The sequence below is a fragment of the Streptomyces pseudoechinosporeus genome (assembly GCF_054783935.1).
This window is the reverse complement of record NZ_BAAGPS010000016.1, coordinates 166728-208395: the sequence shown is the minus strand read 5'-3', so window position 1 is coordinate 208395 and position 41668 is coordinate 166728. Positions and strand designations below refer to the sequence as shown.

Annotated in this window: 37 protein-coding genes (1 of these 37 running past the window's edge); 28 read left to right on the top strand and 9 right to left on the bottom strand. The window is 68.4% G+C overall.

Annotation, left to right across the window (positions count from 1 at the left end; genetic code table 11):
• Positions 1 to 112 precede the first annotated feature (112 nt).
• Both ACYVO6_RS21910 and ACYVO6_RS21905 read right to left on the bottom strand, forming a co-directional pair.
• A complete protein-coding gene (locus ACYVO6_RS21910; protein ID WP_461063566.1) occupies positions 113 to 319 on the bottom strand; it encodes a DUF397 domain-containing protein in 207 nt (68 codons plus the stop codon).
• A gap of 7 nt (positions 320 to 326) precedes the next feature.
• The gene (locus ACYVO6_RS21905; RefSeq protein WP_461063564.1) at positions 327 to 1178 is read right to left on the bottom strand and encodes a helix-turn-helix domain-containing protein; all 852 of its coding nucleotides are present in this window, start codon (positions 1176 to 1178) and stop codon (positions 327 to 329) included.
• A 240-nt stretch (positions 1179 to 1418) separates the two neighbouring features.
• On the opposite strand from ACYVO6_RS21905, the gene ACYVO6_RS21900 reads away from it, so the two are divergent.
• From ACYVO6_RS21900 to ACYVO6_RS21880, 5 genes are all read left to right on the top strand, one after another.
• The gene (locus ACYVO6_RS21900) at positions 1419 to 1844 is read left to right on the top strand and encodes an ATP-binding protein (protein ID WP_461063562.1); all 426 of its coding nucleotides are present in this window, start codon (positions 1419 to 1421) and stop codon (positions 1842 to 1844) included.
• A gap of 524 nt (positions 1845 to 2368) precedes the next feature.
• Positions 2369 to 5353: a BTAD domain-containing putative transcriptional regulator gene (locus tag ACYVO6_RS21895; RefSeq protein WP_461063560.1), complete on the top strand. Its 2985-nt coding sequence runs from the start codon at positions 2369 to 2371 to the stop codon at positions 5351 to 5353.
• A gap of 111 nt (positions 5354 to 5464) precedes the next feature.
• Complete coding sequence (locus ACYVO6_RS21890) at positions 5465 to 6181, top strand: prepilin peptidase (RefSeq protein WP_461063558.1); 717 nt, start codon at positions 5465 to 5467, stop codon at positions 6179 to 6181.
• Between the two features lie 70 nt (positions 6182 to 6251).
• Entirely contained in the window at positions 6252 to 7451 is a 1200-nt protein-coding gene (mqnC, locus tag ACYVO6_RS21885) for a cyclic dehypoxanthinyl futalosine synthase (RefSeq protein ID WP_461063556.1), read from the top strand.
• Positions 7452 to 7458: 7 nt separating this feature from the next.
• Positions 7459 to 7911 (top strand): imidazolonepropionase-like domain-containing protein, encoded by a 453-nt coding sequence (locus ACYVO6_RS21880; RefSeq protein WP_461063554.1) that lies wholly within the window; start codon positions 7459 to 7461, stop codon positions 7909 to 7911.
• A 3-nt stretch (positions 7912 to 7914) separates the two neighbouring features.
• Here the strand turns inward: ACYVO6_RS21880 and ACYVO6_RS21875 are convergent, their stop codons facing one another.
• Positions 7915 to 8982 (bottom strand): chitinase, encoded by a 1068-nt coding sequence (locus tag ACYVO6_RS21875; RefSeq protein ID WP_461063552.1) that lies wholly within the window; start codon positions 8980 to 8982, stop codon positions 7915 to 7917.
• 229 nt (positions 8983 to 9211) lie between these two features.
• Between ACYVO6_RS21875 and ACYVO6_RS21870 the strand changes: the two genes are divergently transcribed.
• Positions 9212 to 9907 (top strand): demethylmenaquinone methyltransferase, encoded by a 696-nt coding sequence (locus ACYVO6_RS21870; RefSeq protein ID WP_461063550.1) that lies wholly within the window; start codon positions 9212 to 9214, stop codon positions 9905 to 9907.
• A 22-nt stretch (positions 9908 to 9929) separates the two neighbouring features.
• Here the strand turns inward: ACYVO6_RS21870 and ACYVO6_RS21865 are convergent, their stop codons facing one another.
• Positions 9930 to 10268 (bottom strand): PASTA domain-containing protein, encoded by a 339-nt coding sequence (locus ACYVO6_RS21865; RefSeq protein WP_461063548.1) that lies wholly within the window; start codon positions 10266 to 10268, stop codon positions 9930 to 9932.
• A gap of 132 nt (positions 10269 to 10400) precedes the next feature.
• Entirely contained in the window at positions 10401 to 10907 is a 507-nt protein-coding gene (locus ACYVO6_RS21860) for a GNAT family N-acetyltransferase (protein WP_461063546.1), read from the bottom strand.
• A 98-nt stretch (positions 10908 to 11005) separates the two neighbouring features.
• Here ACYVO6_RS21860 and ACYVO6_RS21855 point away from each other — a divergent pair, with 98 nt between their 5' ends.
• A complete protein-coding gene (locus ACYVO6_RS21855; protein ID WP_461063544.1) occupies positions 11006 to 12310 on the top strand; it encodes a geranylgeranyl reductase family protein in 1305 nt (434 codons plus the stop codon).
• A gap of 91 nt (positions 12311 to 12401) precedes the next feature.
• On the opposite strand, the gene ACYVO6_RS21850 is transcribed toward ACYVO6_RS21855, so the two are convergent.
• Positions 12402 to 13244, bottom strand: coding sequence for a C40 family peptidase (locus ACYVO6_RS21850; RefSeq protein ID WP_461063542.1), 843 nt, complete (start codon positions 13242 to 13244; stop codon positions 12402 to 12404).
• A gap of 812 nt (positions 13245 to 14056) precedes the next feature.
• Between ACYVO6_RS21850 and ACYVO6_RS21845 the strand changes: the two genes are divergently transcribed.
• From ACYVO6_RS21845 to recQ, 15 genes are all read left to right on the top strand, one after another.
• Complete coding sequence (locus ACYVO6_RS21845) at positions 14057 to 14416, top strand: NADH-quinone oxidoreductase subunit A (RefSeq protein WP_003974383.1); 360 nt, start codon at positions 14057 to 14059, stop codon at positions 14414 to 14416.
• Positions 14417 to 14448: 32 nt separating this feature from the next.
• Positions 14449 to 15003 (top strand): NuoB/complex I 20 kDa subunit family protein, encoded by a 555-nt coding sequence (locus ACYVO6_RS21840; protein WP_328771003.1) that lies wholly within the window; start codon positions 14449 to 14451, stop codon positions 15001 to 15003.
• Complete coding sequence (locus tag ACYVO6_RS21835) at positions 15000 to 15749, top strand: NADH-quinone oxidoreductase subunit C (protein WP_461063539.1); 750 nt, start codon at positions 15000 to 15002, stop codon at positions 15747 to 15749. The genes ACYVO6_RS21840 and ACYVO6_RS21835 overlap by 4 nt, the downstream gene beginning before the upstream one ends.
• The gene (locus ACYVO6_RS21830) at positions 15746 to 17068 is read left to right on the top strand and encodes an NADH-quinone oxidoreductase subunit D (RefSeq protein WP_461063537.1); all 1323 of its coding nucleotides are present in this window, start codon (positions 15746 to 15748) and stop codon (positions 17066 to 17068) included. Before ACYVO6_RS21835 ends, ACYVO6_RS21830 begins: the two co-directional genes overlap by 4 nt.
• Entirely contained in the window at positions 17065 to 17979 is a 915-nt protein-coding gene (nuoE, locus tag ACYVO6_RS21825; RefSeq protein WP_461063535.1) for an NADH-quinone oxidoreductase subunit NuoE, read from the top strand. Before ACYVO6_RS21830 ends, nuoE begins: the two co-directional genes overlap by 4 nt.
• On the top strand, positions 17976 to 19334 hold the full coding sequence (gene nuoF / locus ACYVO6_RS21820; protein WP_461063533.1) for an NADH-quinone oxidoreductase subunit NuoF: 1359 nt from the start codon (positions 17976 to 17978) through the stop codon (positions 19332 to 19334). The genes nuoE and nuoF overlap by 4 nt, the downstream gene beginning before the upstream one ends.
• Positions 19331 to 21835: an NADH-quinone oxidoreductase subunit G gene (locus tag ACYVO6_RS21815; protein WP_461063531.1), complete on the top strand. Its 2505-nt coding sequence runs from the start codon at positions 19331 to 19333 to the stop codon at positions 21833 to 21835. Before nuoF ends, ACYVO6_RS21815 begins: the two co-directional genes overlap by 4 nt.
• Positions 21832 to 23211: an NADH-quinone oxidoreductase subunit NuoH gene (gene nuoH, locus ACYVO6_RS21810; RefSeq protein ID WP_461063529.1), complete on the top strand. Its 1380-nt coding sequence runs from the start codon at positions 21832 to 21834 to the stop codon at positions 23209 to 23211. Before ACYVO6_RS21815 ends, nuoH begins: the two co-directional genes overlap by 4 nt.
• A complete protein-coding gene (nuoI, locus tag ACYVO6_RS21805) occupies positions 23204 to 23845 on the top strand; it encodes an NADH-quinone oxidoreductase subunit NuoI (RefSeq protein ID WP_461063527.1) in 642 nt (213 codons plus the stop codon). The genes nuoH and nuoI overlap by 8 nt, the downstream gene beginning before the upstream one ends.
• Positions 23842 to 24660 carry an NADH-quinone oxidoreductase subunit J gene (locus ACYVO6_RS21800; protein ID WP_461063525.1) on the top strand — a complete coding sequence of 273 codons (819 nt, stop codon included), beginning with the start codon at positions 23842 to 23844 and terminating at the stop codon, positions 24658 to 24660. The genes nuoI and ACYVO6_RS21800 overlap by 4 nt, the downstream gene beginning before the upstream one ends.
• A complete protein-coding gene (gene nuoK / locus ACYVO6_RS21795) occupies positions 24657 to 24956 on the top strand; it encodes an NADH-quinone oxidoreductase subunit NuoK (protein ID WP_119098662.1) in 300 nt (99 codons plus the stop codon). The genes ACYVO6_RS21800 and nuoK overlap by 4 nt, the downstream gene beginning before the upstream one ends.
• Positions 24957 to 24970: 14 nt before the next feature.
• On the top strand, positions 24971 to 26917 hold the full coding sequence (gene nuoL, locus ACYVO6_RS21790; protein WP_461063523.1) for an NADH-quinone oxidoreductase subunit L: 1947 nt from the start codon (positions 24971 to 24973) through the stop codon (positions 26915 to 26917).
• A gap of 5 nt (positions 26918 to 26922) precedes the next feature.
• Positions 26923 to 28494 carry an NADH-quinone oxidoreductase subunit M gene (locus ACYVO6_RS21785; protein WP_461063521.1) on the top strand — a complete coding sequence of 524 codons (1572 nt, stop codon included), beginning with the start codon at positions 26923 to 26925 and terminating at the stop codon, positions 28492 to 28494.
• A complete protein-coding gene (gene nuoN, locus ACYVO6_RS21780; protein ID WP_461063519.1) occupies positions 28491 to 30140 on the top strand; it encodes an NADH-quinone oxidoreductase subunit NuoN in 1650 nt (549 codons plus the stop codon). The genes ACYVO6_RS21785 and nuoN overlap by 4 nt, the downstream gene beginning before the upstream one ends.
• Positions 30141 to 30308: 168 nt before the next feature.
• A complete protein-coding gene (recQ, locus tag ACYVO6_RS21775) occupies positions 30309 to 32354 on the top strand; it encodes a DNA helicase RecQ (RefSeq protein ID WP_461063517.1) in 2046 nt (681 codons plus the stop codon).
• A 33-nt stretch (positions 32355 to 32387) separates the two neighbouring features.
• Here the strand turns inward: recQ and fahA are convergent, their stop codons facing one another.
• Positions 32388 to 33602, bottom strand: a complete 1215-nt coding sequence (gene fahA, locus ACYVO6_RS21770; RefSeq protein WP_461063515.1) for a fumarylacetoacetase — start codon at positions 33600 to 33602, stop codon at positions 32388 to 32390.
• 261 nt (positions 33603 to 33863) lie between these two features.
• On the opposite strand from fahA, the gene ACYVO6_RS21765 reads away from it, so the two are divergent.
• The 6 genes from ACYVO6_RS21765 (at position 33864) to ACYVO6_RS21740 (ending at position 40732) form a co-directional block, all read left to right on the top strand.
• Positions 33864 to 34721, top strand: a complete 858-nt coding sequence (locus ACYVO6_RS21765) for an HAD family hydrolase (RefSeq protein WP_461063513.1) — start codon at positions 33864 to 33866, stop codon at positions 34719 to 34721.
• 310 nt (positions 34722 to 35031) lie between these two features.
• Positions 35032 to 36042: a polyprenyl synthetase family protein gene (locus ACYVO6_RS21760; protein WP_461063511.1), complete on the top strand. Its 1011-nt coding sequence runs from the start codon at positions 35032 to 35034 to the stop codon at positions 36040 to 36042.
• A gap of 185 nt (positions 36043 to 36227) precedes the next feature.
• Entirely contained in the window at positions 36228 to 37250 is a 1023-nt protein-coding gene (locus ACYVO6_RS21755) for a CHRD domain-containing protein (RefSeq protein ID WP_461063508.1), read from the top strand.
• 270 nt (positions 37251 to 37520) lie between these two features.
• Entirely contained in the window at positions 37521 to 38738 is a 1218-nt protein-coding gene (locus tag ACYVO6_RS21750; RefSeq protein ID WP_461063506.1) for a LolA family protein, read from the top strand.
• A gap of 76 nt (positions 38739 to 38814) precedes the next feature.
• Positions 38815 to 39816 (top strand): ABC transporter ATP-binding protein, encoded by a 1002-nt coding sequence (locus ACYVO6_RS21745; protein WP_461063504.1) that lies wholly within the window; start codon positions 38815 to 38817, stop codon positions 39814 to 39816.
• Entirely contained in the window at positions 39803 to 40732 is a 930-nt protein-coding gene (locus tag ACYVO6_RS21740) for an ABC transporter permease (protein ID WP_461063502.1), read from the top strand. Before ACYVO6_RS21745 ends, ACYVO6_RS21740 begins: the two co-directional genes overlap by 14 nt.
• Positions 40733 to 40782: 50 nt before the next feature.
• Here the strand turns inward: ACYVO6_RS21740 and ACYVO6_RS21735 are convergent, their stop codons facing one another.
• Positions 40783 to 41247: a VOC family protein gene (locus ACYVO6_RS21735; protein WP_461063500.1), complete on the bottom strand. Its 465-nt coding sequence runs from the start codon at positions 41245 to 41247 to the stop codon at positions 40783 to 40785.
• Positions 41248 to 41302: 55 nt separating this feature from the next.
• Positions 41303 to 41668 carry the 3' portion of a winged helix-turn-helix transcriptional regulator gene (locus tag ACYVO6_RS21730; protein ID WP_461063498.1) on the bottom strand. The gene runs 75 nt beyond the window's last position, so 366 of the gene's 441 nt are visible here — the last part of the coding sequence; its start codon lies beyond the right edge, outside the window — the gene reads right to left on this strand; it ends in the stop codon at positions 41303 to 41305.

Here is a 41668-nt window from a genome sequence, read left to right as displayed (position 1 = left end):
CCCCCCCCCCCCCCCGCGACCGCATACCCGGGGTCCGGCAGCATCGGGCGATGCGCCCGCACTACCGCCGGAATTCGCCAACAGCGTCCGCCTGATCCGGGGCCCGTTGCGGTTACGGCGACGGCGTAGTAGCGAGGGCTCCGGCGCGTATGGAGTGAAGGAGGTGAGCGAGGAGAGTGGGGGAGGTCTTGAGCTGGGTGGCGGGGGTGTCGCTCTCGCGGAGGTGGATGGTGGTGGGGGTGGAGGCGAGTTCGACGCAGGCGTTGCCGTCACCGCTGCCAGAGAAGGACGACTTCTGCCAGTTGTCGGGCATGCTCATGGGCGCCTCACAATTCCTTCGCCAGCCTGTCGATAAAGTCACGCGACCGCTCGGGTTCGAGTGACACTGCCTCCATTCTACGGAAGAGTGTTCGAAATGCGCCGAGTTGGGCTTCGGAGTCGATGAAGGCTGTGCCGTGTGGTGCGTCGCGTACGACCGTATCCAGCTTGGGGACCGCGCCACCCACGTACACCATGGTGCTGTCGGCGCCGGCGAAACCGTCCAGGTCGAAGGGGATGACGCGCACGGTGATGTGGTCCGCTTCGGAGAGATCCACAATGTGGGCCAGCTGAGCTCGTGCGGCAGCACGGTCGCCGACCCTGATGCGCAACGCCGCCTCGTGGATCACCGCTTCGTACGGGATGGGCGTGGGGCCCTCGATGATGACCTTTCGTTCCATCCGGTGGCTGACGCGCAACTCCAGCTCAGGGTGGGGGAGTTCAGGGACCCTGTGGCCGAGGATCCGGCGAGCGTAGTCCTCTGTCTGTAGAAGGCCGGGGATGTGCAGGAAGTTCACATCCCAGTAGTAAGTGGCGTGGTGCTCCAGCTCCGACAGATCCAGGAACGACGTGGGCAGCAGGCCTCGGTATTCCTCCCACCAGCCGCGCGTCCGGTCGGACGCCATCGCGGCCAGAGCCTCGATCAACTCTACGTCCGTGCAGGCGTATTGAGCTGCAAGGCGTCGCAAGCGGTCCTCGCTGACGCCCGCTGTGCCGAATTCGATCTGACTCATCTGAGCCGAGTCCGTCCCCAGCAGGGCGGCGGCTTCGCGTCCCTTGAGCCCTGCGGCCTCACGCAGTTTTCGCAGTTCAGCGCCTAGGCGCTCTTGGCGTGCGGTGGGCTGTCGCCTGCGCGGCATTGCTTCCTCCTTGCCCCTCAACTGTGGGGCAGCGGCGACTCGTTCGAGGGGCAGATTACGGCAACGACTTGCGGCGTCACAAATTGTGGCCCTACTGTCGGTGACGCGTCGCACACGCAACGGAACCTCGGGGCTCCGAAAGTGCACCGCTCCGTCATGCCGTGACGGCTGCGGCAGAGCCATCGCCCGTCGACCGTCGCGCCTCTCTCCAACTCCCCTTCCATCAAACGGAGTTCACGCATGCCTAAACCCAAGGACGAAGCCAAGGACGAACCCTGGGAGTACACGCTCCACATCCCGCACGACCTCCGAGCGGTCACCGTCTGCCGGCGCACCTTGCGCCTGATCCTCACCATCCACGGACTCATCCGGCTCACCGAAGTCGCCGAGCTGCTGGTCACCGAGCTCGTGGCCAACGCCGTACGACACACGAAAGGGCCCGCCTCCCTGCGACTGCACTGGCGGAACGGAGTCCTGCGCATCGAAGCCTGGGATGCCGACCCTGAACCGCCGCCGCCTCCACGGGAGTTGGCGTACGCCGTCGACGCGGAGGCGGGCCGCGGTCTCGAACTCGTCCGCGCCTGCGCCGACGACTGGGGCTGGTATCCGTTGAGACGTGGCGGCGACAAGGGCAAGTACGTGTGGTGTCACCTGCGGGCCGCGTAGGGCGTTGATCGCGGCGGAGTGCGTCAGCGGTTGATCGACTGGATTTCCTGGACGTTCATGTGCGGACGGACTCCTCGACCCCGTATCCGCCCCCTTGATGTCATCTGACGCGTCGTCGCCCCCCCCCACCGCAAGCGGTGAGTAGCAGCGCCGTCGTTGCGGCGAACGTGGCGGCGGTGGGCGCGGTGCGGCCGACCACGGGCGAACTGCCCCTGTGTCAAGCGTCTCTGGCGTGTGCAACAGAGAACGAAGTCAGCAGGGGGAGCAGACGCCATCCGAGCGGCGATGGGGATTGCGTGGGGATCGTGAGGTCTGTGGCGTGACAGTTGCGAAGTGGCTCACATCTCGGATGTGGTGCGGCGACTGCTGGCCGGACAACTCGGGCCTAGGGGGCGGGTCGTACGGAATCGGGTGGTCAGAGAACGGGCGCCCACTGCCCGGCCTTCGACACCCTCCTTAAGATCTCAGTAGGCTCACTACACCCCCACACGCCTCCCTCCACACACGACACCAGGACACCCGCCATGGCGCGACGCACCACTTCCAGCTCGACGGGCAGTTCGCCGGGTCCGCGGAATCGGACGCCGCAGCCGTTGCCTCGGCGGCGACGCACGTTCGGGGATTTCATCAAGGCGTTCTTTGCCTTTATCGCTCTGATTGTTCTGTTGGTGGGGGTGCCCGGGGCGCTGGCCACGCAGATGGGGTGGCCGCTGCCCAGCGGGACGCCGAGTCTGGACTGGCTTCAGCAGGAGATCACGGCCGGCACGTTTCTGAATGTGCTGACCGTTCTCGTCTGGTTTGCCTGGGCTCAGTTCACCGCGTGCGTACTTGTGGAGATGAAGGCCGCCCTGTCCGGTGTCGGGGTGCCGAACCGGGTGCCCGGTGCCGGGCCGAGCCAGTTGCTCGCGCGGCAGCTCGTCGCCGCTTTGTTGCTGGTCGGTGCGACCGCGGCCAGCTTTGCGCCCGGACTCTCGCAGCTGGGGCAGCAGTTGCAGGAGAACCAGCGGCCGACCGTCGCCGCGGCGCAGCAGACGCCCGCCGGCCTGCTGGGGCAGCAGGAACAGGCCGCCTCCAGCGCCGCCGCCGCGCTGGCCGAGCAGGCGGCCAACGCCGCGCACGCCGCCGAGAGCGGGCGCACCGCCGACAGCGGCGACACGAAGTACTACCGGATCCAGCCGCCGGAAGGCCGCCATCACGACTCCCTCTGGGAGATCGCCGAGCGGCATCTCGGGGACGGGCGGCGGTACAAGGAGATCTACCAGCTCAACAAGGACCGCGCGCAGCCCGACGGTTCGAAGCTCTCCGAGGCCAGCCTCATCCGGCCCGGCTGGATCCTGGAGATGCCCGGCGACGCCCGCGGCGGCGACCTCGTCGAGATGCCCGACGAGGCCCCGCAGGTGTCGAAGGAGGTCCAGCAGCAGATCTCCGACTACTCCAGGACGGGCGACAACCATCAGCAGCAGGGGAGTGGGCAGCAGGGCGGCAGCGGGGCCGTTGATCATGACACCGCTCACATCACCGTTCCCGAACAGCGGCCCGCCCCGGACCAGGGCCAGCAAAGCCAAGGCCAGCAGGGGCAGGGGCACGCCACTCCCGCCGCCGAGGCCGGAGACGACGGTGGCTTCGGACTGCCGCAGGCCCTCCTCGGCGCGCCCCTCCTCGCCGCCGGGCTCCTCGGTGCCCTCGGGCGCCGGCGCCGGCAGGCCCTGTGGCAGTCGGCCCTCGGTGCCGTCGGCGGGCGGCGCGGCATGATGGAGCCGCCGACGCCCACCGGTACGGCCGCCGATGTGCAGGACGCGTTGCTCGTGGGGGCCGACCCCGAGGGCGTACGACTTCTCGACCGGTCGCTGCGCGGGCTGGCCGCCGCGCTCGCGGAGGAGTCGCGGCCGTTGCCGACCGTGTACGCGGCCTGGATGAGCAACGGAGATTTGCACCTGCAACTGGCGCAGCCTGCCGGGAGGCCGCCGGTGCCGTGGCAGCTCGGGCAGGACCAGACGTTCTGGATGCTGGCGCGGGCCGACGCCGAGCGGTACGAAGACGTCGACACGGCGGCCCCGTACCCCGGACTCGTCAGCCTCGGCACGATGGACGACTCGCGGCTGCTGCTCAACCTGGAGTCCGTGCCCGGCATCGTCTCGCTGAGCGGCAGCGAGGAGGACCGGGCGGGCGTGTTCGCCTCCGTGGCCGCCGAGTTGGCGACCAACGGGTGGTCCGACCGCATGACGATCACCCTCGTCGGCTTCGGGCAGGACCTGACGCCCCTCGCGCCCAACCGGCTGCGCCACCTCGACGACATCGAGGCGCTCGTCGAGACCATGGAGGCGGAGACGCGGCAGCGACGCGGGGCGCTGGGAGCGGCCGGGCACGACTCCGTCCTCACCGGGCGTACGGGGCCCGCGCAGCACACCCGTTGGGCCCCGCACCTCGTACTCCTCGCCGCCGAACCGTCCGCCGAGGACGCCGTCAAGCTCGCCGAACTCGCCTCCGACGCAAGCCGGTTGGGCATCGGCTATCTCGTCGGTACGGAGTCGGGGGATCTGCCCGGCGCCGCCTGGGAGATGGAGATCACCAGCGAGGGCAAGCTCCTCGCGCCGCTCCTCGGGCTCGAACTCGACGCGCAGCTGCTGCCGGTGGCCCAACAGCGCGCCGTCGTCGAGCTGTTCGTCGAGGCGGATCCCGATCGCGAGGAGAACGGTCCGGCCTCCGACCCGCCGTTCCTCGTCGACATCAGCGAGCAGGGGCGGCCGGCGGTGTACGCGCGACTCGTCGGCCCGTACGAGATCATCGGCCTCGATACGCCGGACGGTGAGCGCAGCCCGCTGCTGCACGAGGCGCTGGCCTTGCTGCTGCTGCACCGGGAGGGCGTGCACCCTCGGGTGCTGTCGTCCGCGCTGTGGCCCCGGGGGGTCACGGAGGATGTGCGGGACGCGCTGGTCGAGCGGCTGCGGGCCTGGCTGGGCAATGATCCGGACGGTACGCCGCGACTTGGCACCGACTCGACGGGACGGCTCAAGCTCGCGAAGTCGGTGGTGTCCGACCTGGATGTGCTGCGGTCGCTGTACCACGAGGCGACTCAGGGGCGTGGGGTCGACAGCCGGGCTGTGCGGGGGCGGTTGCTGACCGATGCGTTGGTGTTGGTGCGGGGGCCGTTGCTGGCGGAGCGGCCCGCGGGGCGGTACGGGTGGCTTACGCACGAGATCATCGATGCCCAACTGCCCTTGCTCGTCGCCGATATTGGGCTGGCGTTGTCTGCGTTCCATCTTGAGAAGAACCGGGCGGGGAAGGCCATTGAGGCGCTGAACGCGGCGCTTGGCTCCGCGCCGGGCGATGAGCGGTTGTGGCATGAGTTGCTTCGGGCCACTCATGCCACGGGGGACGAAGCGCAGCTTCAGAGGCTTGCGGCGGACCTGGTGTCTCGGAGTGGGGCTCGGGGGCTGCCGCCTCGGACTGAGGCCTTGTTGGATGAGTTGCTCCCCTCCTGGCGAAGTGGTGTCGCGGCCGTTGGGTGACAAGTTGCCCGGAGCTTGTGGCTGTGCCCACCCGTTCCGCCCTGCGGAACGTATGCCCACAGCGGTAGCGGATCGCTTGCCCACAGCGGTGGCGAGGGCTAGGAGCTTTTCGTGGAATTCGCGTTGATCCTCGGTGCCGCCCTCTGGGGCGGGCTCGCCGGGATACTCGTGCCCCGCGCCGCCTATCGGCTCTCCGTCGAGCCCGAGGAGGAGTGGCGGGCGCAGTGTCCGGATGGGCACGGCATCAGCGGGTGGGTTGGGTTGGCCTGGTGTGCGGGGCGGAGGTATGGGCCCAGTACGCCGCTCGTCGTCGTTGTCACCGCGCTGGTCTGTGCCGCTCTTGCCGCTGCCACCGGTACCCGGCCTGAGCTGGGCGTATGGCTGTTGGTCGCGCCCTTTGGTGTGTTGCTCACCCTGGTCGACTTCTCTGTGCATCGGTTGCCCGACGTGGTGAATCTGCCGCTGGCCGTCGCCGTGCCGGGGCTGTTGGGGATCGTGGCGCTGGTGCCCGAGAACCACGGCGACTGGACTCGCGCGCTGTTGGGCGCTCTCGCGTACGCCGGGTGGTTCTTCGTCTGCTTTCTCGTCAATCCGAACTGGGTGGCCTTCGGGGATGTGAAGCTCGGCCTCTGGCTGGGGGCCGCCCTCGGCTGGTACGGGTGGGGGGTACTGATCCTCGGTTCCTTCGCCGGGTTTTTTCTGGCGGGGTTCTACGCGATCGGGCTCGTCGTTACGCGCAGGGGCGGGCGCAAGACTCCGGTGCCGTACGGTCCCTTCCTCATCGGCGGTGCCTTCGTCGGCACCCTCATCGGGGCGTACGCGGCCTGACGTCGGGTGATCCACATGCCTGGCGTACGCTGGATCAGTCCGTCCACACCCTGTCGAAAGGGACCGCCCGGTGACCGAGAAGGCCGACCTTCAGTCCGTCCTCGACCGTGCCGCCGAGGGTGGGCGGATCACCCCGGAGGAGGCGCTCGACCTCTACCGGGACGCCCCGCTGCACGCGCTGGGCGCCGCCGCCGATGCCGTACGCCGCCGCCGTTACGCCGGTACGGAACACATCGCGACGTACATCATCGAGCGCAACATCAACTACACCAACGTATGCGTCACGGCCTGCAAGTTCTGCGCCTTCTACGCGCCGCCGAAGGCCACCGACAAGGGCTGGACGCGCGATCTGGACGACATCCTGCGGCGCTGTGCGGAGACCGTCGAGCTCGGCGGTACGCAGATCATGTTCCAGGGCGGGCATCACCCGGACTACGGCGTCGAGTACTACGAGGAGCACTTCGCCGCGATCAAGGCCGCGTACCCGCAGCTCGTCATCCACTCCCTGGGGGCTTCGGAGGTCGAGCACATGGCGCGGATCTCCAAGGTCAGCGTCGAGGAGGCGATCCAGCGGATTCACGCCGCCGGGCTCGACTCCTTCGCCGGTGCCGGTGCCGAGCTGCTGCCCGCGCGGCCCCGCAAGGCGATCGCCCCGCTGAAGGAGAGCGGTGAGCGCTGGCTGGAGATCATGGAGACCGCCCACCGGCTGGGTGTGGAGTCCACGTCCACGATGCTGATGGGTACGGGCGAGACGAACGCCGAGCGCATCGAGCACCTGCGCATGATCCGCGACGTACAGGACCGGACGGGCGGCTTCCGGGCCTTCATCCCGTACACGTACCAGCCCGAGAACAACCACCTCAAGGGGCGTACGCAGGCGACGATCTTCGAGTACCTGCGCATGATCGCCATCGCGCGGCTGTTCATGGACAACATCGCCCATATCCAGGGGTCGTGGCTCACCACCGGTAAGGAGGTCGGCCAGCTGTCGCTGCACTACGGGGCGGACGACCTCGGTTCGATCATGCTGGAGGAGAACGTCGTCTCGTCGGCCGGTGCCAAGCATCGCTCCAACCGCATGGAGATCATCGACCTGATCCGCAAGGCGGGCCGCGTCCCGGCCCAGCGCGCGACGACGTACGAGCACCTCGTCGTCCACGACGACCCGGCGAACGACCCCGTCGACGAGCGGGTCCAGTCGCATATCTCGTCGACGGCGATCGCGGGTGGGACGGCGCACCCCGAGTTGAAGCTTCTCGCCTCCAACTAGCTTTCCTGTGCTGACGATTCACGCCGCGGATGAGCTCCGCCACACTTGGGACGACCCTGCCCCGGTCAAGGACGGAGCCGTCGTAGTGGAAGGGATTCGGGTCGCCGCGACGGGTTCGCTCGCGGACCTCCAGGAACGCTTCCCGGGCGCTCGCGTACGGCGGTGGCCCGGGGTTCTCGGGCCCGCACTCGTCCACGAGGGGCCGCTGCCCGAGGCGCCGACGCCTCGGGAACGGGTGCATGCGGTGCTGAAGCTCGGGGCGGTGGCGGTTCTGGAGGAGTACGCCGGTACGGCCGAGCTTCGGGCCGCCGCCGAGCGTAACGACGTCGTCGTGCTCGCGAGCGCGGCGCGACGGCCCGCGATCCTCCAGACCGGGCGCGCCGACCTCGCCGTCTTCGACGAGACCGGCGCCTGTCTCGCGACCGTCTGCGCGGGCCGCCTAGTGCACCGCCGCAGATAGCGGTCAGCCCGAGAACGCCTCCGCGAACGCGCCCGAACGCTGCTTGATCCCGCTGCAGTCGGTCCGCGCGACGTTCGCCTTCGCCTTGCCGCGCGCGCACTGCCGGTCACGGGCCGCCGCCCACATCGACACCCACGCGACGTCCTTCTCCTCGGCGAACGACCGGACTTGGGCCGCGTCGGACAGCGTGAACGTCTCGTTGTCGACGTCGTTGACGCCGATCATCGGGGTGAGGGCGAGGCCCTTCCAGGCGGCCTCGGACGAGAGGCCGAAGATCTTCTTGAGCTGGCCGTGGGTCGCCTTGGCCGCCTTGATCGCGTAGGTGCCCATGTCATCGTCGAACGAACTGCCGTAGTTCATCGTCATGATGTTGACCGTGGAGACCCTCACGCCGCCGGCTTTCGCGGACTTCAGCACGGCCCGGCTGTCCTTGTTCAGGCCGTGCGGCATCACGGGCAGCGTGAAGGACACCCGGACCTCGGGGCGCTGCTTCTGGAGCAGGGCGATGGCCTTGGAGCGCAGCGCCACCGACTTGGAGTCGGACAACGGCGGGCCCTCGATGTCGAAGTCGGCCTCCGTCGCACCGGCGGCGTCGAGCGCGGTCGCGTAGGCACTGGCCAACTTGGAGACGCTCTTGCAGGTCGTCGCGAGCTCCTTGCCGGAGGCTCCGCCGAAGGAGACCCGCACGTTTCCTCCGGACGACTTCAGCGCCGAGATCCTGGACTTCACCGACGCCTTGCCGATGCCGTACTCGCCCCACGTCGGCGTGCAGCCGCCGCGGCCCGCGATCACGAAGGCCAGGTTGTACGCCGACGGGGAGCCCGCCGATTCGTTGCCGGAGGCCGCGGTGGCGCTGACGTACGGGGCGTACGCGGGAATCGGTAAGGGACTCGGTAAGGACGTCTCCGACGGCGACTGTGACGGCGTATCCGGCGAGGTCTCCGTGGAGGGGACGGGCGTTCTCGGAAGTGCGGGGGCCGCCTGCGAGGGGGACGGGTCCGAGGAGCACCCGGTGCAGGTCAGCGCGGTCGCGAAGACAAGCCCGGCAGCCGGTTTCAGGAGACTCCTCATTGCACATGCACCTCTCTTGTGACGTACGTCGGGGATCTCTCGTGACGTACGTTCGGGGAACGGGCAACGTCTCAAAAACGGCCGGGCTTCACGAAGACAACGCGGACTCTCACAGGGACTGCACAGGTGCCTCGCGGAGTCGGGGGCTCTCGGGGCGCTCGGCGTCGATCCAGGCCCGGCCGGTCAGGCCGGGCGTCCCCGCTCTGCTCTCGGCTGCCACAATGGGCCCGTGACCCGCGCCTCCCTGAACAAGCAGCCGCACGAAGTCGCCTCGATGTTCGACGACGTGGCGGAACGGTACGACCTGACGAACGACGTGCTGTCGCTCGGCCAGGACCGGCGCTGGCGCAAGGAGGTCGCGAGGGCGGTGGACGCGCGGCCCGCGCAGAAGGTGCTGGACCTGGCGGCGGGTACGGCCACGTCGTCGCTGCCCTTCGTGCGGACGGGAGCGTACGTCGTGCCGTGCGACTTCTCGCTCGGGATGCTCAAGGTCGGCAAGAGGAACCACCCCTGGCTGCCGCTGACGGCGGGCGACGCGACGAGGCTGCCCTTCAAGGACGACACCTTCGACGCGGTGACGATCTCCTTCGGCCTGCGCAACGTCCAGGACACGGACGCGGCCCTGCGCGAGCTGTACCGGGTCACCAGGCCGGGCGGGCGCGTGGTCATCTGCGAGTTCTCGCACCCCACTTGGGCGCCCTTCCGCACCGTGTACACGGAGTACCTGATGCGCGCGCTGCCGCCGGTCGCGAGAGCGGTGTCCTCCAACCCCGACGCGTACGTCTATCTCGCCGAGTCCATCCGCGCCTGGCCCGACCAGCCCGCGCTGGCCGAGCGCCTGCGCAAGGCCGGCTGGTCGAAGGTGGCGTGGCGCAACCTCACGGGCGGGATCGTGACGCTGCACCGGGGCTTCAAGCAGGCCTGACTCCTACGGGGCCCGGCTCGGTTCACCTCAGAACCTCGAACGGGTCGCCCGGTTCGTCGAGTTCGCGGTACAGCCCGCCCGACGGCGGATGCGGCAGCCGCGGCTCCCGCACCCCCGCGCCCCCGCCGCCCTCTCCCTCGCCGAAGTCGAACCACACGGTGACGACGGCACCGTGTGGCACCTCGGTGCCGGGCAGCGGGTACTGGCGTACGACGTAGTCGACGACGGTCAGATGGAAGTCGGGCCGGTCGGGCGCGGCGAGCAGCACACCACGTGCCTCGGCCGTCTCACGCGCGTCCACGGCCATCAGACCGACGAGCCGCGGCACACGCACATCGGGTGGTTTGCGCACAGACGTCACCCCCAGCGGTACCGGAAGAGTAAGCCCTGCCGCCCGCTGCCGGAAGCCGGGCGCCGCCGGCAAGGCGTCACCCGGCCACCCGGCCACCTGGCCGTGGAGGCCGACCCGGCAGGCGTCACCGGCTCAGAGGGCTCAGAGGTCCAGCCGGTAGCAGTGGCCCGTCTGCTTCGAGGCCGGCGAGGTGAACCTCTCGGTCAGGGTCATGCCGAGGCGTCTGGTCACCGCGATGGAGCGTTCGTTGCGGGAGTTGACCATCGCCACCACAGTGGTGACGTCCGCCGCCCGCAGTCGGTCGAGCGTGCTCCACGCGGCAGCCGTCACGTATCCCTTGCCCCAGTACGCTCGTCCGAGCCGCCACCCGATCTCGATCTCGCCCTTGGGACCCCAGTCGTGCGGCCACGGCTGGGCGCCCGTGAAGCCGATGACGTCGCCCTTCTCGTCCAGCATCGTCCAGAAGCAGAAGCCGTACTCGGCGTCGTGCCGGCGCTGCCGCGCGGTCAACTCCTCGTAGACGGACAGCTCGGCCGACTTTCCGCCGTGGAACTCCATCACGTCCGGGTCGTCGAACACCCGGTGCCAGGCGAAGGCGTCCTCTTCGGTGGGGACGCGCAGCCGTACCACGGGGGAAGGTCGGTTCATGGGGCAGCCCTTCAGCAGGGTGATCAGTACCGCTGAATAGACTGCCCATGTCCAGTGCCCGTCGGCACGTTGATTTCGAGTCTTGGGGAGACCCCACCGTGACCGAGCCCCAGCCCCTCTCCGAACACACCGCCGATGTGATCGTCGTCGGGGCCGGGCCAGCCGGTTCCACCACCGCGTACTACCTCGCGAAGGCCGGACTCGACGTCCTGCTGCTTGAGAAGACCGCATTTCCGCGCGAAAAGGTCTGCGGCGACGGGCTGACGCCCCGCGCGACCAAGCAACTCGTCTCGATGGGCATCGACATCTCCGAGGAGGCGGGCTGGCTCCGGAACAAGGGCCTCCGCATCATCGGCGGCGGCGTCCGCCTCCAGCTGGACTGGCCGGATCTCGCCGCCTACCCCGACTACGGACTCGTACGAAAGCGGGACGACTTCGACGAGCAGCTGGCGCGGCAGGCGCAGAAGGCGGGCGCGCGGCTGCACGAGCGCTGCAATGTGGGCGCCCCGATCGTCGACGACCGCACGGGCCGCATCACGGGCGTACACGCGAAGCTCGGCGACGCCGACTCGGGGGAGAAGCGCGAGGTCACCTTCCACGCGCCGTTGGTCGTGGCGGCCGACGGCAACTCGACCCGGCTCTCCCTGGCCATGGGCCTGCACCGCCGCGACGACCGGCCGATGGGCGTCGCGGTGCGTACGTACTTCACGTCCCCGCGCCACGAGGACGACTACCTGGAGTCCTGGCTGGAGCTGTGGGACCGGCGTGGACCGGGCGAGGACCGGCTGCTGCCCGGCTACGGCTGGATCTTCGGCATGGGCGACGGTACGAGCAATGTGGGGCTCGGGGTGCTGAACACCTCCAGCTCCTTCAAGGAGCTGGACTGGCGTGAGGTCCTGAAGGCCTGGTGCGCCTCGATGCCGGAGGACTGGGGCTACACCCCGGACAACATGACGATCCCGATCCGCGGCGCGGCCCTGCCCATGGCCTTCAACCGCCAACCGCACTACACGAAGGGCCTGTTGCTCGTCGGCGACGCGGGCGGCATGGTGAACCCCTTCAACGGCGAGGGCATCGCATACGCCATGGAGTCCGGCCAGATCGCCGCCGACGTCATCGTCCAGGCGCACGCCCGGTCGACGCCCGCCCAGCGCGAACTCGCCCTCCAGCGCTACCCGAAGGTCCTCAAGGACACCTACGGCGGCTACTACAACCTCGGGCGCGCCTTCGTGAAGCTCATCGGCAACCCGAAGGTCATGAAGATCGCGACGCAGCGCGGCCTGACGCACCCCGTGCTGATGAAGTTCACGCTGAAGATGCTTGCCAACCTGACCGACCCGACGGGCGGCGACGCGATGGACCGCATCATCAACGGGCTGAGCAAGGTGGCCCCGAAGGCGTAACTCTGAGGCCGGCTGAGAAGCCGCCTGAGCGCGCACCTAAGGGCCGCTTCCCCCGCTGGGGAGGCGGCCCTTCAGCAGCGTGACCGGAGGGTCAGAGGACGCGCACAGCGCCGCTCGCCGGGTAGCCCGACAGTTTCTGGATGACGACGCCCTTGCTGGGGTTCGCGGCGTCCAGGTACTCGCCCCCTCCGATGTAGACACCCGTGTGGTAGGCCGAGCCCTTGCCGCCCCAGTACAGGATGTCGCCGACCTGGATGTCGGACAGCGGGACATCGGTCCCGACCGTCGACTGCTCCTGCGAGATGCGTGGCAGGTCGACGCCGACCTGATTGAACGCGGCCTGGACCAGGCTGGAGCAGTCCCAGGAGTTGGGACCCATGGCGCCCATGACGTAGGCGTCGCCGACCTGTGCCTTGAGGAAGTTGATGACCGTACCGACGCTGCCGCTCGCCGGGGCCGGGACATCGGTCTCGGAGCTCGAGGGCGCGGAGGTGTTCAGGGTGGTCCGCTCGGCGGACCGCGAGGCGGCGGCCTCCGCGGCGGCCTTGCGCTCGGCCTCGGCCTTCTTCTTGGCCTCCGCCTTCTTCTTCGCCTCGGCGAGGTCGGCCTTGGCCTGCTTGGCCGCCTTGGCGGCGGCCGCGTCACGCTCGGCCAGCAGCTCGTAGTCGGCCGCGGCCTGCTGGGTGGCAGCCGCGGACTCGGCCACGGTGGCGGACAGGTCCGCCGTGAGCGTGGGCAGTTCGATCGTCTGGGTCACGGGCTCGGCCGCGTTCGCCGATCCGGCCGCAGCCCCCACTGCCAGGGTGCTGAGAACGCCACCGGCAACTCCGGCGCGCATCGCGAGCGTCGAACTGCTGCGAGGCCGGGGTTTCCGGTGGCTGCGTATGTGAGCGGTGTGGGACATGAGTCCAACCGGTATCAGGGGCTCCTCCATATCTTCAAGAAACGTGTGGTGCGCCACAGTTGTTCAATGGGCCGCCCGAATCCCTGGCGTGACATTCTTTATTGACGCCGTATCGGGCATAGCGGACACCGTTCATCGGGGCTGTGAACAAGGCCTTTTCGCATTACGTCCGAATTGTCCGCCGCCTACCACTCGTTGAGACCGATGGCCAAGCCCTGTTTGCGTGGCCCGGTTTCGAATGTGACACAGGTCACGGAACGGCCGCCGCGGCGGATGCGTCGCGAGCGTCAGCCGGATCCGCGACGACTCCTGTGTCTCAGTCGGATATCGAGTTCGTGTTCCGCTCGTGAACGGATGCACGCGCTCGCGTCCGTCCACACCGGTGACCCAACTCCCCCGAAGTGTGAATGAGTTCCTTTACCAAGCGGCGATGTCCAGCGCCAATTTGCCTGCGGTCGCCGCCTCTTGATAGTGGCCAGCACTGCTGGACCTGCGTTAACGAGCGAAATTGTCACTTCTGGTGATCACTCGGGCGCCCCCTGAGCGAAGGTCGGTACGTCTCCGACTTCATGATCGATCGCCAGGTGGTGGAGATCACAAAGACGTTGTCGTACCCCGTGTCGCAGATCACAGACCGGCGGGCATAAGATGCGTGGCAGTTGGGCTTGTGACCTGCTTCACATGTACGCGATCTTCGTGAAGCCGCACGGGGCTTGTGAGTCTCGGGAAGCTGACGGAGCCTGTGAGCTTCGTGGGGCGGGTGAAGTCCGACGAACCTCCCCAGCCTCCGGCCGGGGGGACCCCCGCAAGCAGTCAATGCCGACTGAGAGGAGCGAGGAGCGGTGAACGCGTATGCGCCCATCCTCGTACTGGGAGCCCTCGGGGCAGGCTTTGCGATCTTCTCCGTGGTCATGGCCACGCTTATCGGTCCAAAGCGGTACAACCGGGCCAAGCTCGAGGCCTACGAGTGCGGTATCGAGCCGACCCCGACGCCGGCCGGCGGCGGGCGGTTCCCCATCAAGTACTACCTGACAGCGATGCTCTTCATCATTTTCGATATCGAGATCGTCTTCCTCTATCCCTGGGCCGTCACCTTCGACGCCCTTGGGATATTCGGGCTCGTGGAGATGCTGCTCTTCGTGCTCACCGTCTTCGTCGCGTACGCGTACGTATGGCGGCGCGGCGGCCTGGAATGGGACTGAACCCCGGATAGGCGACAGAGGAGCCACTGAGCATGGGACTCGAAGAAAAGCTGCCGAGCGGCTTCCTGCTGACCACCGTCGAGCAGGCCGCTGGGTGGGTACGCAAGTCGTCCGTCTTTCCCGCCACCTTCGGCCTCGCCTGTTGCGCCATCGAGATGATGACGACCGGCGCGGGCCGCTACGACATGGCGCGCTTCGGCATGGAGGTCTTCCGCGGCTCACCGCGTCAGGCCGACCTGATGATCGTCGCCGGACGCGTCAGCCAGAAGATGGCGCCGGTGCTGCGGCAGGTCTATGACCAGATGCCGAACCCCAAGTGGGTGATCTCCATGGGGGTCTGCGCATCGTCCGGCGGGATGTTCAACAACTACGCGATCGTGCAGGGCGTCGATCACGTCGTCCCTGTCGACATCTATCTGCCCGGCTGTCCGCCGCGGCCCGAGATGCTGCTGGACGCGATTCTCAAGCTGCACCAGAAGATCCAGACCTCGAAGCTCGGCGTGAACGCCGAGGAGGCGGCCCGCGAGGCGGAGGAAGCGGCGCTCAAGGCGCTCCCCACCATCGAGATGAAGGGCCTGCTGCGGTGAGCGACGCGAACGGCAACGGCACGAACGGGGTGAACCCCGAGAAGGACCTCAGCGCCTCCAACCTCCCCGGCCGGCCCGGCGAGGCGGGCGAGGAGATCCGCGTCCAGCGCGGCATGTTCGGCGCCAACAACGGCGGTGACACCTCCGGCTACGGCGGCCTGGTCCGCTCGGTCCGGCTGCCCGGGGAGGCCAGCCGCCCGTACGGCGGCTGGTTCGACGAGGTCGCCGACGAGCTGGAAGGTGCCCTGGAGGAACAGGGCCTGGTCCCCGAGAACGCGATCGAGAAGACGGTCGTCGACCGCGACGAGATCACCTTCCACATCGAGCGCGAGTACCTGGTCCGGGTCGCCCGGACCCTGCGCGACGACCCGGCGCTCCGCTTCGAGCTGTGCACGGGGGTGAGCGGCGTCCACTACCTCGGCGACAAGGGCCGCGAGCTGCACGCCGTCTACCACCTGCGCTCGATCACCCACAACCGGCTGATCCGCCTCGAAGTCAGCGCCCCCGACGCCGACCCGCACATCCCGTCCCTGGTCTCCGTCTATCCGACGAACGACTGGCACGAGCGCGAGACGTACGACTTCTTTGGCATCGTCTTCGACGGTCACCCGGCCCTGACGCGGATCATGATGCCGGACGACTGGCAGGGCTTCCCGCAGCGCAAGGACTACCCCCTCGGCGGCATTCCCGTCGAGTACAAGGGCGCCCAGATCCCGGCTCCGGACCAGCGGAGGTCGTACTCATGAGCACGCAGTCAGCATCCGCACGCGAGACCACCGAAGGCACCGTCTACACGGTCACGGGTGGCGACTGGGACGAGGTCGTGCAGACCGCGGCCCGGGCCGACGACGAGCGCATCGTCGTCAACATGGGCCCGCAGCACCCGTCCACCCACGGCGTGCTCCGGCTGATCCTGGAGATCGACGGCGAAACGGTCACCGAGGCCCGCTGCGGCATCGGCTATCTGCACACTGGCATCGAGAAGAACCTCGAGTTCCGTACGTGGACACAGGGCACGACCTTTGTGACGCGCATGGACTACCTGACGTCGTTCTTCAACGAGACCGCGTACTGCCTCGCCGTCGAGAAGCTGCTGGGCATCGAGGACGAGATCCCGGACCGCGCGACGATCATCCGGGTGCTCCTGATGGAGCTGAACCGTCTCTCCTCGCACCTCGTGTGCATCGCCACCGGCGGCATGGAGCTCGGCGCCACCACGATCATGATCTACGGCTTCCGTGATCGTGAACTCGTTCTCGACATCTACGAGCTGATCACCGGCCTGCGCATGAACCACGCGTACATCCGGCCCGGCGGCCTCGCCCAGGACCTGCCTCCGGGCGCGGTGGACCAGATCCGCGAGTTCGTGAAGAAGATGAGGAAGAACCTTCCCGAGTACGACAAGCTCGCCACCGGGAACCCCGTCTTCAAGGCCCGTATGCAGGACATCGGCTACCTCGACCTGGCCGGCTGCATGGCCCTCGGCGCCACCGGCCCGATCCTCCGCTCGGCCGGCCTCCCGCACGACCTGCGCAAGGCGCAGCCGTACTGCGGCTACGAGACGTACGACTTCGACGTCCCGACCGCCGACACCTGCGACGCGTACGGGCGCTTCCTGATCCGCCTGGAGGAGATGCGCCAGTCGCTGCGGATCATCGAGCAGTGCCTGGACCGGCTGCAGCCCGGGCCGGTCATGGTCGCCAACAAGAAGATCGCCTGGCCCGCACAACTGGCCCTCGGCCCGGACGGACTGGGTAACTCCCTCGACCACATCAAGCAGATCATGGGCACCTCCATGGAGGCCCTGATCCACCACTTCAAGCTGGTGACCGAGGGCTTCAGGGTCCCGCCCGGCCAGGCGTACGCCGCCGTCGAGTCGCCCAAGGGCGAACTCGGGGTGCACGCCGTGTCCGACGGCGGCACCCGCCCCTACCGGGTCCACTTCCGCGACCCGTCCTTCACCAATCTGCAGGCCATGGCGGCGATGTGCGAGGGCGGCCAGGTCGCCGACGTCATCGTCGCCGTCGCGTCCATCGACCCCGTGATGGGAGGCGTCGACCGGTGACCACCACTCCTTCCGAGCAGGGCGTACAGACACAGGGCGTCAGCCTGGGCATGCCCCAACTGCCTGCGCCCGACTACCCGGACGACGTTCGAGCCCGGCTCGAGGCCGACGCGCGCGAGGTCATCGCCCGCTACCCGGACTCCCGGTCCGCCCTCCTGCCGTTGCTGCATCTCGTGCAGTCGGAGGAGGGCCATGTCACGCGCACCGGCATGCAGTTCTGCGCCGACATGCTGGGCCTGACCACGGCCGAGGTCACCGCAGTCGCCACCTTCTACACCATGTACCGGCGCAAGCCCTCCGGTGACTACCAGGTGGGCGTCTGCACCAACACCCTGTGCGCGGTGATGGGCGGCGACGCGATCTTCGAGGCCCTCCAGGACCACCTCGGTGTCGGCAACGGCGAGACCACCGACGACGGCAAGGTCACCCTGGAGCACATCGAGTGCAACGCGGCCTGTGACTTCGCACCGGTCGTGATGGTCAACTGGGAGTTCTTCGACAACCAGACCGTGGAAACCGCGAAGCGCCTCGTGGACGACCTGCGCGCGGGAGCACAGGTCGAACCGACGCGCGGCGCCCCCATGTGCACGTTCAAGGAGACCGCACGGGTCCTGGCCGGATTCCCCGACGAGCGCCCCGGAGCCGTCGAGGCGGGCGGCAGCGCCGGACCGGCCTCACTGACCGGCCTCCGGCTGGCGAAGGGCGAGATGACTCCCGCGCGCGTGGTGCGCCCGCGGGGTTCCGGCGGTCCGCAGGACCAGCCGCCCGCCGAGCACCTCAGCTCGCATGACGCGCCGCAGCAGACCTCGGCCTCCGACCCCTCCCACCCGTCGCCCCCCACCACCCATGAACGAGGGGCTCCGCCCCGCCCCGCTGATACGGCGGGCCCGGTCTCCGAGGAGGGGGAGTGATGACCTTGGCAGCCGAGATCAAAGACACCAGCCCGGAGAAGCTGCTCGCACCCGTGCTGTCGGCCTTCTGGGACGAGGACAAGTCCTGGACGCTGGACGTGTACCGAAGGCACGAGGGGTACGAGGGGCTCCGCAAGGCCCTCGCCATGTCGCCGGACGACCTCATCGCGTACGTGAAGGACTCCGGTCTGCGCGGACGCGGCGGCGCGGGATTTCCCACGGGCATGAAGTGGCAGTTCATCCCGCAGGGCGACGGCAAGCCTCACTATCTAGTTGTCAACGCCGACGAATCGGAACCGGGCACCTGCAAGGACATCCCGCTTCTCTTCGCGAACCCGCATAGCCTCATCGAGGGCATCGTGATCGCTTGTTACGCGATCCGGTCTTCGCATGCCTTCATCTATCTGCGCGGTGAAGTTGTCCCCGTACTGAGGCGGCTGCACGAGGCAGTCCGGGAGGCGTATGCGGCGGGATACCTCGGCAAGAACATCCTGGGCAGCGGACTCGACCTCCAGGTCACCGTGCACGCGGGCGCGGGCGCGTACATCTGTGGTGAGGAGACCGCACTGCTCGACTCGCTCGAGGGCCGCCGTGGCCAGCCGCGACTTCGTCCCCCCTTCCCTGCTGTCGCGGGGCTCTACGCGTGCCCGACTGTTGTAAATAACGTCGAGTCGATCGCGTCAGTTCCCGCGATTCTGAACAAGGGAAAGGAATGGTTCAGGTCGATGGGCAGCGAGAAGTCCCCGGGCTTCACGCTCTACTCGCTCAGCGGCCATGTCACCAATCCCGGTCAGTACGAGGCCCCGCTCGGCATCACGCTGCGCCAGCTGCTCGACATGAGCGGCGGGATGCGGCCGGGGCACCGCCTCAAGTTCTGGACGCCGGGCGGCTCTTCGACCCCGATGTTCACCGACGAGCACCTCGACGTCCCTCTTGATTACGAAGGAGTGGGTGCCGCGGGTTCCATGCTCGGCACCAAAGCTCTGCAGTGCTTCGACGAGACGACGTGTGTCGTGCGGGCGGTGACGCGGTGGACGGAGTTCTACGCCCATGAGTCCTGCGGCAAGTGCACACCCTGCCGCGAAGGGACGTACTGGCTCGTGCAGTTGCTGCGTGACATCGAGGCCGGCAAGGGCGTCATGTCCGACCTCGACAAGCTGAACGACATCGCCGACAACATCAACGGCAAGTCCTTCTGCGCCCTCGGCGACGGCGCCGCCTCGCCGATCTTCTCCTCCCTCAAGTACTTCCGCGAGGAGTACGAGGAGCACATCACCGGTCGGGGCTGTCCCTTCGACCCGGCGAAGTCGACGGCCTGGGCCGACAAGGACAAGCACGCGGAGGTGAACGCATGACTGTGACCACGAGCGCTCCCTCCGGGGGCGGGGAGGCGGCGGTTCCGCCGGAAGATCTCGTCTCGCTGACCATCGACGGCATCGAGATCAGCGTGCCCAAGGGCACCCTGGTCATCCGCGCCGCCGAACAGCTCGGCATCGAGATCCCCCGCTTCTGCGACCACCCGCTCCTCGACCCGGCCGGCGCCTGCCGCCAGTGCATCGTCGAGGTCGAGGGCCAGCGCAAGCCCATGGCGTCCTGCACGATCACCTGCACGGACGGCATGGTCGTCAAGACCCATCTCACCTCTCCTGTCGCCGAGAAGGCGCAGAAGGGTGTGATGGAGCTGCTGCTCATCAACCACCCGCTGGACTGCCCGGTCTGCGACAAGGGCGGCGAGTGCCCCCTGCAGAACCAGGCCATGTCGCACGGCAACGCCGAGTCCCGCTTCGAGGGCAAGAAGCGGACGTTCGAGAAGCCCGTCCCCATCTCGCCCCAGGTGCTGCTCGACCGTGAGCGGTGCGTGCTGTGCGCCCGATGCACCCGGTTCAGCAACCAGGTCGCGGGCGACCCGATGATCGAGCTGCTCGAGCGGGGCGCACTCCAGCAGGTCGGCACCGGAGAGGGCGACCCCTTCGAGTCGTACTTCTCCGGGAACACCATCCAGATCTGCCCGGTGGGCGCGCTGACGTCGGCGGCGTACCGCTTCCGCTCGCGCCCCTTCGACCTCGTCTCCTCGCCCTCGGTGTGCGAGCACTGCTCCGGCGGCTGTGCGACCCGTACCGACCACCGGCGCGGCAAGGTCATGCGGCGGCTCGCGGCTCCCGACCGCGAGGTCAACGAGGAGTGGATGTGCGACAAAGGGCGGTTCGGCTTCCGGTACGCACAGCAGCGGGACCGCCTGACGACGCCCCTCGTACGGGGTGAATCCGGTGAGCTGGAGCCCGCTTCGTGGCCCGAGGCCCTTTCGGCGGCGGCCGAGGGGCTGTCGGCGGCCCGCTCCAGGGCCGGCGTCCTGACCGGAGGCCGGCTCACCGTCGAAGACGCCTACGCGTACAGCAAGTTCGCGCGCGTGGCCCTCGACACCAACGACATCGACTTCCGCGCGCGCGTGCACAGCGGCGAGGAGGCGGATTTCCTGGCCGCCCGGGTCGCCGGACGCGGCCGGGACCTCGACGGTACGGGCGTCACGTACACATCTCTGGAGAAGGCGCCCGCCGTCCTCCTCGTCGGCATCGAGGCCGAGGAGGAGGTGCCCGGTGTCTTCCTGCGGCTGCGCAAGGCCTGGCGGGGACACGGACAGAAGACGTTCGCGCTCGCCACGCACGCGACCCGCGGACTGGAGAAGGCCGGCGGCACGCTGCTGCCCGCCGCGCCCGGCACCGAGACCGAGTGGCTGGACGCGCTCGCGTCCGGCGTCGGCCTGGAGGGCGACGGCGCGACGGCCTCCGAGGCGCTGCGCGCCGAGGGTGCCGTGATCGTCGTCGGGGAGCGGCTGGCCGCCGTGGCGGGCGGGCTCACCGCCGCCGTACGGGCCGCCTCCGCGACCGGCGCCGAACTGGTGTGGATTCCGCGCAGGGCCGGGGAGCGCGGCGCCATCGAGGCGGGTGCGCTGCCCTCGCTGCTGCCGGGCGGACGTCCGGCCACCGACTCGCGCGCGCGGGTCGAGGTCGCCGCGGCCTGGGGAGTCGCCGAACTCCCGCTCCGGTACGGCCGCGACACGGGCCAGATCGTCGAGGCCGCCGCCACCGGTGAACTGACCGCGCTCGTCGTGGCCGGTGTCGAGGTCGCGGACCTGCCCGATCCGGCACGCGGGCGTGCGGCACTGTCCGAAGTGGGCTTCCTGGTGTCGCTCGAACTGCGCCCCAGTGAGGTCACCGAGCACGCGGATGTCGTCCTCCCTGTCGCCGCGGTCGTGGAGAAGGCGGGCACCTTCCTCAACTGGGAGGGCCGGGCACGGTCCTTCGAGGCGGCGCTCAAGCCCGACCAGATGACCCGCCGTCTGGCGCCGGCCGACGCCCGCGTCCTGCAGATGCTCGCGGACGCCATGGACGTACACCTGGGGCTGCCCGATCTGCGCACGGCGCGCGTGGAACTCGACCGGCTCGGCGCCTGGGACGGGGCGCGGGCCACCGAGCCCCTGGAGACAGGAGCCCAACTGCCGCGCCCCGCCGCCGGGGAGGCCGTGCTCGCCGGGCACCGGCTGCTGCTCGACCAGGGCCGCCTCCAGGAGGGTGACGAGGCGCTCGCCGGGACCCGGCATGCCGCACGCGCGCGCGTGTCGCCCGCCACGGCCGCCGAGGCCGGCGTCAAGGACGGCGACGTACTGGCCGTGACCGGCCCCTCCGGAGTTGTCGAATTCCCGCTGCAGATCACGGAGATGCCCGACCGCGTGGTGTGGCTCCCGCTGAACTCCGCCGGGGGAGGCGTCGCCTCCGACACGGGCGCGATCCCCGGTGACCTCGTCCGTATCGGCCCGGCGACCCTCGCCCCCGAGGCCCCCAAGGAGGTGAAGGCATGACTGTGTACCTCGCCGCGGAGGACCTCTCCATGTTCGGCCGCGACCCCTGGTGGCTGGTCGTCATCAAGGCGGTCTTCTGCTTCGCCTTCCTGATGTTGACCGTGCTCTTCTCCATCGTGTGGGAGCGCAAGGTCGTCGCCTGGATGCAACTGCGCATCGGCCCCAACCGGCACGGCCCCTGGGGGATGCTCCAGTCGCTCGCCGACGGCATCAAGCTGATGCTCAAGGAAGACCTCATCGTCAAGCGCGCCGACAAGGTGGTCTACGTCCTCGCGCCGATCGTCGCCGCGATCCCGGCCTTCATGGCGATCGCGGTGATCCCCTTCGGGCCGGCCGGCAACGAGATCTCGATCTTCGGCCACCGCACCACCATGCAGCTCACTGACCTGCCGATCGCGATGCTCTACATCCTCGCGGTCGCCTCGGTGGGCATCTACGGGATCGTGCTGGCGGGTTGGAGTTCTGGATCCACCTATCCGCTGCTCGGCGGCCTGCGGGCCTGTGCGCAGATGATCTCGTACGAGATCGCGATGGGTGTCGCCTTCGCCTCGGTGTTCCTCTACTCGGGGTCGATGTCGACCTCGGCGATCGTCGAGTCGCAGCAGGACCGCTGGTACATCGTGCTGCTGCCGGTCTCGTTCCTGATCTACATCGCGACGATGGTCGGCGAGACCAACCGTGCGCCCCTCGACATGCCGGAGTCCGAAGGCGATCTGGTGGGCGGTTTCAACACCGAGTACTCGTCGATCAAGTTTGCGATGTTCATGCTCGCCGAGTACGTGAACATGGTGACGGTCTCGGCTGTGGCGGTGACGCTCTTCCTCGGCGGCTGGCGGGCCCCCTGGCCGGTCAGCACGTTCTGGGAGGGTGCCAACCACGGCTGGTGGCCGATGCTCTGGTTCGTCCTCAAGGTCCAGGTGTCGCTGTTCTTCTTCATCTGGCTGCGCGGCACGCTGCCCCGTGTCCGCTACGACCAGCTGATGAAGTTCGGCTGGAAGGTCCTCCTTCCGGTCTCGGTCACCTGGCTGATGGCCGTCGCGACCGTGCGAACCCTGCGCAACGAGAACTACGACTTCGCCGACATCGCCCTCTATGTCGCCGCAGCGGTCCTCGGCCTGCTGGTGCTCTCGTTCGCCGTCGACATGTTCCGCGACCGGAAGTCCGCCAAGGAGGCGCAGGAGGCGCCCGCGGAGGCCGTCGCCTTCGACCCGATGGCGGGTGGATTCCCCGTACCACCGCTGCCGGGACAGGCCCTGCCACCGGTGCCGAGGCGACGCCCGCGCCGGGAGCGGGAGTTGATTGTCAGTGGTGGGGTCGATACTGCCAGTGACGGATCTGATGGATCTCGTGACGGAAAGGAGGCGTCCGATGGCTGATGAGCAGAAGGAGACCAAACCCGGTTTCCAGAACCCCGTCGCAGGCTTCGGCGTGACCTTCAAGGCCATGTTCAAGAAGCGGCTGACCGAGCAGTACCCCGAACAGAAGAAGACCACCGCCCCGCGATTCCACGGCCGGCATCAGCTCAACCGCCATCCGGACGGCCTGGAGAAGTGCATCGGCTGCGAGCTGTGCGCCTGGGCCTGCCCGGCGGACGCCATCTATGTGGAGGGCGCGGACAACACCGAGGAGGAGCGCTACTCCCCGGGCGAGCGGTACGGCCGCGTCTACCAGATCAACTACGCCCGCTGCATTCTGTGCGGGCTGTGCATCGAGGCGTGCCCCACGCGCGCGTTGACGATGACGAACGAGTTCGAGCTGGCCGACAGCAGCCGCGCCAACCTCATCTACACCAAGGAGCAGCTGCTCGCCGGCCTCGAAGAGGGCATGGTCGACAGCCCGCACTCGATCTACCCCGGGACGGATGAGCAGGACTACTACCGGGGTCTGGTCACGGAGGCGGCACCGGGTACGGAGCGCCAGGTGGCCCTCTCCAAGGGAGAGGTGCCGCAGGAGGCCGCCTCGACCTTCGGCCCGGACGAGCCGGCGTCGGAAAAGGTGATCGGCCAATGATGGATCTCGCCGCCTACACCACCTCTACCGGAGAGGCCTTCCAGTTCTGGGTCCTCGGCACCATCGCGGTGATCGGCGCCCTGTGCACCGTCTTCATGAAAAAGGCCGTGCACAGCGCCCTCTGCCTCGCCGGGACCATGATCATCCTGGCGGTGTTCTACCTCGCCAACGGCGCCTATTTCCTGGGCATCGTGCAGATCGTCGTCTACACCGGCGCGATCATGATGCTGTTCCTCTTCGTGGTCATGCTCGTCGGCGTCACCGCCGCCGACTCCCTGAAGGAGACCATCAAGGGGCAGCGCTGGCTGGCCCTCCTGTGCGGCCTCGGCTTCGGCATCCTGCTCTGCGCGGGAATCGGCAACGCCTCGCTGAACGAGTTCAACGGCCTGGGCCAGGCCAACGCCGGTGGCAACGTGGAGGGTCTCGCCGCCCTCATCTTCACGAAGTACGTCTTTGCCTTCGAGCTCACCGGCGCCCTGCTCATCACGGCCGCCGTCGGCGCCATGGTGCTCACGCACAAGGAGCGCACCGAGCGGGCCAAGACCCAGCGCGAGCTGGCCGAGCAGCGCGTACGGGAAGGCAAGCACCTCCCGCCGCTGCCCGCCCCCGGTGTCTACGCCCGGCACAACGCGGTGGACATCGCGGGCCTCCTCCCGGACGGCACACCGTCCGAGCTCACCGTCAACAAGACGCTGCGCTCGCGCGGCCAGATCCGCGATGTCTCGGACGAGGCGATCAACGACCTCAAGGCGCTGGAGCAGCGCGCCGGGGAACGGCTCGGCCGCGAAGATCGTGAAGAGGAGGCCGCGAAGTGAATCCCGTCAACTACCTCTACCTCGCCGCCCTGTTGTTCACGATCGGCGCCACCGGCGTCCTGATCAGGCGGAACGCGATCGTGGTGTTCATGTGTGTCGAGCTCATGCTCAACGCCTGCAACCTCGCGCTCGTGGCCTTCTCCCGGATGCACGGCAATCTCGACGGCCAGATCATCGCCTTCTTCACGATGGTCGTCGCCGCCGCGGAGGTCGTGGTCGGGCTCGCGATCATCGTGTCCCTGTTCCGTACCCGCCACTCGGCCTCGGTCGACGACGCCAGCCTGATGAAGCTCTAAGGGGTCGCTGAATCGTGGAGAACCTGATTGCGCTGCTGGTAGCGGCGCCTCTGCTCGGAGCGGCCGTACTGCTGTGCGGTGGCCGGCGGCTCGATGCCGTCGGCCACTGGATCGGCACCGTCCTCGCGGCCGCCTCCTTCGTGATCGGCGCGATCCTCTTCGCCGACATGCTGGGGAAGGGCGCGGAAGAACGGGAGATAGCCCAGCACCTGTTCAGCTGGGTCCCCGTAGAGGGCTTCCAGGCCGACGTCGCCTTCCAGCTCGACCAGTTGTCGATGACGTTCGTGCTGCTGATCACCGGCGTCGGCTCCCTGATCCACCTGTACTCGATCGGGTACATGGAGCACGACGAGCGCCGGCGCCGCTTCTTCGGCTATCTGAACCTGTTCCTCGCGGCGATGCTGCTGCTCGTCCTCGCCGACAACTACCTGCTGCTGTACGTCGGCTGGGAGGGCGTCGGCCTCGCCTCGTACCTGCTGATCGGCTTCTGGCAGCACAAGCCCAGCGCTGCCACGGCCGCGAAGAAGGCCTTCCTGGTCAACCGCGTCGGCGACATGGGCCTTTCCATCGCGATCATGCTGATGTTCGCCTGGTTCGGCACCTTCGCCTTCGGGCCCGTACTGGAGGCGACGGGCGAGACGAGCGAGGGCAAGCTCACCGCCATCGGCCTGATGCTGCTGCTCGCCGCCTGCGGCAAGTCCGCCCAGGTGCCGCTGCAGTCCTGGCTCGGGGACGCGATGGAGGGCCCGACTCCGGTCTCGGCCCTGATCCACGCCGCGACGATGGTGACCGCGGGCGTGTACCTGATCGTCCGCTCCGGCGAGATCTTCAACGCCGCGCCGGACGCCCAGCTGGCCGTCACCGTCGTCGGCGCCGTCACGCTCCTGTTCGGTGCGATCGTCGGTTGCGCGAAGGACGACATCAAGAAGGCGCTCGCCGGTTCGACCATGTCGCAGATCGGCTACATGATCCTCGCCGCGGGCCTCGGCCCCATCGGCTACGTCTTCGCGATCATGCACCTGGTGACGCACGGCTTCTTCAAGGCCGGGCTCTTCCTCGGCGCCGGTTCGGTCATGCACGGCATGAACGACGAGGTCGACATGCGCAAGTACGGCGGCCTCAGGAAGTACATGCCGGTCACCTTCGTCACCTTCGGCCTCGGCTATCTCGCCATCATCGGCTTCCCCGGTCTGTCCGGCTTCTTCTCCAAGGACAAGATCATCGAAGCGGCCTTCGCCAAGGGCGGCACCGAGGGCTGGATCCTCGGCGGCGTGGCCCTCCTCGGCGCGGCCATCACCGCGTACTACATGACGCGCGTGATGCTGATGACGTTCTTCGGAGAAGAACGCTGGCGGCACGCTCCGACGCCGTCTCCGGCCGAGCCCAGCGTGGAGCCCGCCGCCGAGACGCGAGGCGAGCACGCGGAGCCGCATCCGCATGAGTCCCCGAATTCCATGACGATCCCGATGATCGTGCTCGCCTTCGGGTCGGTCTTCGCGGGAGCGTTCTTCGGTCTCGGCGACCGGTTCATCCACTGGCTGGAGCCCGTCACCGACCACGCGCACGGGCACCCGCCGGTCAGCGCCCTGACGGTCACCCTCTCCACGGTGGCCGTGATGGTCATCGGCGTCGGCCTCGCCTACGTCCAGTACGGGCGCCGTCCCGTGCCCGTCGTCGCCCCGCGCGGCTCCCTGCTCACCCGGGCCGCCCGGCGCGACCTGCTCCAGGACGACTTCAACCACGTCGTCCTCGTGCGCGGCGGAGAGCACCTCACACGCTCCCTGGTGTACGTCGACCACACCCTGGTCGACGGGGTCGTCAACGGCACGGCGGCCTCGATGGGCGGCCTCTCCGGACGGCTGCGCAGGCTGCAGAACGGCTTCGCGCGCTCGTACGCGGTCTCGATGTTCGGCGGTGCGGCGGTCCTCATCGCCGCGACCCTGCTGATGAGGGCGGTCTGATACCGATGTCCTTTCCACTGCTGACAGCGACGGCGGCGCTCCCGGCCCTCGGGGCGATCGCCACGGCCGCCGTGCCGGCCGCGCGCCGCACCGCCGCCAAATGGCTGGCGCTGCTGGTCTCGCTCGCCACCCTGGTACTCGCCGTGGTGGTCCTGGTCCGCTTCGAGCCCGGTGGCGACCGCTACCAACTCACCGAATCCCACGCCTGGATCGCGGACTTCGGGGTGCGCTACGAGCTGGGTGTGGACGGCATCGGGGTGGCGCTCATAGCGCTGACCGCGCTGCTGATCCCGTTCGTGATCCTCGCGGGCTGGCACGACGCCGACCCCCTGGAGACCCGCAGCAGCCGCTGGCGTCCGACGCAGGGCTTCTTCGCCCTGATCCTCGCCGTCGAAGCGATGGTGATCCTCTCCTTCGAGGCCACCGACGTCTTCCTCTTCTACATCTTCTTCGAAGCCATGCTCATCCCGATGTACTTCCTCATCGGCGGCTTCGGAGACCGCGCCCACACGGGCACCGACGAGAACGCGGCGGCTCAACGCTCGTACGCCGCCGTGAAGTTCCTCCTCTACAACCTGGCCGGCGGCCTGATCATGCTGGCCGCCGTGATCGGTCTCTACGTAGTGGCCGGAAACTTCTCGCTCCAGGAGATCGCCGAGGCCCGGGCCAACGGCACGCTCGACATGGCGACCAGTACCGAACGGTGGCTCTTCCTGGGCTTCTTCTTCGCGTTCGCCGTGAAGGCGCCCCTGTGGCCGCTGCACACCTGGCTGCCGAACGCCATGGGGGAGGCCACCGCCCCGGTCGCCGTACTGATCACGGCGGTCGTCGACAAGGTCGGTACTTTCGCGATGCTGCGCTTCTGCCTCCAGCTCTTCCCGGAGGCATCGAAGTGGGCGACACCGGTCATCCTCGTACTCGCCCTGATCAGCATCGTCTACGGGGCGTTGCTCGCGGTCGGGCAGCGTGACATCAAGCGGCTGGTGGCGTACGCGTCGATCTCGCACTTCGGGTTCATCATCATGGGCATCTTCGCGATGACCAGCCAGGGCCAGTCGGGCGCGACGCTCTACATGATCAACCACGGGATCTCGACCGCTGCCCTGATGCTGGTGGCCGGCTTCCTGATCTCGCGGCGCGGCTCGCGGCTGATCGCCGACTACGGAGGAGTGCAGAAAGTCGCCCCGGTACTCGCCGGCACCTTCCTGATCGGCAGTCTCGCGACCCTCTCGCTGCCCGGCCTCGCGCCCTTCGTGAGTGAATTCCTGGTTCTGGTCGGCACGTTCACGCGCTACCCGGTGATCGGGATCATCGCCACCTTCGGCATCGTCCTCGCCGCGCTCTACACCCTCGTCCTCTACCAGAGGACGATGACGGGCCCGGTGAAGCCCGAGGTCTCGGCCATGCCCGACCTGAGGGTGCGGGAACTCGTGGTCGTCACCCCGCTGATCGCCCTGTTGATCTTCCTGGGCGTCTTCCCGAAACCACTCACCGACATCGTCAACCCGGCGGTCGAGCACACCATGTCCGATGTACAGAAGCAGGACCCCGAGCCTGAGGTGGAGGCGGCCAAGTGAGCGCAACAGCCGTCCACAGCCTGTGGACAATGGCGGCCGATCCGATCGACAAGATCGACGCACCCAAGATCGAATACGGGCAGTTGTCGCCCACCCTGATCGTCATCGGCGCGGCGATCATCGGCGTGCTCATCGAGGCGGTGGTACCGCGCAAGTCCCGTTACTACGCCCAGGTGTTCTTGTCCGTCGTCTCGCTCGCCGCCGCCTTTGCCGCGGTCATCGCGCTCGCGACCAGGGGATACGGCACCACGAAGGCCGGCATCGTGGCGATGGGCGCCATCGCCGTCGACGGGCCGGCGCTCTTCCTGCAGGGAACGATCCTGCTGGCCGGTCTGCTCGGCGTGTTCACCTTCGCCGAACGGCGGCTCGACCCCGTGGCGCACGGCAACCAGGTCGACTCGTTCGCCGCGCAGGCCGCGTCCGTGCCCGGCAGCGACAGCGAAAAGGCCGCGGTGAAGGCCGGGTTCACCACCACCGAGGTGTTCCCGCTGCTCCTCTTCGCCATCGGCGGAATGCTCCTCTTCCCGGCCGCCAACGACCTGTTGACGCTGTTCATCGCCCTGGAAGTCTTCTCACTGCCGCTCTACCTGCTGTGCGCCGTGGCCCGCCGCAAGCGGATCATGTCGCAGGAAGCGGCGGTCAAGTACTTCCTGCTCGGCGCCTTCGCCTCAGCGTTCACGCTCTTCGGCATCGCCCTGCTGTACGGCTACGCGGGCTCGGTGTCGTACGCGACGATCGCGCAGGTCGTCGACGGCTCGATCGAGAACGTGACCCCGGCGCTCGCCGAGACCATGGGCAACGATGCACTGCTGCTCATCGGCGCCGCGATGCTCGTCATGGGCCTGCTGTTCAAAGTGGGCGCGGTGCCGTTCCACATGTGGACCCCGGACGTGTACCAGGGCGCGCCGACGCCGGTGACCGGCTTCATGGCCGCAGCCACCAAGGTGGCCGCCTTCGGGGCGCTGCTGCGCCTGCTGTACGTGGTACTGCCGGGCCTGAGCTGGGACTGGCGGCCGGTGATGTGGGCCGTCGCGATCGTCACCATGCTGGGCGGCGCGATCGTCGCGATCACCCAGACCGATATCAAGCGGCTCCTGGCGTACTCGTCGATCGCCCACGCGGGCTTCATCCTCGCCGGTGTCATCGCGACCTCGGCGGACGGCATCTCGTCCGTGCTCTTCTACCTGGGGGCGTACTCCTTCGTCACGATCGGCGCGTTCGCGGTCGTGACCCTGGTGCGGGACGCGGGCGGCGAGGCAACGCATCTGTCCAAGTGGGCGGGGCTCGGGCGGCGTTCGCCACTGGTGGCGGCGGTGTTCGCGGTCTTCCTGCTGGCCTTCGCGGGCATTCCGCTGACCTCCGGCTTCGCCGGGAAGTTCGCCGTGTTCAAGGCGGCGGCGGAGGGCGGCGCAGGCGCGATCGTCGTGGTCGGTGTGATCTCGTCGGCCATCGCGGCGTTCTTCTACATCCGCGTGATCGTGCTCATGTTCTTCAGCGAGCCGAAGCCGGAGGGACCGACGGTGGCCGTGCCGTCACCGCTGACGATGACGGCGATCGCGTTCGGCGTGGTGGTCACGCTGGTACTCGGTGTGGCGCCGCAGTACTTCCTCGACCTGGCAGGGCAGGCGGGAGTGTTCGTGCGCTGACATGCGCACCCGCGCGTCGGGCCCCGGCTCCCTTCGCGGAAGCCGGGGCCTCGTGCGTGTCCGTCGAGAGTCATCGAGGGCGGCCTGTGGATAACTCTGAGGCTGTCGGTGCCGACGCCTATCGTGGACGCAGTGGTCGAGGCACGACGTGCGACGGGGGACAGGGCGATGAGCGGGACGGGCGGGACGGGTGTGATGACCGAAGAGGACAGGGCCGCAGGGCTTGCCGGGCAGGCCGTGGGGCTGGGCGAGAGCAGGGCCGCGGGGCTCGCGGAGAGCGAGGTGTTGGGCACGCTCCGCCGTGTCTTCGGGTACGAGGCGTTCCGCGGTGAGCAGGAAGCGGTCATCGAGCATGTGGTGGCCGGCGGCGACGCAGTAGTGCTCATGCCGACTGGCGCAGGCAAGTCGCTCTGCTACCAGATTCCGGCGATGGTCAGACCAGGTATGGGCGTGGTGGTCTCCCCCCTGATCGCGCTGATGCAGGACCAGGTGGACGCGCTGCGGGCGCTCGGCGTGCGCGCCGGGTTCATGAACTCCACGCAGGACTTCGACGAGCGGCGCGTCGTCGAGGCCGAGTTCCTGGCGGGCGAGCTCGATCTGCTCTACCTCGCCCCGGAGCGGCTGCGCCTGGAGTCCACTCTCGACCTTCTCGCCCGCGGCAAGATCTCGGTCTTCGCGATCGACGAGGCGCACTGCGTGTCCCAGTGGGGCCACGACTTCCGCCCCGACTACCTGGCGCTCTCACTGCTGGGCGAGCGCTGGCCGGACGTACCGCGGATCGCGCTGACCGCGACGGCCACGCACGCGACGCACCAGGAGATCACGCAACGCCTGGGCATGCCGGACGCCCGCCATTTCGTGGCGAGCTTCGACCGCCCCAACATCCAATACCGGATCGTGCCGAAGGCCGACCCCAAGAAGCAGTTGCTGACCTTCCTGAAAGAGGAGCACGCGGGAGACGCAGGCATCGTGTACTGCCTGTCGCGCAACTCCGTGGAGAAGACGGCCGAGTTCCTCTGTCGCAACGGCATCGAGGCGGTGCCGTACCACGCGGGCCTGGACGCGGGCACGCGCGCGGCGCACCAGTCGCGGTTCCTGCGCGAGGAAGGCCTGGTCGTCTGCGCCACCATCGCCTTCGGTATGGGCATCGACAAGCCGGACGTACGGTTCGTCGCCCATCTCGACCTGCCGAAGTCGGTCGAGGGCTACTACCAGGAGACGGGCCGCGCGGGCCGCGACGGACTGCCCTCCACGGCATGGATGGCATACGGCCTGAACGACGTCATACAGCAGCGCAAGCTGATCCAGTTGAGCGAGGGCGACGAGGCGTTCCGGCGCCGGGCCGCGATGCACCTCGACGCGATGCTCGCGCTGTGTGAGACCGTTCAATGCCGCCGAGCCCAACTCCTCGCCTACTTCGGCCAGGACGCCGAGACCACGGCGTGCGGGAACTGCGACACATGCCTGGTCCCTCCGGAGACCTGGGACGGCACGGTCGCGGCCCAGAAGGTGCTGTCCACGGTGGTGCGGTTGCAGCGCGAGCGCGGGCAGAAGTTCGGGGCGGTCCAGATCGTCGACATTCTGCTCGGGAACAGAACCGCCAAGGTCATACAGTTCGACCACGACCAGCTGTCCGTGTTCGGTATCGGCGAGGAGTTGTCCGAGGGCGAATGGCGAGGAGTCGTACGGCAGTTGCTGGCCCAGGGACTGCTCGCGGTCGAGGGCGAGTACGGGACGCTCGTACTGACCGAGGCGAGCGGAACGGTGCTGCGGCGTGAGCGGGAGGTCCCGCTGCGCAAGGAGCCGAAGAAGCCGGTGACCGCGAAGTCGGCGTCGCCCAGAGGCGAGCGCAAGGCCAAGGCCGCGGCGGTCGAGCTGCCCGAGGAGCTGGTTCCCGTCTTCGAGGCACTGCGTACGTGGCGTGCGGCGCAGGCCAAGGAGCAGGGTGTTCCGGCGTACGTCATCTTCCACGACGCGACACTTCGGGAGATCGCCGCCGTGGGGCCCACGTCCATCGCGGAGTTGGGCGGGATCAGCGGGGTGGGCGAGAAGAAGCTCGCGACGTATGGGGATGGGGTGCTCGGAGTGCTTGCCTCCCTGGCTCCGGGGTCGCCGGCTCCCGCGGCCGAGGGCGGGGACTCGGGGGCGCAGGAGCCGGATCCGGAGGACTGGGGCGAGCCCGAGGAGCCGGACGGGCCGGACGACTGGATATAGAGGACCGGGTGGGACAGGTGACCGGGTGAGGGGTCACACGCTCGGTGCGACCTGCCCTGTCACCTCGCCCAGTCCCACCCGGGTTCCGTTCGGCCCCGGTGCCCAGGCCGTCAGCGTGACGACGTCGCCGTCCTCGAGGAACGTCCGCTTGCCGTCAGGGAGTTCGAGGGTGTCGCGTCCGTTCCAGGTCAGCTCCAGCAGGGACCCGCGTTCGCGCTCGTTGGCTCCGCTCACCGTTCCCGAGGCGTAGAGGTCGCCGGTGCGCAGGGAGGCGCCGTTCACCGTCATGTGGGCCAACTGCTGGGCGGCGGTCCAGTACATGGTGGAGAAGGGCGGCTCGGAGATGACATGGCCGTTGAGGGCGACGGAGATGCGCAGGTCGTAGCCGCCGGGTTCCTCGGAGGCGTCGTCCAGGTAGGGGAGAAGGAGGTGAGTACGGGACGGAGGCGCGACCCGGGCGTCATCCAGGGCGTCGAGCGGCGTGATCCAGGCCGACACCGAGGTGGCGAAGGACTTGCCGAGGAAGGGGCCGAGGGGGACGTACTCCCAGGCCTGCAGGTCGCGCGCGGACCAGTCGTTGAGGAGGCAGAGGCCGAAGACATGGTCGCGGAAGTCGCTCAGCGGCACCCGTGAGCCCATGGCGGAGGGCGTACCCACCACGAAGCCGACCTCCGCCTCGATGTCCAGGCGGACGGACGGCCCGAAGACCGGCTCGGGGTCCGTGGGAGCTTTGCGCTGGCCACAGGGGCGTACCACATCCGTGCCGGACACCACGACGGTGCCGGACCGGCCGTGGTAACCGATCGGCAGGTGCTTCCAGTTGGGGGTGAGGGAGTCGGTGGCGTCGGGGCGGAAGATCTTGCCGACGTTGCGGGCATGGTTTTCCGATGCGTAGAAGTCGACGTAGTCCGCGACCGTGAAGGGGAGGTGCAGGGTGACTTCGGAGAGCGGGTGCAGCAGGGGTTCGACGGTCTCCCGGTGGGCGGGCACGGTCAACCACGCCGTGATCGCTCGTCGCACATCCGACCAGGCCGTACGGCCCGCTGCGAGCAGCGGGTCGAGGGTGCGGCGGGCGAGCAGGCGAACGTACGGGGAGCCGAGAGCCCGAGCCGCGCCGCCCGCGTCGAGGACGTGGTCGCCCAGCCGGACGCCGACACCGCGCTCCTGGGAGCCGACAGGGGAGAACACGCCGTACGGAAGATTGTGGGGACCGAAGGGATCGCCCTCGGGGACCTCGAAGGGGGGCATCGGGTGCTGCCTCGCTTTCCGTGTGGGTGGGGATCACGTTACGGGGGAGTTGCGCGCGGGGCGTCCGAGAGGCTTACGACTCGCGCGCCAGAGGCTTACTACTCGCTCGCCGCGGCTCGCTGCCACGCCAGGAAGCCGGCGACGAGTTCGGGCGGGTTGGCGCCTCGGTGGCCTCCACGGTGACGCGGGGGATGGTCGAGTTTTCGGACGTCGTCTGGTTCGGGCCGGGTCGATGGGCCGTTCGATCCGTATTCTCTGATCATGGCCGCACCGATCGCATATTCACTTATCGCCACTGACCTGGACGGAACGCTGCTCCGCGGCGACGACACCCTCTCCGACCGGTCACGGACCGCGCTGGCGATGGCGATCACGGCGGGGGCCCGGCACCTCGTGGTGACGGGGCGTCCGGCGCCGCGCGTACGGCCGTTGCTGGACGAACTGGGCGGTCAGGGATTGGCGGTGTGCGGGCAGGGGGCGCAGTTGTACGACGCCGGGGCCGACCGCATGGTGTGGTCGGTGACCCTGGACCGGGAACTGGCCGAGACGGCGCTCGGCAAGATAGAGGCGGAGGTCGGGGACGTGTACGCGGCCGTGGACCAGGACGGTGTCGACGGGCTCACGTTGATCGAACCGGGTTACGAGATGCCGCATCCGACCTTGCCGGCGGTACGGATCCTCCACCGCGACGACCTCTGGACAGAACCCATCAGCAAGGTGCTCCTGCGCCATCCGTCCCTGACGGACGACGAGTTGGCGTCCGCGGCCCGCGGAGCGGTCGGTTCGCTCGCCACTGTCACGATGTCCGGCCCCGGCACCGTCGAACTTCAGCCATGCGGAGTGACCAAGGCGACGGGCCTCGCACGCGCCGCCGCCCACCTCGGTCTCACCCACACCACAACGATCGCCTTCGGTGACATGCCCAACGACATCCCCATGTTCGACTGGGCAACCCACGGCGTGGCTATGGCCAACGCCCACCCCGAACTCAAGGCGGTGGCCGACGAGGTGACCTTGTCGAACGAGGAGGACGGCATCGCGGTGGTACTGGAGCGGCTGTTCCACCAAGCGGCGGCCGTCACAGAAACAGCTCCTCGAGTGCGCGGGCGTATGCCCTGAAGCACTGTGTCCTCCAGGGCTCGGGCGATCTCCGAGGTGGCGGGAATGGAACCTTTCGTGCCGTGTGCCTCGTTGTCGTAGCAGGTCGGCTGGAACCTACCGCCAGTGATCCGATAGTGCCTGGCCTGGACGGGCGGGCGCTCACTGTGATCGAAAGGCGACCGGATACGCTGACTTGAGTGCGAGCAGCGACACATCGACAAACACCTACAGCACACACGACACACAGCCCCCAAAGAAGCAACAGCAGCAACCGCACCAAGAGCACGCAGAGACCGCCCTTGAGAGCGTCAGCAGACAGGAGACCCTCGTGACCGTCGTCGGGCCGTTCGGGCTGAGCGTGCGGGACCAGGCTCTCGAAGCCGATGTCCAGGCCGGATTGGCGGCTGTCGAGGAGGGCCTGCTCGAGGCAACCAAGAGCGAGGTCCCGTTCATCACGGAGGCCGCGCAGCACCTGGTGCGCGCGGGCGGCAAGCGGTTCCGGCCGCTGCTCGTGATGCTCGCCGCACAGTTCGGGGACCCGTACGCGCCGGGCGTCGTGCCCTCGGCCGTGGTCGTGGAGCTGACCCACCTCGCCACGCTGTACCACGACGACGTGATGGACGAGGCGGACGTACGCCGCGGGGTGCCCAGCGCGAACACTCGCTGGGGCAACTCGGTGGCGGTGCTCACCGGCGACTTCCTGTTCGCGCGTGCCTCGCACATCCTGGCCGACCTCGGACCGGAAGCGGTACGGATCCAGGCCGAGGCGTTCGAGCGCCTGGTCACCGGACAGATCCTGGAGACGGCCGGACCGCGCGACGGACGCGACCCGATCGATCACTACCTGGACGTGATCGGCGGCAAGACCGGCTCGCTGATCGCCGTGTCGGGACGGTTCGGCGCGATGATGTCGGGCGCCGACGAGACCGTGGTGGACGTGCTCACGCAGTACGGGGAGCGGCTCGGCGTCGCCTTCCAGCTCGCCGACGACGTACTGGATATCGCGAGCGATTCGCACGAGTCCGGCAAGACGCCGGGCACCGACCTGCGCGAGGGCATCCCCACCCTCCCCGTGCTGCGGCTGCGTGAGCGCGTGGAGCGGCTCGGTCTGGCCGAGGACATCGCGCTGTCCGAGCTGCTCGACTCGGACCTGACGGATGACGCCCGGCATGCCGAGGCACTCTCCCTCCTCCGCGCCCACCCGGCCCTGGAGCAGGCCCGCCGCGACACCGTTCGGTACGCCGAGGAGGCCCGCGCCGCACTGGTGCCGCTGCCGGAGTGCGATGCGAAGGTGGCACTCGTGGAGCTGTGCGACGCGGTGGTGCACCGGGCGGGCTGACCCCGCCGCAGCCCCTGAACGGGGGTCCCGAACCAGGCTCTCGGTCCATGGCCTCTTCTAGGCTCCCGATCCAGAGTGACGCACGTCACATACTTGGATTGAGTCCAGACTCAGATCCACCCCGTAACTAAGCCCAGAAGCTGACGCAGGGGGTGTCAGCTGAGCTACGGGGAGAAAACAGAATCATGGGGACATCCATTACGTCCGCGAAGCGTCGTAAGAGCCTGGTCATCTCCGGTGTCGCGGTGGCCGCCGCGGCCGGTGTCGCCGCCGCCGTCATCCCGGCGGTCGCCGACAGCGGGAACCAGGGCAAGGGCAAGGGCGCGAACCACGCGCAGCACGGGGGCCAGTCCATCGAGGTGCAGAGCGGCCTCGCGGGCGGCAGTGGCAGCGGCGGCACCATCCTCGCCGCGAGCCTCAACGGCGCGAACGAGGTGGCAGTCCAGGGCGGCCCCGCCGTCGGGGACAAGGACGGCGCGGCGCTCCAGTTCGTGAAGGTCAAGGGCGACAAGGTGTCCGTCGCGGTCAAGTGGCGCGGCACCGACAAGCCGACCCTGCTCCACATCCACCAGGGCGCCAAGGGCGTCAACGGCGGCGTCAAGGTCGACTTCACCAAGCTGCTGGAGAAGGCCAAGGGCCGTACGGTCACCGGCACGGTCAAGGTCGAGGACGCCGCCCTGCTCGACCAGCTGAAGTCCAATCCGGGTGGTTTCTACGCCAATCTGCACACCGCAGAGTTCCCGGGCGGAGCCGTCCGCGGCCAACTCCACAAGATCACCACGGACTTCGACTTCAGGAACGCGCTGTACAACTTCCAGGCCTCCGTCATCAAGGGCAAGCAGATCTACGAATGCAAGAAGGCGGACGACGGCAGCACCGCCTTCGCGCAGCGTGATGTGCGCGCCGTGCTCGGCGGTGGCATCGCGCACTCCTTCGTGAAGCCCAACTCCGGTACGCCGCAGTGGATCGCGCCCGACCGCAGTGCGGTCACCGGTGCGGTGATCTCCAAGACGCCGAACGGCGACAAGAACATCCCGGAGCTGGACCTCAAAGCCACTCAGTCCGGCAAGCACCGCGGGCTGTTGGCCGGTACGGCCGAGATCCTTCGGCTGAACACCGTGGGCGGGGTGGCTCCCGCCGGGTCCTGTGAGGAGGGGACCATCGTGGGTGTCCCGTACGGGGCGGACTACGTGTTCATCAACCGGTGATCCACGGGCTGTGAGCCGATGACCGACCGGCTCTGAACGGCATGACGGGCGGCGTCCTCCCGCACAACCCTTACGGGGCGGGGGAGGCGCCGCCCACTCGTGTCATACCGCAGCAGTACACGGAGTTGGCTCCGAGGTCTGACGCTTCTCGTCGGCCGATTTGGTCTGATTGGAAACACCACTTCACAGGAGTTCGGGTGACAATGGCGGCCGGGGTGGACGAGTGCAGCATGACGGTAAGCCGCCGCCGACGACGGAGGTAGGGCACACATGGCACCGTACGAATCCGACGACGACACGAACGAGGAGCTGCGGACCGGCCGGCGCAAGGCGGCGCGGTACGTCGTCCCCGTCGCGGTGATGGGGTTGGCTGCGGCGACCATCGGGCTGGTCCCGGCGTTCGCGGGCTCCGGCGACCCCGACCTGCCAGAGATCACCGCTGAGCAACTCATAGAGAAGATCGCCGCGTCCGACGTACAGCAGCTGTCCGGCACGGTGAAGGTCAGCACGAATCTGGGCCTGCCGGACCTCGGCGGCCTGGAGAGCAGCTTCGCTCCGGGTGGCGGTGGCGCCGGCGGTTCCGACGACGAGGGTTCCTCCGCCGATCCGTCGACCAAGCTCATGGAACTGGCGTCCGGTACGCACACGTTGCGGGTCGCGGCCGACGGCCCGGACAAGCACAAGGTGTCGCTGCTGGACAAGGCCGCCGAGTACAGCCTGATCCACAACGGCGACGAGGTGTGGGCGTACGACAGCGCGTCGAACGAGGCGTTCCACATGAAGGACGCCTCCGGTTCCGCCGAGGACAAGGGCAAGAAGGAAGAGGCGCCGAAGGACGTCCCGACCACGCCCAAGGAGATGGCCGACGAGGCGCTGAAGGCGGTCGACGACACGACGTCCGTGACCGTTGACGGCACGGCTCAGGTCGCGGGCCGCGATGCGTACAAGCTGGTCATCAAGCCGAAGCAGTCCGGTTCGACGGTCGGTCAGATCTCGATAGCGGTGGACTCCAAGACCGGTATGCCGCTGAAGTTCACGCTGACCCCGGCCAGCGGTGGCGCGGCCGTTGTGGACGCGGGCTTCACCAAGGTCGACTTCAGCAAGCCGGCCGCGTCCACCTTCGACTTCAGCCCGCCGAAGGGCGCGAAGGTCACCGAGGGCGACGAGATGAAGTCCGAGGAGCGGGCGCTTCCGAAGGCCGAGGAGGATCTGGGCCATGGGCTCGAAGGGTTCGAAGGGCTCAAGACCATAGGCGAGGGCTGGACCACCATCGCCCGGTTCGACACCGGCGGCGAGGGCATACCGTCGGCATCCGGCGACGCGGGCAGCTTCCTCGACTCGCTGGGCACGAAGGTGAGCGGCGAGTTCGGCTCGGGCACGGTCTTCTCGACCCGACTGGTCAACGCGCTCATCACGGACGACGGCCAGGTGTACGCGGGCGCCGTCACGAAGGACGCGCTGGTGAAGGCGGCCAACGCCGCGAAGTAACAGGCAGAGGACGACAGGTGGTTGGCGTCCGACCGGAGGTTTCTGGTCGGGCGCCAACGGGGAGTTGAGGGAGTCGATGGCGGAACTGTCCACCGCGGAACCGGACACCGGGCCGGCAACTGGGCCGGAAGCCGGGCCGGACACGGTGATCGCCACCCGTGCGCTCACCAAGCGTTTCCGTGGTGGACAACTCGCCGTCGACGGCCTCGATCTGGCCGTCCCGGCGGGCAGCGTCTTCGGCTTCCTGGGGCCGAACGGCTCCGGTAAGACGACCACCATCAGAATGCTGATGGGCCTGATCGAGCCGACCTCGGGCACGGCGCGCGTCCTGGGACAAGTCATGCCGCGCGCCACTCGCACGGTGCTCCCGCAGGTGGGCGCGCTGATCGAGGGACCGGCGCTGTACGGATTCCTGTCCGGCCGCGACAACCTCCTGCGGTACGACTCCGCCGACCCGACCGCCGATCCCCGCACTCGACGCACGCGCGTCGCGGCCGCCCTTGACCGGGTCGGACTGACGGCCGCCGCGAGCAAGAAGGCGAAGGCCTACTCGCTGGGCATGAAGCAGCGGCTCGGACTGGCGGCGGCACTGCTCCAGCCGCGCCGGCTGCTGGTCCTGGACGAGCCGACCAATGGGCTCGATCCGCAGGGGATGCGCGAAATTCGCTCGCTGGTACGGGAGTTGGCGTCGGACGGTACGACCGTCTTCCTCTCCTCGCATCTGCTGGACGAGATCGAGCAGGTGTGCTCGCATGCCGCAGTGATGGCGCAGGGGCGGCTGATCATCCAGGGCCCGGTGGCCGAGTTGGCGGCCGGCGCACGTGGTCGCCTGGTCGTCACGACACCGGATCCGGGCGACGCGGCCCGCGTACTGAAGGAGCAGGGCGTGGCCGACGTCGTCGTCGAGGAGGACCGGGTGACCGGCGAGCCTCCGGACGACCGCGACCGCGACCTCGCCGAGGTGAACGCGGCGTTGGTGTCGGCAGGTGTCCGGGTACGGGGCTTCGGGCTCGAACGGGCTTCGCTGGAGGACGCGTTCGTTGCGCTGACGGGGGAGGGCTTCGATGTCGCGGGCTGAAGCATCAGAGGTCTCTGAGGTCTCACAGGTCACTGAAGTCACCGCCGACTCCGGCACCGCCGAGATCGTCGGCCTACGGAAGCCGAGTCCGCTGTGGACCCTCGGCCTGTTGCGCAACGAGCTGGTGACCACCCTGCGCCGGTGGCGGACGATCGCGCTGCTGGGGGTGCTGGCCGCGGTGCCGGTGCTCGTCGGGATCGCGGTGAAGATCGAGACGAGTGACGGCGGGGGCGGAGGCGGCGGGGGACCGGCGTTCGTCTCGCAGATCACCAACAACGGACTGTTCCTGGTGTTCACGGCGCTTGCCGCGACGCTGCCCTTCTTCCTGCCGATGGCGATCGGCGTCATCGCGGGGGACGCGATAGCGGGCGAGGCGAACGCCGGCACGCTTCGCTATCTGCTGGTCGCACCCGCGGGGCGTACACGGCTGCTGCTTACGAAGTACGCGACCACGCTGGCGTTCTGTGTCGTAGCGACGCTCGTCGTGGCGGTGTCGGCGCTGATCGTGGGGTCCCTGCTGTTCCCACTCGGCGAGCTGACGACGATCTCCGGAACGCGGATCAGCTTCGGTGAAGGGCTGGTGCGGGCGTTTCTGATCGCGCTGATCGTCGCCGCGTCACTGATCGGAATAGCAGCGCTCGGCCTGTTCGTGTCGACGCTCACCAGCAGCGGCATAGCGGCGATGGCGACGACCGTGGGCCTGCTGATCACCATCCAGATCCTCGACCAGATACCCCAACTCCACGCGATACAGCCGTACTTCTTCTCGCACTACTGGCTGTCCTTCGCGGACTTGATGCGCGATCCGGTGTACTGGGACGACCTGTTCCGCAACCTCGGCCTTCAGGGCCTGTACGCGGCGGTGTTCGGCACGGCGGCGTGGGCGCGCTTCACGACGAAGGACATCACCGCCTGAAAGTCAGTGCATGGGTGCGTGGGTGACGCATGGGTGCATGGGCGGGGAGCTCAGTGCACGCAGAATTCGTTGCCCTCCGGGTCCGTCATGAGCACCCACTCGCCGCCTGGTTCCTTCACCTCCCGCTGTACCGTCGCCCCCAGGTCCGTCAGTCGCGCGACCTCCGCGTCGCGTTGCCCGGGCTCGGTGTGTACGTCGATGTGCAGCCGGTTCTTGACGGTCTTCGGCTCCGGTACGCGTTGGAAGAGCAGTCGCCGGCCGAGGCCCGTGCCGCTCTCCTTGTCGTACGGGTCCTCCGGGTGCCGTACGGCGACGAGGTCGCGCCAGGCCTTGTGGCCGTGGGACTCGACGGTGATCTCGGGCGGTACGGCGCCGAAGCCCAGCAGGCGTTCGATGAGGACGCTGTTGTCCTCGACCTCGTAGCCGAGTGTGGCGGCCCAGAAGTCGGCCTGGGCGTGCGGGTCGGCGGCGTCGATGACGATCTTCCAGTGCAGGGGCGTGGGCGACTGAGTCATGGATGGACGGTACGTCGGACGGGGGGTTTCGCACGGGGTTTTCGCCCCGCCGCACCTACCCTCTCCCACTCTCGGCCGCGTCATACGTCGCCCGGGCCGCCGCGATCTCCCCCTGGTGCTCCTCCGTCCATGTCACCAAGGAGCGGATCGTCGTGTGCAGCGTCCCGCCGAGCGGAGTCAGTTCGTATTCGACCCGCGGTGGCACCACGGGATGCACCGTGCGTTTCACCAGGCCGTCCCGTTCCAACTGCCTCAGGGTGACCGTCAGCATGCGCTGGCTGATGCCGTCGATCTCCCGTCGCAGTTCGGTGAAGCGGAGGCGGCGATTGTCGAGGAGAGCGATGACCAGGAGGGACCACTTGTCGGCGACCCGGTCGAGGATCTGGCGCACCTGGCAGTCCTCGCGGGTGTCCCACTGGAA

What these genes read in the sequence shown, in the direction of transcription:
- ACYVO6_RS21910 (WP_461063566.1), bottom strand. Translation starts at nt 319, where the DNA reads ATGAGCATGCCCGACAACTGGCAGAAGTCGTCCTTCTCTGGCAGCGGT.
- ACYVO6_RS21905 (WP_461063564.1), bottom strand. Translation starts at nt 1,178, where the DNA reads ATGCCGCGCAGGCGACAGCCCACCGCACGCCAAGAGCGCCTAGGCGCT.
- ACYVO6_RS21900 (WP_461063562.1), top strand. Translation starts at nt 1,419, where the DNA reads ATGCCTAAACCCAAGGACGAAGCCAAGGACGAACCCTGGGAGTACACG.
- ACYVO6_RS21895 (WP_461063560.1), top strand. Translation starts at nt 2,369, where the DNA reads ATGGCGCGACGCACCACTTCCAGCTCGACGGGCAGTTCGCCGGGTCCG.
- ACYVO6_RS21875 (WP_461063552.1), bottom strand. Translation starts at nt 8,982, where the DNA reads ATGAGGAGTCTCCTGAAACCGGCTGCCGGGCTTGTCTTCGCGACCGCG.
- ACYVO6_RS21860 (WP_461063546.1), bottom strand. Translation starts at nt 10,907, where the DNA reads ATGAACCGACCTTCCCCCGTGGTACGGCTGCGCGTCCCCACCGAAGAG.
- ACYVO6_RS21850 (WP_461063542.1), bottom strand. Translation starts at nt 13,244, where the DNA reads ATGGAGGAGCCCCTGATACCGGTTGGACTCATGTCCCACACCGCTCAC.
- ACYVO6_RS21840 (WP_328771003.1), top strand. Translation starts at nt 14,449, where the DNA reads ATGGGACTCGAAGAAAAGCTGCCGAGCGGCTTCCTGCTGACCACCGTC.
- ACYVO6_RS21830 (WP_461063537.1), top strand. Translation starts at nt 15,746, where the DNA reads ATGAGCACGCAGTCAGCATCCGCACGCGAGACCACCGAAGGCACCGTC.
- ACYVO6_RS21815 (WP_461063531.1), top strand. Translation starts at nt 19,331, where the DNA reads ATGACTGTGACCACGAGCGCTCCCTCCGGGGGCGGGGAGGCGGCGGTT.
- nuoH (WP_461063529.1), top strand. Translation starts at nt 21,832, where the DNA reads ATGACTGTGTACCTCGCCGCGGAGGACCTCTCCATGTTCGGCCGCGAC.
- nuoI (WP_461063527.1), top strand. Translation starts at nt 23,204, where the DNA reads ATGGCTGATGAGCAGAAGGAGACCAAACCCGGTTTCCAGAACCCCGTC.
- ACYVO6_RS21800 (WP_461063525.1), top strand. Translation starts at nt 23,842, where the DNA reads ATGATGGATCTCGCCGCCTACACCACCTCTACCGGAGAGGCCTTCCAG.
- ACYVO6_RS21785 (WP_461063521.1), top strand. Translation starts at nt 26,923, where the DNA reads ATGTCCTTTCCACTGCTGACAGCGACGGCGGCGCTCCCGGCCCTCGGG.
- recQ (WP_461063517.1), top strand. Translation starts at nt 30,309, where the DNA reads ATGAGCGGGACGGGCGGGACGGGTGTGATGACCGAAGAGGACAGGGCC.
- fahA (WP_461063515.1), bottom strand. Translation starts at nt 33,602, where the DNA reads ATGCCCCCCTTCGAGGTCCCCGAGGGCGATCCCTTCGGTCCCCACAAT.
- ACYVO6_RS21765 (WP_461063513.1), top strand. Translation starts at nt 33,864, where the DNA reads ATGGCCGCACCGATCGCATATTCACTTATCGCCACTGACCTGGACGGA.
- ACYVO6_RS21755 (WP_461063508.1), top strand. Translation starts at nt 36,228, where the DNA reads ATGGGGACATCCATTACGTCCGCGAAGCGTCGTAAGAGCCTGGTCATC.
- ACYVO6_RS21750 (WP_461063506.1), top strand. Translation starts at nt 37,521, where the DNA reads ATGGCACCGTACGAATCCGACGACGACACGAACGAGGAGCTGCGGACC.
- ACYVO6_RS21745 (WP_461063504.1), top strand. Translation starts at nt 38,815, where the DNA reads ATGGCGGAACTGTCCACCGCGGAACCGGACACCGGGCCGGCAACTGGG.
- ACYVO6_RS21740 (WP_461063502.1), top strand. Translation starts at nt 39,803, where the DNA reads ATGTCGCGGGCTGAAGCATCAGAGGTCTCTGAGGTCTCACAGGTCACT.
- ACYVO6_RS21735 (WP_461063500.1), bottom strand. Translation starts at nt 41,247, where the DNA reads ATGACTCAGTCGCCCACGCCCCTGCACTGGAAGATCGTCATCGACGCC.